The sequence below is a fragment of the Burkholderia sp. BCC0322 genome (genome assembly GCF_902833045.1).
Classification (GTDB): domain Bacteria; phylum Pseudomonadota; class Gammaproteobacteria; order Burkholderiales; family Burkholderiaceae; genus Burkholderia.
The window spans coordinates 1-56042 of the sequence record NZ_CADFDU010000001.1 but is presented as its reverse complement, the minus strand read 5'-3'; the positions used below and the strand labels follow the sequence as shown (position 1 = coordinate 56042).

Here is a 56042-nt window from a genome sequence, read left to right as displayed (position 1 = left end):
ATTCCGCTGATCGCGGTGCCGGTGTCGATCATCGGCACGTTCTCGCTGCTGCTCGCGTTCGGGTATTCGATCAATGCGTTGTCGTTGTTCGGGATGGTGCTCGCGATCGGGATCGTGGTCGACGATGCGATCGTGGTGGTCGAGAACGTCGAGCGCAACATCGAAAGCGGGATGAACGCGCGGCAAGCGACCTACAAGGCGATGCAGGAAGTGAGCGGGCCGATCATCGCGATCGCGCTGACGCTCGTCGCCGTGTTCGTGCCGCTCGCGTTCATGTCGGGCCTGACCGGCCAGTTCTACAAGCAGTTCGCGATGACCATCGCGATCTCGACGGTGATCTCGGCGTTCAACTCGCTGACGCTGTCGCCGGCGCTGTCCGCGATCCTGCTGAAGGGCCACGGCGACAAGGAAGACTGGCTCACGCGCGTGATGAACCGCGTGCTCGGCGGCTTCTTCCGCGGCTTCAACAAGGTGTTCCATCGCGGTGCGGAGAACTATGGCCGCGGCGTGCGCGGCGTGCTGTCGCGCAAGACGCTGATGCTCGGCGTGTACCTCGTGCTGGTGGGCGCGACCGTGCTGGTGTCGAAGGTCGTGCCGGGCGGCTTCGTGCCCGCGCAGGACAAGGAGTACCTGATCGCGTTCGCGCAACTGCCGAACGGCGCATCGCTCGACCGTACCGAGAAGGTGATCCGCGACATGGGCTCGATCGCGCTGAAGCAGCCGGGTGTCGAGAGCGCGGTGGCGTTCCCGGGGCTGTCGGTGAACGGCTTCACGAACAGCTCGAGCGCGGGCATCGTGTTCGTCACGCTGAAGCCGTTCTCCGAACGGCACGGCAAGGCGCTGTCGGCCGGTGCGATTGCCGGCGCGCTGAACCAGCAGTACGGCGCGATCAAGGACTCGTTCGTCGCGGTGTTCCCGCCGCCGCCGGTGCTCGGCCTCGGTACGCTCGGCGGTTTCAAGATGCAGATCGAGGATCGCGGCGCGGTCGGCTATGCGCGGCTTGCGGATGCATCCAACGACTTCATCAAGCGCGCGCAGCAGGCGCCTGAGCTCGGCCCGTTGTTCACGAGCTACCAGATCAACGTGCCGCAGCTGAACGTCGATCTCGACCGCGTGAAGGCGAAGCAGCTCGGCGTACCCGTGACCGACGTGTTCAACACGATGCAGGTGTATCTCGGCTCGCTGTACGTGAACGACTTCAACCGCTTCGGGCGCGTGTACCAGGTGCGCGTGCAGGCCGATGCGCCGTTTCGCCAGCGCGCCGACGACATCCTGCAGTTGAAGACGCGCAACGACAAGGGCGAGATGGTGCCGCTGTCGTCGCTCGTCACGGTGACGCCGACGTTCGGCCCGGAAATGGTGGTGCGCTACAACGGCTACACGGCGGCCGACATCAACGGCGGCCCGGCACCGGGCTTCTCGTCGGGCCAGGCGCAGGCCGCGATCGAGCGCATCGCGCACGAGACGCTGCCGCGTGGCGTGCGGTTCGAATGGACCGACCTCACGTACCAGCAGATTCTTGCCGGCGATTCGGCGATGTACGTGTTCCCGATCAGCGTGCTGCTCGTGTTCCTCGTGCTCGCCGCGTTGTACGAAAGCCTGACGCTGCCGCTCGCGGTGATCCTGATCGTGCCGATGAGCATTCTGTCGGCGCTGACGGGCGTGTGGCTCACGCAGGGCGACAACAACATCTTCACGCAGATCGGCCTGATGGTGCTGGTGGGGCTGTCGGCGAAGAACGCGATCCTGATCGTCGAATTCGCGCGTGAACTCGAACACGACGGCAGGACGCCGCTCGAGGCCGCGATCGAGGCAAGCCGGCTGCGGCTGCGCCCGATCCTGATGACGTCGATCGCCTTCATCATGGGCGTGGTGCCGCTTGTCACGTCGACGGGTGCCGGTTCGGAAATGCGCCATGCGATGGGTGTCGCGGTGTTCTTCGGGATGCTCGGCGTGACGCTGTTCGGGCTGATGCTGACGCCGGTGTTCTACGTCGTGCTGCGCACGCTCGCGGGCGGCAAGATCCACGTCGCGGGCAAGGACTCGGCCGGCTACGGTGTGCCGTCCCAGGGCGTGCCGGCTTCGGATGCTTGAGGACAACACAATGAACAACTTGCACAACACGAATGGCCTGATGCGCTTCGCGAAGGTGGCGGCCGCGAGCACCCTGCTCGCGACGCTGCTCGCCGCGTGCGCGGTGGGCCCCGACTACAAGCGCCCGGATGCGCCGACGCCCGCCGCGTTCAAGGAAGCGCCGACGCTCGCCGCGGGCGAACAGGCCGGCACGTGGAAGACGGCCGAGCCGTCGGACGGCGAACATCGCGGCGAATGGTGGAAGGTGTTCGGCGACCCGGTGCTCGATTCGCTCGAGACGCAGGCGCTCGCCGCGAACCAGAACCTGAAGGCCGCGGCCGCGCGTGTCGAGGAAGCACGCGCGGCGACGCGTACGGCGCGCTCGCAATGGTTCCCGCAGATCGGCGCCGGTTTCGGGCCGACGCGCGAAGGGCTGTCGTCGGCGTCGCAGTTCCAGCCGCAGGGCACGGGCCCGACCAATGCGACGCTGTGGCGCGCACAGGGCACGGTGTCGTACGAAGCCGACCTGTTCGGCCGAGTCGGCCGCAACGTCGAGGCGTCGCGCGCCGACCAGGCGCAGAGCGAAGCGCTGTTCCGTTCGGTGCAGCTCGCGCTGCAGGCGGACGTCGCGCAGAACTACTTCGAACTGCGTCAGCTCGATGCGGACCAGGACCTGTACCGCCGCACCGTGGATCTGCGCGAGCAGGCACTGAAGCTCGTGCAGCGCCGCTTCAACGAAGGTGACATCAGCGAACTCGACGTGTCGCGCGCGAAGAACGAGCTGGCCAGCGCACAGGCCGATGCAGTCGGCGTCGCGCGCCGGCGTGCGGCGTCCGAGCATGCGCTCGCGATCCTGCTCGGCAAGGCGCCGGCGGATTTCGGGTTCAAGGAGACGCCGATCGTGCCGGTCGCGGTGAAGATTCCGCCGGGCCTGCCGTCCGCACTGCTCGAACGCCGCCCGGACGTGTCGGCGGCCGAGCGTGCGATGGCGGCCGCGAACGCGCGGATCGGCCTTGCAAAGTCCGCGTATTTCCCGAAGCTCGATATCACGGGGGCGTTCGGCTATGAAGCGTCGACGCTCGGCAACCTGTTCCTGTGGTCGAGCCGCACGTTCCTGCTCGGGCCGTTCGCCGGCACCGCGCTGACGCTGCCGCTGTTCGACGGCGGACGCCGTGCGGCCGGCGTGCAGCAGGCGCGCGCGCAGTACGACGAGCAGGTCGCGAACTACCGGCAGCAGGTGCTCGTCGCGTTCCGCGAGGTCGAGGACAATCTCGCCGACCTGCGCCTGCTCGACGATCAGATCCGCGCGCAGGATGCGGCCGTCAATGCGTCGCGCCGTGCGGCGACGTTGTCGCGCACGCAGTATCAGGAAGGCGAGGTTGCCTATCTCGACGTGATCGACAGCGAGCGCTCGGTGCTGCAGTCGCAACTGCAGGCGAACCAGTTGACCGGTGCGCAGGCCGTGTCGACCGTGAACCTGATCCGCGCGTTGGGCGGCGGGTGGGGTAATGCGCCGACGGCGGTCGGCGATGCGGCGTCCGTCAAGGCGGAGGTAGCCGCGCGTTGACGCGCCGGCCCGAGGCGGGCCGTTGCAACAAGTGGTCGATCGAAGCACCCCGATCCGTGGCGACGCGGATCGGGGTTTTTTGTTGGCGGCTGGTTACTTCTGTTGCTCGGGCTGCACGTCAGTGCGTTCGGCGATCGCCACCGCGTACCGGCCGACCGCATCGGCGATGCGCTGCGCCAGCTCGGGGTCGCGCACCGCGCGCGCGAGCGTGACCCCGCCCGACAGCAGCGCGAGGAGCGCGATCGCGCGGTCGTCGTCGGGTGGGTTGTCCATCCCGGCCGACAACTCGTCGACGATCTGTCGCAATGCGTGCGCGTATGCGTCGCGCGTTTCATCGTCGGCGCGCATCACCTCCGGGGACAGGCTGGGCAGCGCGCAGCTTTCGCCGAGTTCGCACGTGCGCCGCGGGCCGAGGTAGAACGATACGAACGGGCGCCGCCAGCGCGCACCGTGCTCGGCCTTGAACGTCGCGACGCCCTGCCGGAGCTGGTCGAGGCCATCGAGGACGACCTGCCGGAATGCTTCGCCCTTCGTTTTGAAATGGCCGTAGAACGCGCCGTTGGTGACGCCCGCCGCCTTCGTCAGCGGACCGATGCCGGAACCGCCATACCCCTCCTGGCGGAACAGGCGGCTCGCGGCATCGAGGATGCGCGTGCGGGTTTCGTGCTTGTGCTCGACGGTATAACGCATGACAGGCTCGCTTCAGAGTGATCACTCTTTATCTTGCAAAGAGAGCGATCAGTGTCTATTGTATAGAGAGTGACTGGTATTTATATCACGTCACCCAACCGATGACCTGACCAGGAGAAAGTGCGATGCCGATTACGCTGACAGTATCCGAAGGGGTTTTCACGCCGGACGACGAAGGGCCGGTGTTTGCCGAATTGACCGATGCGTTGCTGGAAGTCGAGGGGTTGACCGGGAATGCGTTCCTGGCGCCGAACGTCGTGGGCACGCTCAACGTGCTGCCGCGGCACCGGACCTTCGTGCACGGGCGCGCGGAGCCTGCCGCGTTCGTCGAGCTGAAGCTGCCCGCGGTGGCGCTGGCGGCGCCCGACCGGCAGCGCCAATTCGTCGAACGGGCGACCGCGATCGTGCTGCGCCGTGCGGGCGGGCGGCTGACGCCTGCGCAAGTCTGGGTGAACGTCGTCCATGCGGTCGACGGTGGATGGGGCATTGCCGGACGACGCTACGACAACGCGGCGCTCGTCGATTCGATCCAGAGTGCGGCCGTGGCATCGCACTAACCGCAACTAACGGTCAAACCGTCATGCGTTGACCGACGGCGTGGCGGCGTTTGCCGCCGCGCCGGTCATTTTTCATCGCCGGCAGCCCGCAGCGCGCGGACCAGTTCGCTGGCCGCCTTGCCGAGCCCCGTGTGTTTCGGCCGGCGCAGGTAAACCGGCAGCGGCAGCCCGTTGCGGATGTTCGCGAACACGAGCGGCGCGAGTTCGCCGTCGGCGACGTATCGGCCGATCACGGAGGCCGGCAGGTTCGCCCAGCCATGACCGGCCTTCACCAGCGCGATCGCGGTCGCCATGTCGGTCACCTTCCACGTGCGGTTGCCGATCAGCGGCCGAATGTCGGTCAGCGGCCGCTCCGGATCGGCGATCACGATCTGCCGAAAGCCCGACAGCCGCTCGATCGCCTCGGGTTGCGCGCCTTCGACGATCGCCGGATGGCTCGGCGCGGCGACCGCGACGAGCGTCTCGGTCCACAGCGCATGAATCTGCTCCTGCGGATGAAGGTCGAGCCCGCAGTACGCCACGCAGAGATCGATGGCGGTGCGATGCAGCGCGTCGACGATCGCGTCCTGCGGCGCCGTGACGACGCTGATCGCGAGCGCCGGATACTTCGCGGCGACCGCCGTCAGCGCGCGGGCGACGGGCGCCGGGTCGATTTCGGCCGCGACGCCGAGCCGCAGCGTGTCTTCGACGCCTTCCGACAGGTGCTGCGCGTGGGCGCGCAGCACCTGCAACTGCTCGGCGATCGACCGCGCGTCGGGCAGCAGCGCGGCCATCGCGGCGGTCGGCGTCGGTTCGCGCGTGCCGCGATCGAACAGCACGAGGCCGAGTTCGGCCTCGAGGTTCGCGATCGCCATGCTGACTGCCGACGGCGTGCGGCCGAGCGCACGTGCGGCGGCGGAAAACGAGCCTTTGTCGATGACGGTCAGCAGCATGTCGATGTGGTCGCTGGTCAGCATGCGAGGGCTTCCTGTCAGAAAAATTGAAAGGACCTGACTTTTGCGGACGTGCTACCCGCTGATAGTCTCGCCACCTTGTTCGATGGAAGGTGGATGGTCATGCAAGGGTGGAAGAGACGCATAGTCTACGTCGTGATGTTCGAGGTGCTCGGCATCCTGATCGCCTCGTCGGTGCTCGGCATGCTGAGCGGCGCGAGCGTGGCGACGAGTGGTGCGATGGGGGTGATGATCTCGACGACGGGCGTCACCGTCAATTTCCTGTACAACCTCGCGTTCGAAGCGTGGGAGCGCAAGCGTGCGGCGACGACGCGCACGGTCGGTCGCCGCGTGCTGCATGCGATCGGCTTCCAGGTCGCGCTCGTGACGTTCCTGATCCCGCTGATCGCGTGGTGGCTCGACGTGTCGCTGCTGCAGGCGTTCCTGTACGACGCGGTGCTGATCGTGTTCTTCCCGATCTTCACGTTCACGTACAACTGGGCGTTCGACAGCGTGTTCGGGCTGCCGGATGCGGTGACGCGCAAGGCGGAGCCGGCGGCGTGATGCGATGCGCCGCGCCGGTGTCCGGCACGCGGACGCGGATCGTGCAGAGGTGTCTGGATTCGCGCGGCGGATGCGCCGGTGACGTGCGGCGGGCGACAGGAAAGCGATGCGGGGCGGGCCGCACCGTTTCCGAATGAAGCAGGAAAACCGGGCGGAACGAACGCCGCCCGGGAGAACTTACGCGGTGACGAACTCGTGCACGAAGCGGTTGAACACGGCGGGGCTCGCGGCGTTCATCCCGTGCGACGCACCGGCGACGGTCTGCCGTTGCGCGTTGCCGATCCACTGCGACAGCGTCTCGACGTTGTTGCGGAACATCTTCGGGCTGCGCTGGCCGTCGATCAGCAGCGTGCGGCATGCGATGTCGCCGGCCGTGTGCTGCGAATACGCGGGCAGCGGGTCGCGCAGTTGCTTCGGCAGCGTGCTCGCGTTGTCGATCGCCATCGTGCGGAAACGCGACGTGCTCTTCTTCCATGCGCCCGGCAGGCTCACGGAATCGACGAACATCTCGAGGCCCGATTCGACGTCGCCTTGCCCGATCAGGTTCACGGCCTTCGTGCGCAGCGCGATCGCGGCGGCCGGCAGCGCGGCTTCGCGCACGCCCGGCTGTTGCAGCGGGCCGCCCGGATCGGCGAGCGTCAGCGACTCGACGAGGTGCGGATGCTGACGCGCCACGTTGAACGCGACGCTGCCGCCGCGCGAGTGGCCGACCAGGTGCACGGGGCCGAGATCGAGCGCATCGATGAATTCGGCGAGCTCGTCGACGTGGTTCTGCCAGCTGAACTCGTCCTGGATGCCCGCTTCGACGGCCGGCCAGTAATGGCTCAGGCTCGGCGCGATGCAGCGGTAGTGGGCCGACAGCGACGCGAGCTGCGGATCCCAGTAGCGGTAATCGCACAGCGAGCCGTGCACGAACACCATCGGCGCACCGCTGCCCCGCTCGACATACGGCAGGCTGATGCCTGACGAAAGCGTCGCAAATTGCAGGTCGGGGTTCGCGAGCACGGACGGCTCGATTCGCATGTTCATGACTGAAAGACTCAAAGGTGCGTCAACACGACGCAACTATGCATCACGGCGACCTGCAAGGAAAACGCATAATTTTCATTGCGACGATCAATTTTATTGATGGTTCGGCCGGAAACCCTTGTCGGAAGGGGACGGGTATCGATGCTTTCAATCGTCTGACGGTAGGTCGAAGTGCCGGAATGGCCGAAAAAGGGCGTGCGGCGGCCTGCGCGCCTGCGCATCGTACCGTTGGAAAACGGGAAGCACGCGAGCCGCGAAAGCGGCCCGCGCGTCAGCGCACCGTCAGCACGGGCGCGGCCTGAAGCTCGACGGGGAGGTCGTTGTCGGCCGCGAACTGCATCGCGAAGTCGAATGCGTCCGCGCAGACGGTGCGCAATTCGTCCGACACGACCAGGCATTTGACGCCGCCGTCGACGACGGGCATCGCGAGCCGCGACAGCGCGCACGGATAGCCGGGCCGTCGTTCGCCGACGAACAGCGTGATGACGCCCGCGAGGCGCTCGGGCCAGTCGCTCGGGCGGAAGGTTTTCTGCGCGCGCGTGACGCCGCGGATCAGGTGGCCGGTAATGCGGCCTTGTTCGGTGACTTCGATGCGATCCATGCCGTGCGTGTCCTCGTTCGCGTCACTCGCCGCCATCGGCCGCCGCGTCGCCGCGTGCGGGAATCCGCAGGTTGCGCAGCTTGTGATAGAGCGTTTTCTTCGGCATCCCGAGCGCTTCGCTCGCCTCCGCGACGTTGCCGTTGTGACGCTGCAGCATGTCCTCGATCAGCATCCGCTCGAAATATGCGAGCTGTTCCGCGAGCGTGCCGCCCGCGGCCGGCGTGCCGCCGGACGACAGCAGGCTCTCGCCGGTCAGCCCGAGCACGAAGCGGTCGGCCACGTTCTGCAGTTCGCGCACGTTGCCGGGCCACGCATGTGTCATCAGTTCGGATACCTGCGCAGCCGTGACGACCGGCGCCGGCTGCCCGAAGCGCCGCGCGGCCGCGAGCACGAAATGCTCGAACAGCAGCGGCACGTCCTCGCGCCGCTCGCGCAGCGGCGGCAGCTCGATCTGCGCGACGTTGAGGCGATACAGCAAGTCCGCGCGAAAGCGGCCGTCGGCCGCGAGCTCGGCGAGATCGGCCTTCGACGCGGTGACCACGCGGCAGTCGACCGGAATCAGCTCGTTCGCGCCGAGCCGCTCGACCACGCGCTCCTGCAGCACGCGCAGCATCTTGATCTGCAGCGGAATCGGCATCGTCTCGATCTCGTCGAGGAACAGCGTGCCGCCGTCCGCCCATTCGATCTTGCCGATGCGCTTCTTGATCGCGCCGGTGAACGCGCCGGCCTCATGGCCGAACAGTTCGCTCTCGAACACCTGCTCGGGCAGGCCGCCGCAGTTCAGCGCGACGAAATGCGCGTCGCGCCGGCTGCCGAAGTCGTGCAGGCTGCGCGCGATCAGCTCCTTGCCGGTGCCCGTTTCGCCGGTGATCAGCACCGACACCGACGTATCGGCGAGACGCAGGATCTTCTTGCGCACGTCGGCCATCGCGGGCGACTTGCCGAGCACGAACGCCTCGATGCCCTGCCAGTTGTTCAGCGCCGCGCGCAGGCCCTGCACCTCGAGCGTCAGGCGGCGTTTCTCGACCGCGCGCGCGACGCGCCCCGCGATCACGTCCGACGAAAACGGCTTCTCGATGAAGTCGTACGCGCCGACCTGCATCGCGCCGACGGCCGTCGAGATATCGGCATGGCCGCTGATCAGCACGACCGGGATCTGCGCGTCGATGGCCATCACGCGATCGAGCAGCTGCAGCCCGTCGATGCCCGGCATCCGCACGTCCGACACGATCACGACCGGCGCACCGGGCGCGACGTGATGCAGCGCGTCGGCGGCCGACGCGAACGCATCGACCGCGAAGCCGGCAAGCGCTACCGCCTGCTCGACGCCGATCCGGACGTTTTCATCGTCCTCGACGACCAGCACCCGAATCTCATCTTCCATGCTCTGTCCTTTGCAGCGTGGCCGCCGCGAATTCGATACTGAACTGCGCGCCGCCTTCGTCGCGGTTCGTCGCGGCGATCTTCGCGCCGAACGCCTCGACGATGCGCGACGTGATCGCGAGGCCGAGCCCGAGGCCCTGGCCGCGCGGCTTGGTCGTGACGAACGGCTCGAACAGGTGCGGCAGCACCTCGGGCGCGATGCCCGCGCCGCTGTCGGCGACGGTGAAACGCACGCGGCCGGCTTCGTCCGGCCCGGCGGCCTCGATGACGATGCGGCGCACGGGCGCGTCGTGTACCGCGTCGAGCGCGTTGCCGAGCAGGTTGACGATCACCTGCTGCAGCTGGCTCGACTCGGCCGACACGGCGGTGCCGGGCGCGATGTTCACGTCGAGCTGCACGCCTTCGTCGCGGATCCGCGCGTCGTAGATGAGCCGTGCATGCGCGACGGCCTCGTTCAGCGAGACCGCGACGCGTTCGACGTCGGGCTTGCGCGCGAAGGTCTTCAGCTCGCCGGTGAGCACGGCCATGCTGTCGACGAGCTTGCCGATTCGCTCGAGATTGGCGAGCGCCGGCGCCGGCTGGCCGCGCTCGAAGAACGTGCGCGCGTTGTCGCACAGCGTGCGGATCGCGACGAGCGGCTGGTTCAGTTCGTGCGTGAGGCCGGCGGCCATCTGCCCGAGCACCGCGAGCTTGCCCGTGTGCACGACTTCCTGCTGCGACGCGCGCAGCCGCTGCTCGGTGCGCTCGCGCTCGACGATCTCGCGCTGCATCCGTTCGTTCGCGGCCGTCAGCGCGGCCGTGCGCTGCGCGACGGTCAGCTCGAGCTGGTCGTTCGCGCGCCGCAGCGCGTCCTGCGCGTTCAGCCGCGCGACGATCGCCCGGCGGCGCTGGATCGCGTAGCCGGCGAGCAGCGCGGCGATCAGGAACGCGCCGGTGACGAACACGAAGGCCGTCTGCTGCTGGCGCCGCGCGCCCGCGATGTCGAGCAGCACCATCAGCGAATCGCCGGCCTGCGGCGCCGGGCGCGACATCACGAGATAGCGCGTGGTGCGGCCGCTGTGACGCATATCGGGGAAGGTGCCGAACCACGCGGCCGCGCTGCGGTCGCCGATGCGGCGGTACGGCAGCGCGTCGACCGTGCGGCCCGCGTATTGCCGTGACGCCTGGATGTCATGCTGCTGCTGCGCGGTGATCGGGCGCAGCGCGGTGAATTTCCACGCGGGTTCGGTCGAGATCACGACCACGCCGTTGCTGTCGACGACCATCGCGGCGACGCCCGGCGCACGCCACGCCGATTCGAGCGGATCGACGCTGATCTTGACGGCCGCCACGCCGATCGGCACACCGTCGTCGCGCACCGCGCTGGCGAAGTAGACACCCGGCACGCCGGTGTTGGTGCCGATGCCGAAGAAGCGGCCGCTGCCGCGCGCGAGCGCGTCCTTGAAATACGGCCGGTACGACACGTTGGTGCCGACGAAGCTGAGCGTCTCGTTCCAGTTGCTGGCGGCGATCACGTCGCCCTGCAGGTCGATCACGTCGACCGCGCCGCTGCCCGCGTCGCGGTTCACGGCTTCGAGGTAGGTGTCGACCGTGTGCACGAGCTCGGGGGCGCTGTTCGGCGCGGCTTTCAGCATCGTGCGCACGCTGTCCTGCCGCGCGACCAGGCCGGGCAGGATCTCGAAGCGGCCGAGTTCGCTTTTCAGGCTCGACGCATACAGGTCGAGCCGGTGCTCGCCGGCTTCCTCGAGCGCGTCGATCGCGCGTTCCCACGCGAAATCGACGGCCGCGGCTGCGACGCACATGTACAGCACGCCGGCCGATGCCCAGCCCCACCACGGGATTCCCTTGAAGCTCTTCTGCACGTTCGCCCTCATCGAAGCCCGCAACCGTCCGCACGGCGGGACGCCCGACACGACGCCCTGAACGACGCGCGCCGCGCGCCGGCTGGGCCGGCGGCGGCGCGTGCGAAGCAGCCTGCGCGACGGTGCGCGCGGCGGCGCGTCATCCGAAGTGTGCGACCAGGATCAGCGTGACCGTGACGACGATCGCGCCGCCGATACGCGTCGCGATCTGCGCGAACGGCATCAGTTGCATCCGGTTCGCGGCAGTCAGGATCGCGACGTCGCCGGTGCCGCCTTGCCCGCTGTGGCAGGCGTTCACGATTGCGGTGTCGATAGGGTACATCTTCAACAGGCGGCCGACCACGAAACCGGTGCCCATCAGCGTCGCGACGGTCGACACGATCGTGACGACGTTGACGATCGTGAACGCGGCGGTCAGCTTGTCCCACGGCGTCATCGCGACGCCGATCGCGAACAGCAGCGGATACGTGACGGCGGTCGAGAAGAACTTGTAGACGACGAACGCGCCTTCCTGCAGCGGCGGCGACACCGCGCGCGCGAGCTTCACGAGCACCGCGAGGAACAGCATCGCGACCGGCGCGGGCAGGCCGAACAGCTTGTGCGCCATCAGGCCGACCAGGTACAGCGTGATGGCCGTGATGCCGGCGCCCGCGATGTGCGTGACGTCGACGTGGCCGCGAATCTCTTCGTTTTCCGGCGTCATGTCGCCGCTTTCGCCAACCTGCAGGCGGCCGTTGCCGGTCAGGTGCGGGAGGCGCTTGCCGAGCATGTCGAGCGCGCCCGACAGGATGATCGCGGTCAGGCTGCCGAGCATCACCGGCGGCAGCACCATCGCGAACATCTCGCCTTGCGGCAGGTGCATCAGTTCCGAATAGCCGATCGACAGCGGAATCGCGCCTTCGCCGACGCCGCCCGCCATGATCGGCACGACGATGTACAGCAGCGTGTGGCGCGCGCCGAGGCCGAGCGCGGTACCGACCGCCGTGCCGACGATCGCCGCCGCGACCGAGCCGGCCGCGAGCGGGATGAAGATCTTCACGAAGCCCTGGATCAGCACGCGCCGGTCCATGCTCAGGATGCTGCCGACGATGATCGACGCGATGAACAGGTACAGGAAGTTGGTCGACTTCGTGAATTCGACGGTGAGGTTCAGCACCGGCTTCGGCAGCACGTGGTAGTACGTGAGCGCCGACGGCACGAAGGTCGCGAAGATCGCGGCCGCGCCGATGTTGCGCAACAGCGGCAGGCGCTTGCCCAGTTCCGCGCAGGTGAAGCCGAAGAACGCAAGCACCGCGATCGCCATCGAGATCTCGCCGGGCACCTTGCCGGTCACCGAGAAGCCGACGATCAGCGCGAGCAGGATGAAGTAGACGGGCAGCGGAATGATGCCGATGCGGATTTCCATCAGTTTCCACCAGCCTTCCGGCCAGAAGCGCTCGCGCGGGGTGGCGGCGGCGCCGGAAACCGGCTCCGGATGGGGCGGGGTATGGATAGAGGTCTGCAAGACGTGTCTCCTGATGTTGGAATGCCTGCATCGCTTCGCGGCATTGTGTGCCGTCTATCACGCAACCTCCGTGCCAGAAATCCGGCCGACCGGAATATTTTTAATGCATTGATTTGCAAGGGATTTGTTTCTTCTGCGGAATGAGGCGCTCGACCGGCTGGCCGAGATTTCGGAATTTGCCCGGCGCCCAGGCCGAGATTTCGGCCTGGGCGCCGGGCCAGGCTCTATCCGGTGCGGCCGCCCGCCATATCGCCGCGCGCGATTTTCTTCGCACAATCGCTTCGTAGACCGTCCCCGCGCCGCTCTCTATCATCGGCTGATCCTTTTCCGACGCGTTTGACCCCGGTCCGGAGAACGCCCGGGCGTTCGCCGCGGCGTCGCTCATCCGTCGATACCGTCTTTGGACAGGAGAGTGGTTTCCATGCTGCATGCCGTTTTTTCCGCCCGCTTTTCCGCCGGCCGCGTCGCGCGTCTGCTGGCCGCCGCCCTGCTTGGCGTCGCGCTGCTCGATGGCGCGCACGCCGACACCGCGCCGCTGAAGGTCGGCATCTCGACCAGCCCGCAGATCGAAGCGCTGAAGGTCGCCGCGAAGGAGGCGAAGGCGCAGGGGCTCGACGTGAAGATCGTCGAATTCACCGACTGGAATACGCCGAACGCGGCGCTCGCGAACAAGGACATCGACGTCAACTACTTCCAGCACATCCCGTTCCTCGAGAACGCGAACCGGCAGGGCGGCTACAACTTCGTGTCGATCGCGCCCGGCACGATCATGAAGATCGGCCTCTATTCGAAGAAGGTGAAAAGCTTCAGCGAGCTGAAGGACGGCACGAAGGTCGCGATCGCGAACGATCCGGTGAACGGCGGGCGCGGGCTGTTGCTGCTGCAGCGCGCGGGGCTCATCACGCTGAAGCCGGGCGCCGATTACCGCGCGACGACGCACGACATCGTCGCGAACCCGAAGCACCTGAAGATCATCCCGCTCGAGGCGTCGCAGCTCGCGCGCTCGCTCGACGACGTCGATCTCGCGCAGGGCTACCCGAGCTTCATCAAGCTCGCCGGCACGACCGACCCGAACAGCGCGCTGCTGTTCGACGGCACCGAGAACAAGATCTTCGCGATCCAGTGGGTCGTGCGGCCGGACAGCGTGAACGATCCGCGCATCCGCAAGTTCATCGCGATCTACCAGCACTCGCCGGCCGTGCGCCGTGCGCTCGACAACGCGTTCGGCTCGCTGTACGCGATCGCATGGTGACGGAGGCGGGCATGACGACGGCGAACCGCAAGAAGATCCTGCTCAACGCGTTCAACATGAACTGCGTCGGGCACATCAACCACGGGCTGTGGACGCATCCGCGCGACCGCTCCGCGCACTACACCGATCTCGATTACTGGGCCGACCTCGCGAAGACGCTCGAACGCGGCAAGTTCGACGGGATCTTCCTCGCGGACATCGTCGGCGTGTACGACGTGTTCGGCGGCGGCCCCGATGCCGCACTGCGCGAATCGGTGCAGGTGCCCGTCAACGATCCGCTGCTGCTGGTGCCCGCGATGGCGCAGGTCACGCGGCATCTCGGCTTCGGCGTGACCGCGAACCTGACCTACGAGCCGCCGTACCTGTTCGCGCGCCGCATGTCGACGCTCGATCATCTGACGAAAGGGCGCGTGGGCTGGAACATCGTCACCGGCTACCTCGACAGCGCCGCGCGCGGGATGGGCCTCGCGCAGCAGATCGGCCACGACGACCGTTACGAGCGCGCGGACGACTACATGGATGTCGTCTACAAGCTGTGGGAACAGAGCTGGGACGACGATGCGGTGATCCGCGACGCGCAGGCGCGCGTGTTCGCGCAGCCGGGCAAGGTGCGGCGCGTGAAGCACGACGGGCCGTTCTATTCGCTCGACGCGATTCACCTGAGCGAGCCGTCGCTGCAGCGCACGCCGGTGCTGTACCAGGCCGGTTCGTCCGCGCGCGGCGTCGAGTTTGCCGGCCGTCACGCGGAATGCGTGTTCGTGAACGGGCAAAGCAAGGCCGCCGCGCGCGCGGCGGCACTCGACATCCGCGCGGCCGCCGCACGACAAGGGCGCGACCCGGCGTCGATCCGGATCTTCGCGGGCGTGAGCGTCGTGACGGCCGAAACCGAGCGGCTCGCGCGCGAGAAGTTCGACGAATACCGGCGCTACGCGAGCCCCGAAGCCGGCCTCGCGCATTTCGCGAGCTCGACCGGCATCGACTTCGCGAAGTACGGCCTCGACGAGCCGATCTCGTACGTGAAGACCGATTCGATCCAGTCGGCCGTCGACGCGATCTCGCGCAAGAGCACGGCCGGCACGTGGACCGTGCGTCGGATGCTCGAGCAGATGTCGCTCGGCGGCCGCTATGCGCCGATCGTCGGCTCGCCGTCGCAGGTCGCGGACGAGCTGCAGTCGTGGATCGACGAGACCGGCATCGACGGCTTCAACCTGACGCGCACCGTGATGCCCGAGTCGTTCGAGGATTTCGTCGACTGGGTCGTGCCCGAGCTGCAGAACCGCGGCGTCTACAAGGAAGACTACGATCCCGCGCCGACGCTGCGCGAGAAGCTGTTCGGCGCGGGTGCGCGCCTGCCGGCGTGGCACACCGGTGCACAGCACCGGCCGGCCCGCGCGCGTGACGCCGCCCATCCCGCTGCGCATCCCGCGCATGCGTGAACCTGACGGGGCGAAGTGATGACGCAATTGTTCGATACGCTGGGTTTCATCGACACGTCGGCCGCTCGCGCCGGCGCCGCTGCCGCGACGCATGATGAAGCGGCCGCGTCGGCCGACTTGGCCGGCGGAGCGGCCGTGTCGCTGGAGCAGGTCGGCAAGGTGTTCGCGACGCCGCGCGGCCACGCCGCCGCGTTGCGCGACGTGACGCTCGACGTGCGGCGAGGCGAGGTATTCGGGATCATCGGCCGCAGCGGCGCCGGGAAGTCGACGCTGCTGCGGCTCGTGAACGGGCTCGAGCGGCCGAGCTCGGGCCGTGTGCGCGTGCAGGGCGTCGACGTCGGCGCGCTCGACGAGGACGGGCTCGTCGCGCTGCGGCGCCGTACCGGCATGGTGTTCCAGCATTTCAACCTGCTGTCCGCGAAGACGGTGTTCGAGAACGTTGCGCTGCCGCTGAAGATCGCCGGCGTGCCGAAGGCCGAGCGCGTGCGCAAGGTCGAGGCGCTGCTCGAGCTCGTCGGCCTCGCCGCGAAGCGCGACGCGTATCCGGCCAGCTTGTCGGGCGGCCAGAAGCAGCGCGTCGGCATTGCCCGCGCGCTCGTGCACGATCCGGAGGTGCTGCTGTGCGACGAGGCGACGTCGGCGCTCGATCCGGAGACGACGCAGTCGATCCTCGCGCTGCTCGCCGACATCAACCGCCGCCTCGGGCTGACGATCGTGCTGATCACGCACGAGATGGAAGTGATCCGCGCGGTGTGCGACACGGTTGCGGTGATCGAACAGGGCGAAGTCGTCGAAACGGGCCCCGTGTGGCGCGTGTTCGGCGATCCGCGCCACGGCGCGACGCGCGCGCTGCTCAGCACGCTCGTGCACGACCTGCCGGCCGAACTGGCCGCGCGCGTGCAGCCGCTGCCCGAGCAGGCCGCGTTGCCCGACGGCGCGCAGGTCGTGCTCGACGTCCGCTATACGGGCGAGAGTGGCGGCGAGCCGGATGTCGGTGCGCTCGCGACGGCGCTCGGCGGCTCGGTGCGTTTCCTGCACGGCGGGATCGAGCGCATCCAGGGGCATGCGCAGGGGCGGCTCGTGATCGCGGCAGCGCCGCGCGCGGATGACGCCGGCCAATCGCCGGCTCGCGGCGGCGCGGTTGCCGCGCTGCTCGAACGTGCGCGCCGCCACGCGAATCACGCGGAGGTGCTCGGCTATGTTTGACCTCTGGTGGCCCGAACTGCTCGACGCGATCCGCGACACGCTGTCGATGGTCGCCGCGTCGGCCGCGATCGCCGCGCTGATCGGCATCCCGCTCGCGGTGATCCTCGTGACGACCGCGCCCGGCGGCATCTACGAACGGCGCGGCGTGAATGCGGTGCTCGGCGCGCTCGTCAACGTGTTCCGCTCGACGCCGTTCATCATCCTGCTGGTCGCGCTGCTGCCGTTCACGCGCGTGCTGATCGGCACGACGATCGGTGTCTGGGCGGCCGTCGTGCCGCTGTCGATCGCCGCGATCCCGTTCTTCGCGCGGATCGCCGAGGTGAGCCTGCGCGAAGTCGACCGCGGACTGATCGAGGCCGCGCTCGCGATGGGCGCGAAGCGCCGCCACATCGTCTGGCACGTGCTGTTGCCCGAAGCGCTGCCCGGCATGCTCGGCGGATTCACCATCACCGTCGTCGCGCTGATCGGCTCGACCGCGATGGCGGGCGCCGTCGGCGCGGGCGGCCTTGGCGATCTCGCGATCCGCTACGGCTACCAGCGTTTCGACACCACCGTCATGGCGACCGTGATCGTGATCCTGATCGCGCTCGTCTCGGCCGTGCAAATCACGGGCGACCGCCTGGTCCGACGTGTGACCCGGCGTACCTGAGCGGCGCCACAAGCGTCCGCTCGCTTCATTCATGATCCTGAGAGAAAGAACCCTATGACCTTGCCCATCGGCGCGCCGCGCGAATGGAACGGACAATTCGAGGAGGCGCTGTTTCTCGACGTGGCGCGACGCCATCGTCCGGACTTCCCGGCCAAGCTCGCCACACCGCCGCGCGAGCCGCGCAACGACGACGAGCTGGCCGCCGTCGCCGACTACTACACGAAGATGGCGTCGCACGACCTGTTCATCGTGCAGGTCGTCGCGAAGGCGATCGACACGCTGTTCCGCGACGACCCGCATTTCCAGCTGATCCTGTCGCGCCAGCTCGGCGATGACGGCGCGCACGCGGTGATCGGCCGCGAACGCGTGACCGAACTGACGGGGCGCGACCCGCTGCCGGAAGTCGACCGGCTCGTCGCCGCGCACTGGGCGCGCATCGGCGACATCGCGGTGCGCGACGTCGCGGGCTTTCTCGCATTCGAATGGCATTACGAGCTGCACATCCTCGCGAAGCTGTGGATTCAGCGCAAGACCGGCCGCATCGGCGATTCCGCGATGCGCGAGCATGGCGAGAACCGGATCCGGCCGGACGAGGAGTGGCATCGCGTGCAGATCGTTCAGTGGTGGTTCGATACGTTGAACGCGCTGCCGGCCGCCGAGCGCGACGCGCTGATCGATCGCGTGATCGCGGCCGACGAGGAAACGCAGGCGCGGCTCGACGGTTATCTGCACGACGAGTACGCGCACACCGCGCACGTGTTCGGCGCGGATATCGCCGAATACCGCGCGATCTACGACGATTGGCGGCGCGAGATCCTGTCGCGGCTGACCGGCCGCAAGCTCGACGCGCTCGTGCCGCTGTCGGGGGAGGCGGTTGCGCAGGAAGCCGTCGCATGAACGATCCCCGTGGCCCGGCGACCTTCGCGCCCGATACCGAGGTACCCGCCTTCGACCGCGCCGGGTTGGCCCGGGCGATCGACGCGTTGCGCGCCACTGCCGCCGCGCGCGACCGCGCGGGCGGTCACGCGGCGCAAGAGAAGCAGTGGCTCGCCGATGCGGGGCTGCTGACGCTTGCGGTGCCGCGTGCGTTCGGCGGGCAGGAAGCCGCATGGCCCGGGATCTACGACGCGATCCGGCAGATCGCGCGCGTCGACAGCGCGCTCGCGCATCTCGTCGGATTCCAGTGCCTGCAGGTGGTGAGCGTCGACGTGTGGGGCAACGCCGCGCAGCGCGAGCGCTATCTGCGCGGCACGGTCGAGCAGCGATGGTGGTGGGGCAATGCGGTCAATCCGCTCGACACACGACTCGTGGCCACGGCGACGCCCGACGGCGGCTACCGGCTCGATGGCGTGAAGGGCTTCTGCTCGGGCACGCGCGGCTCGCAGCGCATGACGGTGTCCGCGCACGATCCGGACACCGGCCGCACGGTGTTCGGCGTCGTGCCGACCGATCGTCCGGGGATCACGGTCAATGAAGACTGGGATCCGATCGGCCAGCGCCAGACCGATAGCGGCAGCGTGAGTTTCGACGGCGTGACGCTCGCGGCGGATGAAGTGCTGCACCGCTCGGAAAACGCACCGACCCCGCGCGCGACGTTGCGTACGCTGGTGTCGCAGCTCGTGCTGACCAACCTGTTCGTCGGGCTGGCGGAAGGTGCGCTGGCGGAAGCGCGCGACTACGTGCTGACGCATGGCCGCCCGTGGATTCAGTCGGATGTCGCGCAGGCGAGCGACGATCCGTACACGCTTCAGCGCTTCGGCGACATGCGCGTGCATGCGATCGCCGCGGCGTCGCTCGCCGATCGTGCGGCCGACGCATTGCAGCGCGCATGGACGCAGCACGACGCGCTGACGGCGGACGGGCGCGCCGAAGTCGCGCTGGCCGTATCGGAAGCGAAGATCGTCGCGCAGCGCGCCGCGCTCGAGAACGGCGAGGCGCTGTTCGACGCATGCGGCGCACGCGCGACGGCCGCGTCGCTCGGCCTCGACCGCTTCTGGCGGAACGCGCGCACGCATACGCTGCACGATCCGCTCAACTACCGGCTGCGCGACGTGGGCCGGTTCGCACTGGCCGGGGCGTTGCCCCCGGCGTCGCTCTATACGTAAGTGGGCGCGCACCGTGACTGGTCGACCGGCGGCGGGGCTGCCGTCGGTACGGCCACGGGTGCGGGTGCGACCGCAGGCCGGCTGGCCAGCGGTGCGCCGCCCTCCACGCCGGCGCGCTTGAACGACACCCGTTCGTTCGAATAGCGCGCGTTGTGCACCCCGCTTGCGTCGTAGTACGCCTCGACCGACTTGACCCGGCGGCCCACTGCCGGCACGGTCCAGAACGCCTTGTCGGTCTTGCCGGTCTGTTCCGCCGTGCCGTTGTTGCGGCTCTGCATCACGATCGCCGACCCGCCCGCGTTGCGCGATACGCCGGACATGATCGATGGCCGCGCCGGGAGCGCGAATCGCCGCCGTGTGACGGCCTGCTGGACGCCTGAAATGATATGTTATATCGTTGCGATACAATATATCATTCTCTCCTCAACGTCCTCTTCCGGAATTGCCCGATGAGTACTGCACTCCATCCGTCCACGCGGCTTCCCGTGACCGTCCTGTCCGGCTTCCTCGGCGCCGGCAAGACGACGCTGCTCAACCACATCCTCAACAATCGCGAGGGCCGGCGCGTCGCGGTCATCGTCAACGACATGTCCGAGGTCAACATCGACGCCGCGCTCGTGCGCGACGGCGGCGCGGGGCTGTCGCGCACCGACGAGAAACTGGTCGAGATGAGCAACGGCTGCATCTGCTGCACGTTGCGCGAGGATCTGCTGATCGAGGTCGACCGGCTCGCGCGCGAAGGGCGGTTCGACCAGCTCGTGATCGAATCGACCGGCATCTCGGAGCCGCTGCCGGTGGCCGAGACGTTCACGTTCGAAGGCGAGGACGGCCGCAGCCTCGGCGAAGTCGCGCGGCTCGACACGATGGTGACGGTGGTCGATGCGTTCAATTTCCTGCGCGACTACGCGTCGCGCGACAGCCTGCAGTCGCGCGGCGAATCGATGGGCGACGAGGATGCCCGCACGGTCGTCGATCTGCTGATCGACCAGATCGAGTTCTGCGACGTGATCGTGATCAACAAGATCGACCTGATCGACGCAAGCGCGCGCGAGCGGCTGGTCGCGCTGCTGCGCGGCTTGAACCCGCGCGCACGGATCGAGATCGCCGAATTCGGCAAGGTGCCGCTCGAGCGCGTGCTCGACACGGGCCTGTTCGATTTCGAAGCCGCGTCGCGCGCGCCGGGCTGGCTGCAGGAGATGCGCGGCACGCACACGCCGGAGACCGACGAGTACGGCATCCGCAGCTTCGTCTATCGCGCGCGCCGGCCGTTCCATCCGCAGCGTTTCTTCGATCTCGTCGAAAGCGAATGGCCGGGCGTCGTCCGCTCGAAGGGGTTCTTCTGGCTCGCCACCCACCCGACCGTCGCCGGTTCGTGGTCGCAGGCCGGCGCGGTCGCCCGGCACGGGCCGGCCGGTCACTGGTGGGCGGCCGTGCCGCCCGAGCGCTGGCCGCAGGACGCGGAAGCCGTCGCGCAGATCCGCGCGCGCTGGGACGAGCACGTCGGCGATGCGCGGCAGGAGCTCGTGCTGATCGGCATGGACATGGACGAGCCCGCGCTGCGCGCGCGCTTCGACGCGTGTCTGCTGACCGACGCCGAGATGGCTAGCGGCCCCGAACACTGGACCACGTGGGACAGCCCGTTTCACGACTGGCCCTGACCTGAACGCGCTTCCTGCATCGATCCGGATGGAGAAGGCGCTCCACCGGATTCCGAGCATGAACGCACCCCTTCCCGATATTTCCCTGACCGATGCCGCGCCGGGCGGCCGCCCGCTCGAATGGGTCGGCATGCAGGGCATCGACCTGCCCGTTGCGGTGGCCGAGCCCGGCTGCCGTCGCGACGTGCATGCGCGCGCCGACGTGCAGGTCGATCTGCCCGCGCCGCACGTGAAGGGCATCCACATGTCGCGGCTGTACCGGCTGCTCGACGGGTTCGGCGACGGCACGGCGCTGTCGCCGGCCGGCCTTCAGCATCTGCTGCAGGCGATGGTCGACAGCCATCGCGACTGCGACACGCGCAGTGCGCGGCTGCGGCTGCGCTTCGACTTGCTGGCGCGTCGTGCGGCGCTGGTGACCGACGGGCTGGCCGGGTGGAAGGCCTATCCGGTCCAGATCGACGCGACGTTGACGGATTCCAGGTTCGCGCTGCGCGCGCAGGTGACGTCCGTCTATTCGTCGACGTGCCCGTGCTCGGCCGCGCTGTCGCGGCACTGGGTCGAGCAGGCATTCCTGGCGGCGTTCGGCCGCGACGATCGCGTGGAACCGGCGGCAGTCGCCGCATGGCTGAAACGGCACGCGACGGCGGCCACGCCGCACAGTCAGCGCAGCGAAGCCGTCGTCAGCGTGGAACTGCCCGCCGAGGGCGCGACGCTGGGGCTGATCGACCTGATCGATCGCATCGAGCACGCGCTCGGCACGCCGGTGCAGACGGCCGTCAAGCGCGCGGACGAGCAGGCGTTCGCGGTGCTGAACGGCGAGAACCTGATGTTCGTCGAGGATGCCGCGCGCCGGGTCCAGGCCGCGCTGGACGGCCACCACGCGAACCCGCGGGTGCATGTGCGCCATCTGGAAAGCCTGCATCCGCACGATGCGGTGGCCTGGGCCGCGCCGGTTCGCGAAGGCGCCGACGCATGCTGATCCGCAAGCTGTTCCGGTTCGAGAACGCGCACGTCGTGCGCGGCTGCAGCACGCGGCGCTGCTCGCATTCGATCCACGGCCATTCGTACCGTGTCGAGCTGGTGCTCGAAGCGCACGCGCTCGATCACGGGCAGATGATCTACGACTTCGGGCTGCTCAAGGGCGACGTGCGCGACCTGATCGACGCGTTCGATCATGCGGTGACGCTCTGGTCCGGCGACGATCCGGGTTATCTCGACAGCATGCGCCGCCACTCGGAGCGCTGGGTGCTGCTGCCCGTGTCGCCGAGCGCCGAGCAGTTCTCGCGTGTGTTCTTTCGCCTCGTCGATGCGGTGCTGTCCCGCACCGGCATGTCGAACGGCGAGGCCGACGTGCGGCTGCATTCGGTCATCGTGCACGAGACCGAGACCGGCTACGCGCAGTGTTTTCGCGACGATGCATTCAATCCGCGCATGGGTCGCATCGACCTGGACGACATCGTGTTCGCGCCGGCCATCGCCGCGCAATGGCGCGATCCGGGTTTGTACGAGCGGCTCAAACGCGACCCTCTCCTTTCTCCGCAGGAATCCTCATGATCAGAAAGAACCCGCGCGGCGACCTGCCGCAGATTCACCCGAGCGCGTTCGTCGATCCGACCGCCATCCTGTGCGGGCGCGTGATCGTCGAGGAGAACGTGTTCATCGGCCCGTACGCGGTGATCCGCGCCGACGAAACGGACCCGGACGGCCGGATTGCCCCCATCGTGATCGGCGCGCATTCGAACATCCAGGACGGCGTGGTGATTCATTCGAAGTCGGGCGCGAGCGTCACCATCGGCCGGCACACGTCGATCGCGCATCGCGCGATCGTCCACGGGCCGTGCCAGGTCGGCAACGGCGTGTTCGTCGGCTTCAACAGCGTGCTGTTCAACTGCACCATCGACGACGGCTGCGTGGTGCGCTACAACGCGGTCGTCGACGGCTGCCGCCTGCCGCCGGGCTTCTACGTGCGCTCGACCGAGCGCATCGGGCCGGAAACCGATCTTGCCGCGTTGCCGCAGGTGACGGCCGACGCGAGCGACTTCTCCGAGGACGTCGCGCGCACGAACAACGCGCTGGTGCTGGGCTACAAGCACATCCAGAACGAGTTCTGAGTCATGGGGGAACGCATTCGACCTGAAGGGACCGACGGGCCGAAGCGTCGCCACGCCGACCTGCTCGTGCACGGCGGCACGGTGATGACGCCCAACGGCGCCGAGCGGATCGACGTCGCGTGCGCGGATGGCCGCGTCGTCGCGCTGGGCGCGTTGCACGGCACCTGGAGCGCCGGCGTGCGGCTCGACGCCGGCGGGCTGCATGTGCTGCCGGGCGTCGTCGACAGCCAGGTGCATTTCCGCGAGCCGGGCCTCACGCACAAGGAAACCATCGAGGCCGGCACGCGCGGCGCGGTGCTCGGCGGCGTCACGACGATCTTCGAGATGCCCAACACGCATCCGCTGACGCTGGGCGAGCAGGATCTGCAGGCGAAGCTGGATCTCGCGCGCGGCCGTGCGTGGTGCGATTACGCGTTCTACATCGGCGGCTCGGCCGCGAACGCCGAGCGGCTGCCGGTGCTTGAGCGGCTGCCGGGCTGCGCGGGCGTGAAGGTCTTCATGGGCAGTTCGTTCGGCGATCTGCTGGCCGACGATGAAACCGTGTTGCGCCGGATCCTGCGCAACGGGCGGCGGCGCATGGCCGTGCATGCGGAGGACGAGGCGCGGCTGCGCGAACGCAGGGCGCTCGCGGAGGCGAGCGGCGACGTGCGCGACCATCCGCACTGGCGCGACGTGCAAAGCGCGCTGGCCGCGACGCGGCGCATCGTCGCGCTGGCTGCCGAGACGGGCCGACGGCTGCACGTGCTGCACGTGTCCACCGCAGAGGAAATGGCGTTCCTCGCGCGGCACCGGCATCGCGTGACGGTCGAGGTCACGCCGCATCACCTGAGCCTGCACGCGCCTGATTGCTACGAGCGGCTCGGCACGTTCGCGCAGATGAATCCGCCGGTGCGCGAGCGGCATCATCAGGATGCCCTGTGGCAGGCCGTCCGCGACGGCGTGGTCGACGTGATCGGCAGCGATCACGCGCCGCATACGCGCGACGAAAAGCGCCGGCCCTACCCGCAGTCGCCGAGCGGCATGACCGGCGTGCAGACGCTGCTGCCGCTGATGCTCGATCACGTGCATGCGGGCCGCCTGAGCCTCGAACGGCTGGTCGACCTGACCAGTGCCGGGCCGGCGCGCATCTTCGGCATCGAGGGGAAAGGGCGGATTGCGGTGGGCTACGACGCCGATTTCAGCATCGTCGATTTGCACGCGCGCCGCGTCATCCGCGACGAATGGATCGCCAGCGTGAGCGGCTGGACGCCTTACGACGGATGCGCGGTCACGGGCTGGCCCGTGCATACGGTCGTGCGCGGGCAGGTCGCCGTGCGCGACGGCGCGCTGAGCGGGGAGCCGGCGGGGCAGGCTGTCACGTTTCTGGATGCCTAGATCGGCAGGCGCACCGTCTGCTTGATCCGCTTCAGCGGAATCTCGGTTTCGACGTTGCGTACGCCTTCGATCTGCGTGAGCGTTTCCATCTGGAAGCGCTGATAGTCGTCGAGATCCCGCGCGATCACGCGCAGCAGGTAATCGTAGCTGCCGGCCATCAGGTGGCATTCGAGGACTTCGGGCGCCTGCTCCATTTCGCGTGCGAAGCGCTCGACCGTCTTCTTGTCTTGGCGCTCCAGCGTGACACGCACGAACGCCGTGAACCTCAGGTCGACGGCGGCGGGGTTCAGCAGCGCGACATAGGCGTCGATCACGCCCTGCTCTTCGAGCAGGTGAACGCGGCGCAGGCAAGGCGTGGCCGAGAGTCCGGCCTGTTGCGCGAGTTCGGCGTTCGTCTGGTTCGAATTCTGTTGCAGCGCGCGCAGAATGCGCCGGTCGATTGCGTCCAGTCTGGTTGGCATTTTTCACTACCATCTATGCGGATGCTAGAGAATAGCGCTAAATTCGGCATTTAGAATAGCCAAATACGCATCCAATCTCCACCGCAACGCGCCGATAATCTGACGACCGGCCGGCCTGTGCGATGCGCGCGATTCCCGTTCCGGCCATCCCCTTCAGGAGATCTCCCATGCTGCACGTATCCTGGCTGCCGTTCATCGCCACGTCCCTTCTGATCATCGTCACGCCGGGCCAGGACATGGTGCTCGTGATGTCGCGCACGCTGTCCGGCGGCACGCGCGCCGGCCTCGTGACGGCGGCGGGCGTCAGCGTCGGGCTGCTCGTGCACACGATGCTCGCGACGCTCGGGCTGGGCGCGCTTCTTCAGGCATCCGAATGGTTGTTCACCGCGCTGAAGGTGGTCGGCGCGCTGTACCTGCTGTATCTCGGCATCACGCTGCTGCGTGCGTCGGGCGAGCTCACGCTCTCGAGCAGCCGCGGCGCGCCGGAATCGCGGTGGCGCACGTTCGCGCAAGGCGCGCTGTCCAACATGTCGAATCCGAAGGTCGCGCTCTTCTACCTGGCGTTCCTGCCGCAGTTCGTCCCCGCGGGCGCCGCGCATCCGATGCGGTCGCTGTTCGTGCTGGGCGCGACGTTCGCCGGCCTGACGTTTCTCGTCAAGGGGCCGGTCGCGCTGTTCGCCGGCCTGCTGTCGGCATCGATCCGCCGTAACCCGCGCATCCTGACCCGCATGCACCGCGTCAGCGGTGTGGTTTTGCTGGCGCTCGGCGTCAAGCTGGCGTTCGAGCGCCGCTGATGGCCGTCATTGCGCCGGCAACGCGTCCGCCAGCGCGCGCATCGCGTCCACCGTCTCCGGATTCGCCGGAAAGAATGCCTCGATCGCGAGTTCCGACAGCGTCACGTCGACCGGCGTGCCGAACACGGTCGTCGTGCTGAAGAACGTCAGCTCGCCGGCCGCCGTGCGCAGCCGCAGCGGCACGGCGATATCCGCGAAGTCGGTGCGCGCATGCGTGTCGTCGGGCTGGCCGGCGGGCGCCGGATATGAGGCGAGTTCGTCGCGCAGCGTGTGCAGCGTGCGGTCGCCGCTCGCATCGATTTGCCGCTGCAGGCGATGCAGGATGTGCGCGCGCCATTCGTGCCAGTTGACGATCTGCGACGCGAGCCCGTCCGGATGCAGGCTCAGGCGCAGCACGTTGACGGGCGGCTGCAGCAGCGCCGGGTCGGCCTGCGCGACCAGCGCGCCGAGCATCCGGTTCGCGGCGAGCAGCGTCCAGTGGCGGTCGACGGCAAGCGCCGGGTAGGGCTCGTGGCCGCGCAGCACGGCTTCGACCGCATGGCGCGCGGCATCCAGTTGCGGATCCGAAAACGGCCGTTCGCGAAACAGCGGCGCGAAGCCGGCCGCGACGAGCAGCGCATTGCGTTCGCGCAGCGGTACGTCGAGACGCTCCGCGAGATGCAGCACCATCTCGCGGCTCGGCTGCGCGCGGCCCGATTCGACGAAGCTCAGGTGGCGCGCGGAGACTTCCGCGTCGAGCGCGAGCGCCATCTGGCTCAGGCGCCGGCGCTGCCGCCACGTGCGCAGCAGCGGGCCGACGCCGGGCGTGCGGCCGGCGGACGGGGAGGGCGAATGGAGGGCGGCGGTCGGGTTCATGCAGCAGATGATAGGCAATCCCGCGCACCTTGGGCATTACCTGGCACGTAAGCAGCGCGCCGTTCCCCGGGCGTGTCGCCGCGCTGCGTTACCATAGCCCCCGTGCCAACTGAGAGACGACGCCGGACCCGCGATTGAAAACGCCTGGGCCGACGCCGTGCATATTGACGACAAGGCATTCCAGGGGAATCCAATAATGAAAAAACTCGCCGTCCGGCTCGCCTGCGTGGCGACGCTTGCATTCGCCGCGACCACCAGCCACGCGCAGACCGAAGCCGCGCAGGTGGAAATGCGGGCCGCCGCCGCGGCCGCCAACGACGCGGTCGTGAAGGGCCCGACCGACATCGATGTGAAACACGAAGCCGTGCTGAAGCTGAAAGCCGGCGAATCGTTCGTGCCGGCCGCCGAAGCCGGCCGCTACCTGCGCTCGATGGGCAACTCGATCGACGAATCCAAGCTGGTCGGCCTCGTACTGCCTGACGATCCCGACGCCGACTGGCTCTCGGTCGTGTCGTTCGAGCCGAGCGGCTATATCCGCGACGACGATGCGAAGGACTGGAAACCCGACGAGTTGCTGAAGAGCCTGCAGGCCGGCACCGAGGAAGACAACCCGGGGCGCAAGGAGCGCGGCCTGCCGGAAACCGAGGTGGTCGGCTGGGCGAAGGCGCCCGCCTACGATGCGGCCACGCACCGGCTCGTGTGGTCCGCGATCATCCGCGACAAAGGCGCGGCCCCGAACGCCGAGAACGACGGCGTGAACTACCGGACGCTGGTGCTCGGCCGTGACGGCTACCTGTCGTTGACGATGGCGTCGACGCTCGCCGATCTGCCGAAATACAAGGCGTCGGCCGACGAACTGCTGTCGAACATCAGTTTCAACGACGGCAAGCGCTACGCCGATTTCAACAAGTCGACCGACCACGTTGCCGAGTACGGCCTCGCGGCGCTGATCGTCGGCGTCGGCGCGAAGAAGCTCGGCCTGCTCGCGCTGATCGGCGCGTTCGCGGTGAAGTTCTTCAAGATCGGCGCGGTCGCGCTGCTGGCCGGCGGCGCGGCGGTGAAGCGCTTCTTCGGGCGCAAGCCGAAGCCGTCCGCGGTGCCGGTCGTCGCCGACGCATCCGATGCCTCCGGCACGGAGCGCAAGGAATGACGAAGCTGTTGCTGCTGATCTTCGGCGGCCTCAAGCTCGGCAAGGTGCTCGTGTCGGCGGGCACCATGCTGGCGTCGATCGCGGTCTACGCGCTGTTCTACGGCTGGCGGTTCGCGGCCGGTTTCGTTGCGCTGCTGCTGGTGCACGAGGCGGGCCACTTCATCGCCGCGCAGCGGCGCGGGCTCGACGTCGGGTTGCCGACCTTCATCCCGTTTGTCGGCGCGTGGATCCAGTTGAAGGAGATGCCGCACGACGCGGAAACCGAGGCGTACGTCGGGCTCGCCGGGCCGTTCGTCGGCACGCTCGGTGCGCTGGCCTGCTACGCGGGCGCGCGCCACTACGACAGCAACCTGCTGCTCGCGCTGTCGTACACGGGCTTCTTCCTGAACCTGTTCAACATGATTCCGCTGTCGCCGTTCGACGGCGGGCGGATCACCGCGGTGCTGTCGCCGCGCATCTGGTTCGCGGGCGTGCCGGTGCTGATCGCGCTGTTCGTCTATCGTCCGAGCCCGTTGCTGATCGTGATGGCGATTCTCGCGCTGCCGCAGCTGAAGCGTGCGTGGCGCTACGATCCCGACGCGCCGGAGAACCGCGTGTACTACGCGACGTCGGTCGAGACGAAGGCGACCTATGCGCTCTGCTACGTCGGCCTGCTCGCGTTCCTCGCGCTGATGACATCCGGCGTGCACGACATGCTGCGCGTCGCGCATTCGTCGATCTGACAGCGGATACCTGAGGTCAAATGCAACAACGGCGGCCGTTTTCACGCGGCCGCCGCCGTTTTGTATCGAAGCCGAACGTCACGCGTCGCGATGTCGCAGTTCGACGCGCCTGATGTCCTTCACGATCACGAGATAGCTGAACACGGTGACGAGCGCGTTCAGCCCGACGAACACCAGCGCGCCATTGAACGAGCCGCTCGCGCCGACGAGATAGCCGATCGCGATCGGCGCGACGATGCCGGCCGTGTTGCCGAACATGTTGAACAGGCTGCCCGACAGGCCGATCGCTTCCTTCGGCGCGGTATCCGCGACGACGGCCCAGCCGAGCGAGCCGATCCCCTTGCCGAAGAACGACACGGCCATCAGTACGATCACCAGCACTTCGCTGTCGACGTAGTTGCAGCCGATAATGACCATCGACAGCGCCATCCCGCCGACGATCGGGATCTTGCGCGCGAGCGTGAGCGACACGCCGCGGCGGATCAGCCCGTCCGACAACATCCCGCCGAGCACGCCGCCGAGGAATCCGCAGATCGCGGGCAGTGACGTCATGAAGCCGGCCTTCAGCAACGACATCCCGCGCGCCTGCACGAGGTAGATCGGAAACCACGTGAGGAAGAAGTACGTCAGCACGTTCACGCAGTACTGGCCGAGGTACACGCCGATCAGCATCCGGTTCGACAGCAGCTGGCGCACGTAGTACCAGCCGGCGACGCGGCTGCCTTCGGCGCGCGCACCGCTGCTGCTGCGCGCGGCGGTGCGCACCAGGCCGCCGCCTTGCTCGATGTGCTCGAGTTCCGCGCGGTTCACGCCCGGGTGGTCGGCAGGATCCTTCACGACCCGCAGCCACAGGCACGCGAGCGCGATGCCCGCGAGGCCGAGCCACAGATACACGTGGTGCCAGCCGTACGCATGCGTGAGCCACGCCATCAGCGGCGAGAACACCACGGCCGCGAAGTACTGCGCGGCGTTGAAGATCGCCGACGCCGTGCCGCGCTCGGCGGTCGGGAACCAGCTCGCGACGACCTTCGCGTTCGCGGGAAATGCGGGGGCTTCGGCGATGCCCACCGCGAAGCGCATCGCGAACAGCGCGGCGACCGCGAACGCGGCGCTGCCGCCGAGGCCGATCGTGCTCTGCAGCAGCGTGAACGCCGACCACAGGAAGATGCTGCCCGCATACACGCGCCGCGCGCCGAAGCGGTCGAGCAGCCAGCCGCTCGGCAGTTGCGCGAGCACGTACGCCCAGCTGAACGCCGAGAAGATGTAGCCCATCGTCACCGGATCGATGCCGAACGCCTTGCGGATCGGCGTGCCGGTGATCGACAGCGTCGCGCGGTCCGCATAGTTGAGCGTCGTGACGACGAACAGCATCGCCAGGATCCAGTAGCGCACGGCGGTCCGGCGTGCGGTGCGCGCGAGGTCGAGCGCAAGCGCGCGGGAGGGAGTCTGTTTAGGCACCTTAATGTACGTCGTCGTATGACATGATGGCAGTTTATTGGCAACAGCCAGACGCAGGAACCTCGGGTTTTCCCTCTGGATGGTGACGTGAAATAGTAAAAATAACGGGGATTGCCCGTGAAATAAGGGCTTCGCGTGTTCTGGCCTGGGGTCGGCAGGTGATGTGAATATCGATGTTTAGTGGGCGGACATCATATCTGTTGAGCTACAATGACCCATCTATTCCCGAACCACGGAGCACACCCCATGCAACTGACTGGAGAGATGCTGATCGGCGCCGACGCGGTGGCCGGCTCGGCCGGTACCTTGCACGCATTCGACCCGACGAAGGGCGCGCCGATCGACGCGCCGACGTTCGGCGTCGCGACGCAGGCCGACGTCGAGCGCGCATGCGAACTCGCGCGCGATGCATTCGACACGTACCGCGCGCAGCCGCTCGCGGCCCGCGCGGCGTTTCTCGAAGCGATCGCCGATGAAATCGTCGCGCTCGGCGATGCGCTGATCGAGCGCGCGCACGCTGAAACAGGCCTGCCCGTCGCACGGCTGCAGGGCGAGCGCGGCCGCACCGTCGGCCAGCTCCGGCTGTTCGCGCGCGTCGTGCGCGACGGGCGTTTCCTCGCCGCGTCGATCGATCCCGCGCAGCCGGCGCGCACGCCGCTGCCGCGTTCGGACCTGCGGCTGCAGAAAGTCGGGCTCGGCCCCGTCGCCGTGTTCGGTGCGAGCAATTTTCCGCTCGCGTTCTCGGTGGCCGGCGGCGATACGGCGTCGGCGCTCGCGGCCGGCTGCCCGGTGATCGTGAAGGCGCACGAGGCGCACCTCGGCACGTCCGAGCTGGTCGGCCGCGCGATCAGCGCAGCCGTCGCGAAAACCGGGATGCCGGCGGGCGTGTTCTCGCTGCTGGTCGGCCCCGGCCGCGTGACCGGCGCGGCGCTCGTCAGCCATCCGGCGGTCCAGGCGGTCGGTTTCACGGGGTCGCGGCAGGGCGGCATGGCGCTCGTGCAGCTTGCGAACGCGCGCCCGCAGCCGATTCCCGTCTACGCGGAAATGAGCAGCATCAACCCCGTCGTGCTGTTCCCGGCTGCGCTCGCCGCGCGCGGCGACGCGATCGCGACGGGCTTCGTCGATTCGCTGACGCTCGGCGTTGGCCAGTTCTGTACCAACCCGGGCCTCGTGCTCGCGATCGACGGCCCCGATCTCGACCGCTTCGAAACGGTCGCCGCGCAGGCGCTCGCGAAGAAGCCGGCCGGCGTGATGCTCACGCGCGGCATCGCCGATGCGTATCGCAACGGCCGCGGCAAGCTGGCCGAACTGCCGGGCGTGCGCGAGATCGGCGCGGGCGAGGCGGCGCAGACCGACTGCCAGGCCGGCGGCGCGCTGTACGAAGTCGGCGCACCGGCGTTCCTGGCAGAGCCGGCGTTCGGCCACGAGGTGTTCGGTCCGTCGTCGCTGATCGTGCGTTGCCGCGATCTCGACGAAGTCGCGCGCGTGCTCGAAGCGCTCGAAGGCCAGCTGACGGCCACGCTGCAGATGGACGCCGACGATAAGCCGCTCGCGCGCCGGCTGTTGCCGATCCTCGAACGCAAGGCGGGCCGCCTGCTGGTCAACGGCTACCCGACGGGTGTCGAGGTATGCGACGCGATGGTGCACGGCGGGCCGTTCCCGGCCACGTCGAACCCGGCCGTTACGTCGGTGGGCGCGACGGCGATCGAGCGGTTCCTGCGGCCCGTGTGCTACCAGGATTTCCCGGACGATCTGCTGCCGGAAGGGTTGCAGGAGCGCAATCCGCTCGCGATTCCGCGGCTGCGGGACGGGAAGGCGGAGTGATGGCGCGGATCGACTGACGACGCGATTCCCCGGCGGCCGGTGCGTCGGGGTGGAGAAACAGAAAGGCGGAAGTGGCCGGTGGGCCGCTTCCGCCTTTTTTGCATGACGAGCGTTCGTGCCGCCGATCTCGCCGTCTTCCGCGTCGCCGGAATATCTCCTACAGTAGCGAAGCTCCGGACCGCGCGGTCCGCGGGCGAGCCTGAGAGACTGACAAAAGACAACGAGGGAACCCTCCGATGAACATCAACAAGCGTGGCGATCACCTGTTCGCGGCCGGATTGTGGAAAGCGATCGGCGACGTCGCGAAATCCGTGCGCACCCAGATCGGCCAGTACAGCGAAGGGCGCGTGCTCGCGAATGCGCTGCTGGAATTCCAGCGCGACCTGGGCGGCAGTGAATTCGACGTGACGATCAACCAGGGGCGGCTCGTCACGGGCGCCGACGCGCATTCGCTCGTGTTCGGGCAGGCCGTCCGACGTTTCCGGCAAGATATGGAAGCGCTGGTGTTCGCGCTCCAATACCGGCGCAGCATCGATGAACGCGACCAGGGCCTGCGCGCCGAAGCGCTGACGCAGGCGAACAGCCAGCTCGCGACCGCGAAGCAGTCGGCGACGATCACGGTCGGCCGGTTCTTCGATGCGGTCGTCGACCGCGACGTGCTCGGGCAGATTCTCGACGGCGAATCGAAGGCGCGTGCGCGTACGGGCGCGCAGGACCAGATCGAGGCGACGCGGGTCAAGCTGGGGAACGTGCGCTACCGGATCGTCGGGATCATCGCGCAGATGTGACGGAGAGGGCCGGCCCGCGAAGCGGGCGGCGTCGGGCGGAGCGCCCCGACGGAGGCGGCACGCTTCGGGGTGGATGCGTACGCAGTTGCCGATACAAGCGGTGCGACAGGGTCAACCCGGCGCGCGCCGCACAAGCAGCCGGCCGCGGCGCCGATGAAGGCGCCGCGCCGGCCACGCTCGCTTACTGCGGGCCCATCTTCTTGATCAGCACGTCGAGCTCCGCGACTTCTTCGTCGGTGAGATCGACGAGCGGCGCACGCACCGGGCCCGCGTCGTGGCCGACGAGCTTCGCGCCCGCCTTCACGATGCTGACCGCATAGCCCGCGCGGCGATTGCGGATCTTCAGGTACGGCAGGAAGAACTCGTCGATCAGGCGGCCGACCGTTGCGTGGTCGTCCTTCGCGATCGCTTCGTAGAATGCCATCGCCGTCTTCGGGATGAAGTTGAACACGGCCGACGAATACACCGGCACGCCGAGCGCCTTGTACGCGGCGGCATAGACTTCGGCCGTCGGCAGGCCGCCGAGGTACGCGAAGCGGTCGCCGAGGCGGCGGCGGATCGTCACCATGCTTTCGATTTCGCCCACGCCGTCCTTGAAGCCGATCAGGTTCGGGCAACGGTCGGCGAGCCGCTCGAGCATGTCGGCGTTCAGCTTCGAATTCGCGCGGTTGTACACCACGACGCCGATCTTCAGCGCGCGGCACACTTGCTCGACGTGGTCGGCGATCCCTTCCTGGCTGGCTTCGGTCAGGTAATGCGGCATCAGCAGCACGCCGCTTGCGCCGAGGCGCTCGGCCTCCTGCGCATATTCGATCGCGACGCGCGTCGCGCCGCCCGCGCCGGCGAGGATCGGCACCTTGCCCTTGCAGGTTTCCGTCGCGACGCGGATCACGTCCGAATACTCGCGCTGCGTGAGCGAGAAGAATTCACCGGTGCCGCCGGCCGCGAACAGTGCGCTCGCACCGTAAGGCGCGAGCCATTCCAGCCGCTCGGCATAGGTGGACGGGCGGAAGCTGCCGTCGACGTCGAAATCCGTCAGCGGAAACGACAGCAGGCCGTGGGAGATGATCTGTTTGAGTTCTTGCGGTGAGGTCATGGTTGGGTCGTCCGTCTAGCGCGAGTGCTGGGTTCGTCGGGAACGGCATACGGGCCACATTGGCGATGTCGTTGTATGTCATCGTACAACGTGAGAAGACGTGACGCAAGCGGTTTGCTGGCAGATAAATAGTAGGGTCTTTCCGGATAAGGGTTTACGCAGCGTCGCCGATCAGAGTCGAATGTCGTATGATGACTAACAATATGGACGATAGCCTCCAGGAATTCCGATGACTGCTTCCCCGCTCTATATCCGCGTACATCCGGACGACAACGTCGCGATCGTCGTCAACGACGGCGGCTTGCCCGAGGGCGCGACCTTCGCCGACGGGCTGACGCTGCGCGAAGGCGTGCCGCAGGGGCACAAGGTTGCGCTGGTCGACCTCGCGGCCGGCGACCCGATCGTCCGCTACAACGTAGTGATCGGCTACGCGCTGGTCGAGCTGCGACGCGGCAGCTGGGTCAATGAACGCACGATGCGCATGCCCGAGCCGCCGGGCCTCGACGACCTGCCGCTCGCGACACGCGCCGCACCGCCGCTGCCGCCGCTCGAAGGCTATACGTTCGAGGGCTTCCGCAATGCCGACGGCTCGGTCGGCACGCGCAACATCCTCGCGATCACCACGACCGTGCAGTGCGTGTCGGGCGTGGTCGAGCACGCGGTGAAGCGGATCAAGGCCGAGCTGCTGCCGCGCTACCCGAACGTCGACGACGTGGTCGGGCTCGAGCACACGTACGGCTGCGGCGTGGCGATCGACGCGCCCGATGCCGACATCCCGATCCGCACGCTGCGCAACATCAGCCTGAATCCGAATTTCGGCGGCGAGGTGATGACCGTGAGCCTCGGCTGCGAGAAGCTGCAGCCCGAGCGGCTGCTGCCGCCCGGCACGATTCCGGTCGCGGCCGACGGCGCGGCGGGCAACGGCGGCGTGGTGTGCCTGCAGGACGCCGCGCACGTCGGCTTCAACTCGATGATCGATTCGATCATGAAGATGGCCGAATCGCATCTCGAGCGGCTCGACCGCCGCCGCCGCGAGACGTGCCCTGCGTCGGATCTCGTCGTCGGCGTCCAGTGCGGCGGCAGCGATGCGTTCTCGGGGCTCACCGCGAACCCGGCCGTCGGCTTCGCGGCCGACCTGCTGGTGCGCGCGGGCGCGACGATCATGTTCTCCGAGGTGACGGAAGTGCGCGATGGCGTCGCGCAGCTCACGTCGCGCGCGGCGAACGAGGACGTTGCGCGCGAGATCATCCGCGAGATGGACTGGTACGACCGCTACCTGCAGCGCGGTCGCGTCGACCGCAGCGCGAACACGACGCCCGGCAACAAGAAGGGCGGCCTGTCGAACATCGTCGAGAAGGCGATGGGCTCGATCGTGAAGTCGGGCAGCGCGCCGATCGCCGGCGTCGTGCGTCCCGGCGATCGCGCGAAGCAGAAGGGGCTGCTGTACGCGGCGACGCCCGCGAGCGACTTCATCTGCGGCACGCTGCAGCTCGCGGCCGGGATGAACCTGCACATTTTCACGACCGGTCGCGGCACGCCGTACGGCCTCGCGCAGGTGCCGGTGATCAAGGTCGCGACGCGCAGCGACCTGGCGCGCCGCTGGCACGACCTGATGGACCTCGATGCGGGGCAGATCGCGACCGGCGCGGCCACGATCGAGGATACCGGCTGGGAACTGTTCCGGCTGATGCTCGATGTCGCGAGCGGCAAGCGCCGCACGTGGGCCGAGCAATGGAAGCTCGCGAATGCGCTGACGCTGTTCAATCCGGCGCCGGTGACCTGACGCGCGCGGCCGTTGCCGCCGGACGAAGCGGGCGCCCTCGGGCGCCCGTTTTCATTTCGATGCGGCGGCAACGGCGAGCAACGGTGATCGAGCGCAACGCGCCGCGCCTCAGGTGTCGAATTCCTTACCTCGTACGTAATCGACCGCCCGCGCGAGGCCGGCGACGATGACTGCACGCGAACACGGAACACGCCACGTTCGCGGCATCGTCCCCTCATCGACACAAGGAGCTTCGCCATGAACACCGCCCAATCCGCTTCGTCCGTTCACGCCGACCTGATCGACCGCTACATCGACGCCTGGAACGAACCCGACGTCGCGCGCCGCCGCGCGCTGATCGATGCGACCTACACGAGCGATGCAGCCTATCGCGATCCGCTGATGTCCGGTGACGGCCACGCCGGCATCGACGCGATGATCGCGGCCGTACAGGCGCGCTTCCCCGCGTTCCGCTTCCGCCGCACGACCGACGTCGACGGGTTCGGCCAGCACCTGCGGTTCTCGTGGGCGCTCGTGTCGCCCGACGGCGCGGCGATCGTGAAGGGCTCGGACTTCGGCACCGTCGACGCGTCGGGCCGCCTCGCGTCAGTCACGGGCTTCATCGACGAAATGCCGGCCGCGACGTCGTAACGTGAGCGATGCGTGCGCGGCGGCCGCCGGGATCGGGTAACGTTAGGCATTCGTTCCTGATCCCGGAGACTAGCCGACATGCTGAAGAATCTCGATCCACTGCTGCACGCCGACATCCTGCACACGCTGCGCGCGATGGGCCACGGCGACGAAATCGCGATCTGCGACGCGAATTTCCCGGCGGAATCCGTCGCGGAGCACACGGTGGTCGGCCGCGCGTTGCGGATCGACGGCGCCGATTCGGCGCGCGTCGTGCGCGCGGTGCTGTCCGTGCTGCCGCTCGACACGTTCGTCGACACGCCCGCGTGGCGGATGGAAGTCGTCGGCGATGCGGCGGCCGTGCCGCCCGTGCAGCGCGAGGTGCAGGCCGAGATCGACCGCGCGGAAGGGCGCGCGGTGCCGCTGACGGGCGTCGACCGGTTCGCGTTCTACGAGCGCGCGCAGCAGGCCTACGCGGTGATCGTCACCGGCGAGCTGCGCGGCTACGGCTGCTTCATCTTCAAGAAGGGCGTGTTGTTGAGCGACGCGGGCTAAACGCGTTTTTCAGCGCGCCGGGCTGCCGGTGCCGCCGCGGCAGTGTAAAGATTTGCTACAACCTTTTTCTTGGACACCGCGGAAAGACCCTCTATGCTGGCCCATTTGCCGCAGGCCCAGCAGGGCCGCGCGCCCCTGAGCTTTACGGGCGCGATCGGTGCGGCCGGCCGAATTGCATACGAGGAGAGAGGCATGACGCGTACCGTCGATTCCGGCGTCATTTTTTTCGCGCGCCTGGCGCTGGCGGCGTTGTTCCTGTGGGGCGGCATCATGAAGCTGCTCGGCTACAGCGACTTCGTCGCGTATCTGCACGGGATGAACGTGCCCTATCAACAGGTCGTCGCGCCGATCGTCGTCGCGATCGAAGGGCTGGGCGGCCTGCTGCTGATCGTCGGCTACAAGGTACGGCCGCTCGCGTTGCTGATGGCGGTCTACACGATCGCGACCGCGATGGTCGCGCACAATTTCTGGGACGCGACGAACGCCGCCGTCCAGCACGACATGGTGATTCACTTCTGGAAAAACGTCGCGATCGCCGGCGGTTTCCTGCTGCTGTTCGTCACCGGCGCCGGCGGCGCGAGCATCGACGCGCTGCGCCGGCCGAGTTCGTCGTACGGCGTGCTGCGCTGAATTGAGCCGATCCGCGCGGTTGCGCTGAAAGCAGGCAAAAGGGCCGAACCCGCACGCGGCGGGTCCGGCCCTTCGTTCATCCGGCCGGCGCGTGCGCGCCGACGTTCAGCGTGCGTCCTTCACGTCCTTCGCATCCTTCGAGAACTGCACGGCGATCGCGCCGAGCACGCAGATCGCCGCGACATACACGACCGGCGCGAGCGGATTCGACTTCATCATTAGCGACACGATCACCGGCGTGAGGCCGCCGAAGATCGCATACGCGACGTTGTATGAGAACGAGATGCCCGAGAAGCGCACGACGGCCGGGAAGCTCTTGACCATCACGAACGGCACCGCGCCGATCGTGCCGACCATGAAGCCTGCGATCCCGTAGTAGAGCGGCAGCGTCGACGCGTCGGCCGCGACCTGCGCGAACAGCAGGTAATAGCACGCGGCCAGCCCGATGCCGCCGATGCCGAGCACGCGCTTCGCGCCGATCCAGCCCGCGAGCGAACCCGCGGTGATGCAGCCGGCCGTCAGGCACAGCGTCGCGACGCTGTTCGCGAACAGCGTCGTCGCGGGCGTCAGGTGGAACTGCTTCTGCAGCAGCGCGGGCGTCATCAGGATCACGACGACGATCGCGGCCGACAGCATCCACGTGAGCAGCATCGACACGATCACCGCGCGGCCATGGTCGCGCAGCACGGCCTTCAGCGGAATCTCGGCCGCGAGCGCCTTCTTCGCCTTCATCTCGGCGAACACCGGCGTCTCATGCAGCCAGCGGCGCAGGTACACGGAGAACAGGCCGAACACGCCGCCGAGCAGGAACGGGATGCGCCACGCGAACGCGCCGACTTCGGCGGTCGAGTAACGGCTGTTGATGCCGGCGGCGACGAGCGAGCCGAGCAGGATGCCGGCGGTCAGCCCCGCGGTCAGCGTGCCGCAGGCGTAGCCGATGTGACGCGACGGCACGTGCTCGGACACGAACACCCACGCGCCCGGCACTTCGCCGCCCACTGCCGCGCCCTGCAGCACGCGGAACAGCAGCAGCAACATCGGCGCGAGGATGCCGATCGTGTCGTAGGTCGGCAGCAGGCCCATCAGCAGCGTCGGCACGGACATCATCAGCACGCTCAGCGTGAACATCCGCTTGCGGCCGAACAGGTCGCCGAAGTGCGCCATGATCACGCCGCCGAGCGGGCGGGCGAGATAGCCGGCCGCGAAGATGCCGAACGTCTGCAACTGGCGCAGCCAGTCGGGAATGTCGTGCGGGAAGAACAGTTGCCCAATCGCCGGCGCGAAGAACACGAAGATGATGAAGTCGTAGAACTCGAGGGCGCCGCCGAGTGCGGCAAGGCCAAGGGTCTTGTAATCGCTGCGCGTGAGCGCGCGTTCGGCGGCGCGAGGCACGCCGCTCAATTCGGAAGCTTGCATGGTCAGGACGATCGGTTTTTGAATGTTGTTGTCGGTGCTGCGTCTCCAGGGCCCGCTATCGGCATGGACTGACAAGGCGCGGCTGGCATCGTCGAGGCGTGCCGCATGCCGGGTGAGGCACGAAACACGCACCGCCGCACCGGGATGGGGCGCGGCGCAGACGAAGCGTCAAAGCGGGTGGGGGGATTCTACAGGAGCGCGAAATGCACGCGCGCGGGCGCGCGCCGAGGAACGCTTCGGACCGCGAAGCCGAAGCCGATGCGCGCGCGGCGCGGGCGACCGGTGAGCCGCTGACGCGCCGCGCGGGGCAGGGTTTCGCGTATCAGTTGCCGGCGATCGTATCGACCGGCTTGAACGCACCGTGCTCGACCTTGTAGATCGTCACCGGCGCATCCTTCAGGTCGCCCTTCGTGTCGTACGCGATGCTGGGGGCCGACACGCCCTTGACCGACACCTTGCCGAGGTACGGCGTGTACACCTTCGGATCGGTCGAGTTCGCGTCCTTCATCGCGGTGAGCAGCGCGATCGTGCCGTCATACGAGTACGGCGAGTAGGTGATCACGTCTTCGTTGAAGCGCGCCTTGTAGCGTGCCGCGTAGCCGGCAAAGCCGGGCATCTTTTCCTTCGGCAGCCCGCCCATGTAGACGATCGCGCCTTCGGCCGCGTCGCCGCCGACCTTCAGGAACGTCGGCGAACGCGACATCTCGCCCGTCACGAACGCCGACTTCATCCCGAGCTGGCGCATCTTGCGGATCATCGGCGACGATTGTGCGTCGCCGCCGCCGTAGAAGATCGCGTCCGGGTTCATCCCCTTGAGGTTGGTCAGGATTGCGGAGAAATCGAGCGCCTTGTCGTTCGTGAAGTCGCGCTTGATGATCGTGCCGCCCGCCGCTTCGACGGCCTTAGCGAATTCGTCGGCGATGCCCTGACCATAGGCCGTGCGGTCGTCGATGATCGCGATGCGCTTGAAGCGCAGCGTCTTCACCGCGTACGTGCCGACGATGCGGCCCGCCTGCGCGTCGCTCGTCAGCAGCCGGTAGGTTGTCTTGTAGCCGCGCGCGGTGTATTGCGGCGACGTGGCCATCGAGATCTGCGGCAGCCCCGCGCGATCGTACAGGTCGGACGCGGGAATGCTCGTGCCCGAGTTGAAGTGGCCGATGATCCCGCGGACGTTGTCGTCGATCAGCCGCTGCGCGACGGTCGTGCCCGTGCGCGGGTCGGCCTGGTCGTCCTGCGAGTCGAGCTGGAACGTGACGGGCTTGCCGCCGATCGTCGGATGCGTCGCGTTGAAATCGGCGATCGCGAGCTGCACGCCTTTCTGCATGTCCGTGCCGTAGTTCGACTGCGGGCCGGTCAGCGGTGCGGCGAAACCGATCTTGACGACGTCGGCGGCAATGGCGTGCGCGCCCGACAGTGCGCAGGCAGCGGCCAGCGCGACGTGCGATACCTTCAGCTTCACTTTCACTTCCCCTTGATGGCGTGGTTGGGCCGCCGCCGGCTGGCGGCCGGCGGCGGTAAACCGGGCGAGACGGTTCGGTCGGCAGGCCGATGCGAGGGCCGTGCGTGCCTGCCGCGTGCTGCCCGGGCTGTGCCGGAATCGGCGCACATGACGGCCGATGCCGCAGGCCATGCATGCCGATTGCTGCCGCGGCGCGAGGTCGTCTCGTGACCGTGAAGCGAAGTCTAGATAGCGAAAATGCGTGCGTCTTGCGCGTTCGATGCGCGGCCGGCGACGATATCGGCATATCGTCGATAACCCTGATATGTGCCGATATCGTCATCCCGAGTGCGCAAACGCGCCAAGACGCTGCACGTCCACATTTTTATGCTGCCGAGTTCGGGCGTGCGGTGCCGGTGTGCGGGTGCGCCGGTATGCGTGCGGCATGTCGGCACCGGTGCACGCGTGGTTGCCACGTTGACGCAAGCGGATTCGCGGCCGGCCGCAGCATGCTCCGCGCAGTGGTTGCGCATGCAACGAATATCGCATATCGCGTGACGATGCCGGCCGGTCGGTGGCGCGATGCGACGGCTACCGCCAACTTGCCCGCCTTTGCGATCGGTGCGACGCGATCGAAGGGGCGCTCCTATAATCGACGCCATCTGCCACTCGCTTCGCGGTTGCCGGGATGACGACCTTGCTTGCCGTACCGCCCATGAGCCTGTCCGAAACGTTGCGCTACCAGCCCGACAACGCCGATCTCGGCGCGATGCTCGTGCACTTCCGCCTGCTCGAACCGGTGTTCGATGCGCTGCCGGACGTCGCGTTCTTCGTGAAGGATGCGAGCGGCCGCTATGCGATCGTGAATCGCACGCTGGCGATGCGCTGCGGCTACAAGGACAAGCGCGACCTGCTCGGCAAGACGGCCGACGAAGTGTTTCCGCGCCGCTTCGGCCGCAGCTATTTCGAGCAGGACATGGCGACGATCAACGCCGGCCAGCAACTGATGGATCAGCTCGAACTGCACCTGTATCCGGGGCGCCAGCCGGGCTGGTGCCTGACCTGCAAGGAGCCGCTGCGCGACGCGGCGGGCAGGGTGGTCGGCCTCGCGGGCATCTCGCGCGACCTGAAGGCCCACGAGGGCTCGCACCCGGCGTACAGCCGGCTCGCCGACGTGGTCCAGCACATCCAGGATCATTACGTGCAACCGCTGAACCTGAAGCACCTCGCGCAGATGGCCGGGATGTCGGTCGCGCAGCTCGAGCGCTACTTCCACAAGGTGTTCCACCTGACGCCGCGTCAGGTGCTGCTGAAGGCACGGCTCGACGCGGCCACCGCGCTGCTCGTCACGCACGACAAGGTGACCGACGTCGCCGCGCTATGCGGTTACACGGATCACAGCGCCTTCACGCGCCAGTTCAAGGCGACGGTCGGCGTGACGCCGACGGAATACCGGTTGATGCTGCAGGAGCGGGCAGGGTGACGCGACACGCCGAAAGGGGCGGCGAGTCGCTGGGATCGGGGTGAGGCGGGAAAACGGGAAAGGGGTGAAAACGGCGGCTCAGCGGTAGCCGAGCCCTTTCAGAACGGCGGTGCCGTCTTCGGTCAGCCGGAAGCTGGGTGCCGTATCGGCGTCGAGCTTGATCATCTCGACGAGACCGGCTTCCTGCAGCGCCGGCAGTTCGGGTTTGGCGTTCGCGCCGATCGGTGCGTGCAGCAGCACGAGCAGCGTCGCGATTTCATGATGACTGAGCAGACGGCGCAGCATCGTCTTCTTTGCAGGGGGCGCGGCCTGGCGGCCCGCGGGTGCTTCTACGGCGCTCATCGCTTTCCTCCTTTTCGAGATAACCATCGGGTACTGGTTGCGGATGGTGCCGTCGAAGACTTAAGCGATTCTTAAAACCATGGCGGGCGACGGGATGCTGCGCTGCGGTACGGGTTACCGGATGTAACGCCACAGGGAAGGCGGTTTCCGGCAGGATCGCTGCCAGCCGTGCGGGCCGGTGCACGACCCCGCGATTCACCACGATGGTGCGCGCGGGATGCGGCCCTTTGAAGCAGCCTTTCAATCCTTGTCGGCTTCCTTCCCTTATTTCCTGCGCTGTGCCTGAGCGGCGAGCCGCACGGCCGCGTTCGCCGCGCCGTAGCCGTCGTATCCGCCGCGCCGCTCGACGATCTCGAGCGAGAAGCGGTTGTCGACCAGTTCCGTATACGCGTGCAGGAATTCGCCGCCGTGCTCGTCGCGGTCGTACAGCAGGTGGTGCGCGCTCAGCGTGTCGATCAGGTCGTCCGGCAACGCGTAGCGTGCGGCGAGATCGTCGTAGTAGTTCGGCGGAATACGCAGGAACGGCACGCCGTCGGCCGCGAACGCGGCGATCGTCTTCACGATGTCGTCCGTGCGGAACGCGACGTGGTTCAGCCCCGTGCCGTGGTAGCGGTCGAGCGATTCGGCAACCGCCGTGTGCCGGTCGACCGACGCGTTCAGCGCGATCCGCACCGAACCGTCGGCGCTGCGCACCGCGCGGCTGCGCACCAGCCCGTACGGATCGGGCACGAGCCAGCTGCGTTCGGCCTCGAAGCCGAATGCCGTCTTGAAGAACAGGATCCACGTATCGAGCGCGTCGGCCGGCAACGCGAGGCACACGTGGTCGATACCGGTCAGCGGGCCGACTTCGCTCGGGCCGTCGATGTCGGTCAGCACGAAGTCCGATTCGTACAGCGTCGGCGCGTTCGGCGCTTCGTCGACGAAATACTCGAGGCTGCCGTCCGGCGCCTGCACGCTCGGCAGCACGCGCTCGTTCGGCCCGACACGGCCGGAGAACGGCGCATAGCCGAAGCCGGCCGCGCGTTCGAACGCCACTTTCGCATCGTCGACGCGGAATGCCGATGCGCACAGTGACAACCCGTGCTGCTGGAAGAACGCATCGGCGAACGAGTCGCGCTCGGCGTTCAGCACGATCGACGCGGCGCCGTGCTGGAACAGCGTCACGTCCTTGGAGCGATGGCGGCCCGCGAGCCGGAAGCGCATCCGGCCGAGCCATTCGCCGACGGTCGCCGCTGCCTGCGCGTCGACCGCGAATTCGATGAACTGGAACCCGACGTGCGCGGGCGGCGCTGGCGGCGCGAACAGCGGCTGGCTGGCAGCCGGCACGCGGCCGTCCCGAGCGAGCCGTTCGCGCGTCAGCTCTTCCAGATAGAGCAGCGAACGATGGCCGTCGGCGGCCGTGATCGCGGTCGGCGCCGCGCGGAAGCCGTCGTTGAAGATCTCGAGCGACAGCGGCCCCGTATAGCCCGACTCGATCACGCGCGCCGTGAAGCGCGCGAGGTCGAAGTCGCCCTGGCCCGGGAACGAGCGGTAATGGCGGCTCCATTCGAGCACGTCCATCGCGAGCTTCGGCGCATCGGCGATCTGCACGAACGCGATCCGGTCGCCGGGGATGTCGGCGATCGCGTCCGGCGAATCGTCGAGCGACAGCGTATGGAAGCTGTCGAGCGCAAGGCCGAGGTGCGGGTTGTTCACGGCATTCACGAGTTTCCACGCATGGCCGTACCGTTTCACGACGCGGCCCCACGCGAGCGCTTCGTACGCGGCGACCACGCCGGCCTGCTGCGCGGCTTCGGCGAGCGCGCCGAGCTGGTCGACGAGCAGCCCGTCGTCCGCGATCGTGTCGGCCGACACGTTGCTGCACACCAGGATGCGGTCGGTGCCGAGCGCATGCATCACGTCGAACTTGCGCTTGATCCGGTCGAGGTTGCGGGCGAGCTGGGCCGCGCTCACGCCCTCGAAGTCGCGAAACGGCTGGAACAGCACGATGTCGAGGCCGAGATCGGCGGCCATGCGCCGGACGTCGGCCGGCGATCCATCGAAGTAGACGAGGTCGTTTTCGAAGATCTCGACGCCGTCGAAGCCCGCGGCCTGGATGGCGGCGAGTTTCTCGGCGAGCGTGCCGGACAGTGACACGGTGGCAATTGAGCGCTGCATGGGCGAATCCTGCGGATGAGCGGGGCATGGCGCCGGTCGAGCCGGCCCGGAGTGAACCAGTCGTTGAATTCCCGGCGAACGCCATATCCCGAATTTACTAGGCTAGTGATGCGTATTGTACAAACTAACTAGTTGGTACAAATTAGCGAAAACCCGAAAAGACAGTCCCGATTCGCGGGCGCACACTAGCGCCAAATTCCGATGTCTTCGGGGCGGTGCCGGTCATGGTCTGCCCCTGTTTAAGGAGCAGAACCACGATGAGCAAGCACAAGGTGCTGGTGCTGAACGGCCCGAACCTGAATCTGCTGGGCACGCGCGAGCCCCATATCTACGGCGCGGAAACGCTCGCCGACCTCGAGCAGCGCTGCCGCACGGCGGGAGAGGCGCTCGGGCTGGAAATCGACTTTCGTCAGTCGAACGCCGAGCACCAGCTGATCGACTGGCTGCATGCCGCGCGTCACGACACGCACGGCATCGTGATCAACCCGGCTGCCTATACGCATACGTCGGTGGCGCTGGCCGATGCGCTTTCCGCGATCGCGAAGCCGGTGATCGAAGTGCACATTTCGAACGTGCATCGCCGCGAGGCGTTCCGTCACCATTCCTACGTGTCGGCGATTGCCGAAGCCGTGATCTGCGGCTGCGGCACCGAAGGCTACGTATTCGCGCTGCAGCGTTTTGCGACGCTGTTCGCGCAGGGGGCCGCACGATGAGCCGCCCGTCGTTTCTGATCGGCCTGATCGGCCAGGGCATCGGCGGCTCGCTGTCGCCCGCGATGCACGAGGAAGAAGGATTCCGCCAGGGGTTCGGCTATGTGTACCGGCGCATCGATCTCGATGCGCTCGGCGTGACCGTCGACGCACTGCCGCAACTGCTCGATGCCGCGCAGCGGATGGGCTACAACGGCCTGAACATCACGCACCCGTGCAAGCAGCGCGTGATCGAGCACCTCGACGCGCTGTCGGACGACGCGCGTGCGCTCGGCGCGGTGAACACCGTGCTGTTCAAGGAGGGCAAGCGGATCGGTCACAACACCGACTGGTCGGGCTTCGCGAAATCGTTCCGCCGCGGGCTGCCCGGCGCGTCGCTCGAACGCGTCGTCCAGCTCGGCGCGGGCGGCGCGGGCGCGGCCGTGGCGCATGCGGCGCTGCAGATGGGCGCGGCCGAACTGACGATTTTCGACGTCGACGGCGCGCGCGCCGCCGCGCTCGCGGCCGAACTGCAGCAGCGCTTCCCCGCGGCACGGGTCGCGCCCGGCGGCGATCTCGCGGGCGCGATGCGCGCCGCGACGGGCCTGATCCACGCCACGCCGACCGGCATGGCCAAGCATCCGGGCCTGCCGCTGCCGGCCGAGCTGCTGCACGCGGGCATGTGGGTGGCCGACATCGTGTATTTCCCGCTCGAAACCGAACTGATCCACGCAGCGCGCGCGGCCGGCTGCGCCACGCTGCCGGGCGGCGGGATGGCCGTCTACCAGGCCGTGGACGCGTTCGAGATCTTCACCGGACGCACGCCCGACGCCGAGCGGATGTTCGATCACTTTCAGTCGCTCGTCGCGCGCTGACCCCCCAAGAAAGAGAGACCAGGAGACGACCATGCAGCACACCACCCATACGAGCGCCGCGCCGGCGCAGGCGTCCGGCACCGTCCGGCGCACCTCGGCGCGCTACAAGATTCTCGCGCTGCTCGCGATCGGCACGATGATCAACTACCTCGACCGCACCGTGCTGGGGGTGGCTGCGCCGCAGCTCACCAAGGAGCTTGGCATCAACGCGGCCGTGATGGGCATCATGTTCTCCGCGTTCTCGTGGACGTACGTCGCGATGCAGGTGCCCGGCGGCCTGTTCCTCGACCGCTTCGGCAGCAAGATCACCTATTACTGGTCGATGACGCTGTGGTCGCTTTGCACGTTCCTGCAAGGTTTCGTGCCCGGCGTCGCGACGCTGCTCGCCTGCCGTCTCGGCCTCGGCGTCACGGAGGCGCCGTGCTTCCCGACCAACAGCCGCGTCGTCGCGACCTGGTTCCCGCAGAGCGAGCGCGCGATGGCGACGGGTACCTACACCGTCGGCGAGTACATCGGCCTCGCGTTCTTCAGTCCGGTGCTGTTCGCGCTGATGGGGGCGTTCGGCTGGCGCTCGCTGTTCTGGGTCGTCGGTGCGGTCGGTATCGTGTTCGGCCTGGTCTGGTGGAAGTTCTATCACGAGCCGCGCAACCATCCGGGCGCGAATTCGGCGGAGCTGGCCTATATCGAGGCGGGCGGTGGCCTGGTGCACGGCGTGCGCAAGGACGGTGACAAAGGTGGCAAGGGCGAGCGCAAGGCATTCAGCTGGTCGATGGCCGGAAAGCTGCTGAAGAAGCGCCAGCTCGCGGGCATCTGCCTCGGCCAGTTCGCCGGCAACTCGACACTCGTGTTCTTCCTGACCTGGTTCCCGACCTACCTCGCCACCGAGCGCCACATGGGCTGGCTGAAGATCGGCTTCTTCGCAGTGATGCCGTTTATCGCCGCATCGGTCGGCGTGATGTTCGGCGGGATCTTCTCCGACTGGCTGCTGCGTCGCGGCAAGTCCGCGAACCTCGCGCGCAAGCTGCCGATCATCGCGGGCCTGCTGCTCGCATCGACGATCATTCTCGCGAACTACGTGCAGAGCAACGAGGCCGTGATCGCGATCATGTCGGTCGCGTTCTTCGCGCAGGGGATGGCCGCACTCGGCTGGACGCTCGTGTCCGACATCGCGCCGGACGGCCTGCTCGGCGTCACGGGCGGCATCTTCAACTTCGCGGCGAACCTTGCCGGGATCATCACGCCGCTCGTGGTCGGCTTCATCGTCGCGTCGACCGGTTCGTTCGTCGGCGCGCTCGTTTTCATCGGCGTGATCGCGCTGATCGGTGCGGCGTCTTACATCTTCGTCGTCGGCGACATCAAGCGAATCGAGCTGTAAGCACTGGCTCCACGCACATCCGTTGCGTCAGCCCGGCAGCCGCAAGGCCGCCGGGCTTTTTTGCTTGCGCGCGCCGGCGGGTGGGCCGGCTGGCGAATACAGCGCTTATGCGCGCTGCACCGCGATGCCGAGCGATTCGACCGCCCGCGCGATCGCGGCGACCGCACGGCGGATATCGTTCGAGTCGATCGCACCGATGCAGCCGACGCGGAACGTCTCGAGCTGCGTGAGCTTGCCCGGATACAGGATGAAGCCCGCGTCGCGCACCGCGTCGTAGAAGCGGCGGAAATCGTAGGCCGGGTGGTCGGGCGCGTGGAACGTGACGATCACCGGCGCCTGCACGCTCGCGTCGAGGAACGGCGTGAAGCCGAGCGCGTGCATCGATTCGACCAGCGTCCGGCAGTTGTCCGCATAGCGCGCGCCGCGTGCCGGCTGGCCGCCTTCGGCGAGATACTGGTCGAGCGCGGCGCGCAGCGCGGCGATCACGTGCGTCGGCGGTGTGAAGCGCCACTGGCCCGTCTTGATCAGGTACGCGTACTGATCGTGGAGATCGAGCGCGAGCGACGGCGAATTGCCTTCGCTCGCGTCGAGCGCGTCGCGCCGCACGATCGCGAATCCCATCCCCGGCACACCTTCGAGACATTTGCCGCTCGCCGAGATCAACGCATCGATGCCGCTGCCCGCCAGCCTGATCGGCAGCGCGCCGAACGAGCTCATTGCGTCGACGATCAGCCGCTTGCCGTGGCGCCGGCACACGGCGGCGATGTCGTCGAGCGGGTTCAGGATGCCGGCGCTCGTCTCCAGGTGCACTTGCGCGACGTGCGTGATGCGCGGCTCGCGCGCGAACGCGGCTTCGATCGCGGCCGGATCGACGGCGGCGTCCTCGCCGAACGGCAACGCGATCGCTTCGATCCCGAGCCGGCCGAGAATCTTCAGGATGCGCGCGCAGTACGCGCCGTTGTCGGGCACCAGCACGACGCCGTCGCGCGGCACCAGCGTGCCGAGCGCGGCTTCGACCGAGAACGTGCCGCTGCCCTGCATCGGGACGCACACGTACTCGGCGCCGCCGTGCGCGATCGCGACGAGGTCCGCGCAGACGCTGGCCGTCAGTTGATTGAAAGCGGCATCCCACGAGCCCCAGTCGTGTTGCATTGCGTGGCGGGTTGTGGCGGACGTGGTGAGCGGGCCGGGCGTGAGAAGAATCGGATCGGACATGGTTTTCCCTTGCAAAGGTCGGAAGAAACGCCGGGTGGCATTTCTGGATGACTTGCATGATATTGGCAAAATGTGTCATTTTTTGGAAATTGTGGCATTCGTCACGGCTTTGTCATCGAACGCTGTGATCCTTCGCTTGCCGTGCGAAACCTAACCTCAGCGCGGCGGCGAGGCAGGTCGTCGATCGGCCCTGCCCGGAAAAAACAGGAGAGCCGGATCGTGCCCCGGCCATTTGGTGTTCCGCCTACGGAGAAGTGAGATGACACTGCAGAAACCCTCGCGCGCCGCTGCCGGCGCGTTCCGCAAGCTGGCGCTGGCCGCCAGCGTCGCCGGTCTGATGGGCGCGGCGCTGCCCGCGCATGCGGCGAGCGCGGTCGTGCTGTATACGGCAGACGGTCTCGAGAACCTCTATCGTGATGTGCTGCCGGCCTTCGAGAAGAAGGAAGGCGTCAAGGTCAACATCGTGACGGCGGGCAGCGGCGAAGTCGTCAACCGCGCGAACATCGAGAAGAATTCCCCGAAGGCCGACGTGATCGTCACGCTGCCGCCGTTCATTCAGCAAGCTGGCCAGATGGGCCTGCTGCAGCCGTACCAGAGCGTGAACTACAAGAACGTGCCGGCCATCGCGAAGGCTGAAGACGGTACGTGGGCGACGTTCGTGAACAACTACTTCTCGTTCGCGATCAACCCGGACGTCGTGAAGAACCAGCCGAAGACGTTCGCCGACCTGTTGTCGCCGGCCTACGCCGGCAAGGTCGCGTACTCGAACCCGGCCACGGCCGGCGACGGGATGGCCGTGCTGATCCTGACGACGTCGCTGATGGGCGAAGACAAGGCATTCGACTACCTCGCGAAGCTGTCGCAGAGCGTGAAGTTCCACACGAAGGGCACGGGCTACCTGAACGTGCTGCTGTCGCGTAACGAAATCAGCGTCGCGAACGGCGACCTGCAGATGGACCTCGACGATGCCGAACACGGCGCGCTGTCCGTCAAGCCGATCTTCCTGGCCGCGAAGGAAGGCGACCAGCCGACCACGTTCCAGCTCCCGTACGGCATCGGCCTGATCAAGAGCGGCCCGAACCAGGACGCCGGCAAGAAGCTGATCGACTACCTGATGTCGACGGAAGTGCAGTCGAAGGTGCCGGACATGTACGGCATCCCGGGCCGCACGGACGTGCCGCTGGCCGGCAAGAACGGCGAAGCGGTCAAGAAGGCGATCGCGGGCGTGAAGCTGATCCCGGTCGACTGGACACAGGTGATGGCGAAGAAGCCGGTGTGGATCGAGCGCTGGAAGAAGGACGTGATCGGCAGCTCGGGCAAGCAGCTCGACGTCGTCAAGCCGAAGTGATCGGCGCACGCCGCCTGTATTTGTGAGCAAGAGGATGAACCCGGTGGAAACCACCCTGACCCATCCCGGCGCATTCGGCGCCGCCGAACCGCGAGCGACGCTGCGGTCCGGCGCGCCGGGCGGCGTGCAGATCGAACACCTGAGCGTGCGCTACGGCGCACGCACGGTGCTGGAAGATCTGTCGCTGTCGATCGGTGCCGGTGAATTTCTGACCGTGCTCGGCAAGAGCGGCTGCGGCAAGACCACGCTGCTGCGCTTCATCGCCGGGTTCGTGAAGGCCGACGGCCTGACCGGCACGCTGACCGTTGCCGGACGCGACCTGACCTATGCGCCGCCGCACAAGCGCAATCTCGGTCTGCTGTTCCAGAATTACGCACTGTTCCCGCACCTGACGGTGTTCGAGAACGTGGCATTCGGGCTGCGCGCACGCGGCATGGCGTCGCCGGAAGTGACGCGCCGCGTCGCCGATGCGCTGAAGCTCGTGCAACTCGGCGATGCGGGCCACCACCTGCCCGCACTATTGTCGGGCGGGATGCAGCAGCGCGTCGCGCTGGCGCGCGCGCTCGTGATCGAGCCGGACGTGCTGCTGCTCGACGAGCCGCTGTCGGCGCTCGACGCCAACCTGCGCGCGTCGGTGCGCAGCGAACTGAAGGCGCTGCACGAGCGCCTGCCGAACCTGACCGTCGTCTGCGTGACGCACGACCGCGACGACGCGCTCGTGCTGTCCGATCGCGCGCTGCTGATGCGCGATGGCCACATCGCGCAGCTTGGCACGCCGCAGCAGCTGTACGACGCGCCGCAGGACGGCTACGTCGCACGCTATCTCGGCCCGGCAAACCTGCTGCCGCCGCACGTGATCTTTCCGCTCGGCGATCCGCGTCACGAAGTGCGCGGCAAGGTCGCGTGCGTGCGCCCCGAGCGCCTCACCGTGATGCCGCTTGCCGCGGGCGGCCTGCACGGCACGGTGTCATCCGTCGAATGGCAGGGCGCGGACCTGTCGATCGCGGTCGTGATCGACGCGGCGCCCGACGAACCCGTGCGCGTGACGATGCAACGCGGCCGCGGTGCGGCCCCCGAGCGCGGTGCGCGCGTTTCCCTGCATTGCGAGGCAGACGATGTCGTCCTTATCGAGCCCTGACGCCGGCCTGCCGCCGCACGTGCTCGCGTCGGCCGCCGCGCACGCCGCCGCCGCGCGGCGCCGCAAGCGCATGGGCGACCTGCACCTGGCCGCGCTCGCGATCGTCGTGCTGGGCCCGCTCGTCATCTATCCGCTGGTGCGGCTCGTGCTGCTGAGCGTGTCGGGCGACCACGGGCTGAGTCTCGCCGCGTACCGTACCTTCTTCGGCAATCCCGACACGCGCAACGTGCTGCTGACGACGCTCGGCGTGCTGTTCGCGAGCGCCGGCACCGCGTCGGTGCTCGGTGTGCTGCTGGCTGCGCTGCTGTTCTTCAAGCCGTTTCCGGGCGCGTCGCTCGTCACGCGTTTCCTGGAACTATACGTCGCGTTTCCGTCGTTCCTCGTCGCGTTCACGCTGATCTTCCTGTATGGCTCGCAAGGCTCGATCAGCATCGCGCTGCAGCACCTGTTCCATCTCGAGAATCCGCCGCTCGATTTCCTGTTCGGCATCGGCGGCGTGATCCTCGCGCAGACGGTGTTCTATACGCCGTTCGTCGTGCGGCCGACGCTCGCGTCGTTCGCGACGCTCGACCTGCGGCTGATCGAAGCCGCGCGCAGCCTCGGCGCGTCCGGCTGGATGCTTGCACGTCGCGTCGTGCTGCCGATCGCGTGGCCGGGCATCGCCGCCGGCACCGTGCTGTGCTTCCTGCTGACGCTGAACGAATTCGGGATTCTGCTTGTGCTCGGCAGCGCGCGGCTCGTGACGCTGCCGGTTGCGATCTACAGCAGCGCGACCGTCGACCTCGACCTGCCGACCGCGTCGGCCGGCGCGGTCGTGATGCTCGCGCTGTCGCTGGCGCTGTATACGGTTTATCGCCGGGTGAACCGGCGTGCGATGGGAGGCAACGATGTCCGCTGAATTTCGTATCGGGCAAGCCGTGCCGCGCCACCACATCGGCTGGGGTGACACGGTGCTCAAGCATGCGTCGCGCGCGGCGCTCGCGCTGGCCGCGTTCGCGTGCTTCTGGCTGTTCGTGTTGCCCGTCATCGTCGTCGCGCTGTCGAGCGTGTCGACGCAGTGGTCGGGCACGATTCTGCCGGCTGGCTACAGCCTGCGCTGGTTCGAGCGGCTCGGGTCGCCGGAATACGACGCGCTGCTGACGAGCCTGGAAATCGGCTTCGGCGTGTCTGCGGTCGGCACGATCCTCGGGCTGTGGCTTGCGCTGGCGCTCGAAGGGCGCGACCGGCGCGGCCTCGGCGCGGTGGTCGACGCGCTCGTGATGGTGCCGAACGGCGTGCCGAGCGTCGTGCTCGGGCTCGCGGTGCTGATTGCGTATCACCAGAAGCCGGTCGACCTGTCGAGCTCGGCGGCGATCGTCGTGCTCGTGCAGCTCGCGCTGATTTTGCCGTTCTGCTATCGCTGCGCGGCCGCCGCGCTGCGTCCGGAGCTGACCGTGCTGCGCGAAGCGGCGGCGAGCCTTGGTGCGCCGCCCGCGATGGTGCTGCGCCGCGTGCTGCTGCCGCAGCTCGTGCCGGCGCTGCGCGCGAGCCTCGCACTTGGCTTCGCGCTGTCGCTCGGCGAGCTCGGCGCGACGCTGACGGTTTATCCGCCCGGCTTCGCCACCGTGCCGATCGTCGTGATCGGCCAGGTGGAGCGCGGGTATTACCTTCCGGCATCGGCGCTGTCGCTGCTGATGCTCGGCGCGTCGCTCGCGGCGCTGCTGCTGATCGCTGCGCGCGTGCCGCGCGGCAAGCGGGTGGCAGCATGAACGCCGCGTTCGCATTGCGCCAGCCCGGTGACGCGTCGGCAGCCGGCGCGTCGACGGATCTCGCAGGACGCGCCGTCGACGTCAACGGCCGGCACTACCGGCTGCCGGTCGAGCCGACCGTCGTCGTCTGCGTCGACGGCTGCGAGTACGACTATCTCGAACGCGCCATGGAAGCGGGCGTCGCGCCGTTCATCGGCCGGATGATCGCCGAAGGCACGGCGTGGCGCGCCGATTGTGTCGTGCCGACCTTCACCAACCCGAACAACCTGTCGATCGTCTGCGGCGTGCCGCCGTCGGTCCACGGGATCTGCGGCAACTACTTCTGGGATCCGGCCGCCGACGGCGGGCGCGGCGCCGAAGTCATGATGAACGACCCGGCCTACTTGCGGGCCGGCACGCTGCTTGCCGCGGCGTCCGACGCCGGTGCGCGGGTCGCCGTCGTGACGGCGAAGGACAAGCTGCGCCGGTTGCTCGGCTGGCAACTGAACGGCATCTGCTTTTCGGCCGAGAAGGCCGCGCAGGCGAATCTCGCGGAAAACGGGATCGTCGACGTGCTCGACTGGGTCGGCCTGCCGTCGCCGGACGTCTACAGTGCGGCGTTGTCCGAATTCGTGTTCGCAGCCGGCGTGCGGCTTGCGCAGACGCGCCAGGTCGACCTGATGTACCTGTCGACCACCGATTACGTGCAGCACAAGTGCGAGCCGGGCAGTGTCGGTGCGAATGCGTTCTACGCGATGATGGACGGCTACCTCGCGCAGCTTGACGCGCTCGGCTGGGCGATCGGGCTGACCGCCGATCACGGGATGAACGCGAAGCACGATCCCGCGACGGGCCGGCCGAACGTCATCTATCTGCAGGACGCATTCGACGCCTGGTACGGTGCGCAGGCTGCGCGCGTGATCCTGCCGATCACGGATCCGTACGTCGTGCATCACGGTGCGCTCGGCTCGTTTGCAACCCTCTACCTGGCACCGGGCGTCGACCGGGCCGAGGCGATGTGGCGGGTCGGCGGCCTCGACGGCGTCGAGCTCGTGCTCGACAACGCGGAAGCCGCCGCCCGTTTCGAGCTGCCGGCCGACCGGATCGGCGATCTCGTCGTGATTGGCCGCCGCGACATGACGCTCGGCACGCGTGAGCGCGAACACGACCTGTCGGGCCTCACGGTGCCGCTGCGTTCGCATGGCGGCGTGTCGGAGCAGGAAGTACCGCTGCTGTTCAACCGGCGTATCGTGCCTGCCGATCCTGCGCGTCGCCCGCGCAACTTCGACGTGTTCGATTTCGTGCTGAACCGGGTCGCGACATGATGGCTCATCCCCGACACGATCACCCGGCGTTTCGTGCAGAGGTGCTGCGCTGGTGCGGCACGCGTGCGACGCGCGAACGCACGCTCGACGTGATGGACCCCTACACGGGCACGCGCGTCGGGACGGCGCCGCTGGCGAGCGTCGACGATGTGCGCGCGGCATTCGATTACGCGATGGCGTATCGGCCGAAACTCACGCGGTACGAGCGTTCGCAGATCCTCGAGCGTGCGGCCGCGCTGCTGCGTGAGCGCACCGAGGAAGCGTCCGACCTGATTACGCTCGAATCGGGGCTGTCGAAACAGGACTCCCGCTACGAGATCGGCCGCGTTGCCGACGTGTTGAAGTTTGCAGCGGTCGAGGCGCTGCGCGACGACGCGCAGAGTTTCTCGTGCGACCTGACGCCCCACGGCAAGGCGCGCCGCGTGTTCTCGCAGCGGCAGCCGCTCGACGGTGTGATCGTCGCGATCACGCCGTTCAATCATCCGATGAACCAGGTGGCGCACAAGATTGCACCGGCGATCGCGACCAACAATCGCGTGATCGTGAAGCCGTCGGAGAAGGTGCCGCTGTCGGCGTACTACCTGGCCGACCTGTTGTATGAGGCCGGACTGCCGGAGCCGATGCTGCAGGTGCTGACCGGCGATCCGCGCGAGATCGCGGACGAACTCGTCACGCACCCGCATGCGGCGCTGATCACCTTTACAGGTGGCGTGGCGATCGGCAAGGCGATTGCCGCACGGGCCGGCTACCGCCGCATCGTGCTGGAACTGGGCGGTAACGATCCGCTGATCGTCCTCGACGATGCCGATCTCGAGCGCGCGACGTCGCTCGCCGTGCTCGGCTCGTACCGGAATTCGGGCCAGCGCTGCACGGCCGTCAAGCGGATACTGGTGCATCGCTCGATCGCACCCGCGTTCACCGAATTGCTCGTCGAGAAGACGCGTGCATGGAAGTACGGCGATCCGTTCGATCCCGCGAATGAAATGGGCACGGTGATCGACGAGGAAGCGGCGCGGCTGTTCGAGGCGCGCGTGGAGGAGGCGGTCGCGCAGGGCGCGCGCCTGCTGACCGGCAACGTGCGGCGCGGCGCGCTGTATGCGCCGACCGTGCTCGACAACGTCGATCCGTCGATGACGATCGTGCGCGAGGAGACCTTCGGCCCGGTATCGCCGGTGATCACGTTCGACACGATCGACGACGCGATCCGGATCAGCAACGGGACGGCGTTCGGGCTGTCGTCGGGCGTGTGTACGGACAGCACGGCCGCGGTCGTGCGGTTCGTGAACGAGCTGAACGTCGGCACGGTGAACGTATGGGAAGTGCCCGGGTACCGGATCGAGCTGTCGCCGTTCGGCGGGATCAAGGATTCGGGGCTCGGTTACAAGGAAGGCGTTCAGGAGGCGATGAAGAGCTTCACGAACCTGAAGACGTTTTCGCTGCCTTGGGAGTGAATGAATGGCATTGACGGTGGAAGAGATCCACGGGCTGTATCGCGAACATGGCCATGTGGCCTATAGCGGGGAGCCGGTCACGCAGCTCGAGCACGCATTGCAGAGCGGATGGCTGGCGGAAGAGGCGGGGGCAGACGAAGCGCTGGTCGCGGCGGCGTTCCTGCATGATCTCGGGCATCTGCTGAATCGCCAGGGTGAGACGCCAAGCGCGCGCGGGATCGACGATCTGCATCAGTATTACGTGCTGCCGTTCCTGCGGCCGCTGTTTTCCGATGCGGTGCTGGAGCCGATCCGGCTGCACGTCGACGCGAAGCGCTGCCTGTGCCGCACGGACGCCGGCTACTTCGAGAGCCTGTCGCCGGACTCGGTGCGCAGCCTCGCGCTGCAGGGCGGTATTTTCAGTGAGGAGGAGGCGGCGGCGTTCCTGCAGCGCTCGTTCGCGGAGGACGCGCTGCGTCTGCGCCGCTGGGACGATACGGCGAAGGAAGAGGGCAAGGTCACGCCGGATCTCGATCACTATATGGAGATCGTGGCGCGCCAGGTGCGCGCGGACTGACGGATTCCGTTGCTTCTATATAAGGCGCCGCACGCGGCAGCGTGCGGCGCCTTATATTTTTTGACGAGTTGCGAAACACGGTTCATAATCTCGCTTCTCTGCTGCTGAAAACGCAGCGCTGCCGGGAAACGCAAAGTTCCTCGCAGAATGCTCTTTAAAAATTAACAGCCGATAAGTGTGGGCGCTTGATGGAAGCGAGCTGATCCTCGGATCAGATAGCAAAAGTATC

The 56042-nt window shown here is 67.7% G+C and carries 53 protein-coding genes (1 of these 53 running past the window's edge); 35 read left to right on the top strand and 18 right to left on the bottom strand.

The features are described 5' to 3' along the window. Positions 1–2094: the 3' portion of a multidrug efflux RND transporter permease subunit CeoB gene (gene ceoB / locus HWX39_RS00265; protein WP_175965040.1), read on the top strand. It extends 1107 nt beyond the left edge of the window; only the last 2094 of its 3201 coding nucleotides appear in the window; its start codon lies beyond the left edge, outside the window; it ends in the stop codon at positions 2092–2094. A gap of 10 nt (positions 2095–2104) precedes the next feature. After that, a complete protein-coding gene (opcM, locus tag HWX39_RS00260) occupies positions 2105–3640 on the top strand; it encodes a multidrug efflux transporter outer membrane subunit OpcM (protein ID WP_175965039.1) in 1536 nt (511 codons plus the stop codon). 93 nt (positions 3641–3733) lie between these two features. Here opcM and HWX39_RS00255 read toward each other — a convergent pair whose 3' ends face one another. Further along, positions 3734–4330, bottom strand: coding sequence for a TetR/AcrR family transcriptional regulator (locus HWX39_RS00255; RefSeq protein WP_175965038.1), 597 nt, complete (start codon positions 4328–4330; stop codon positions 3734–3736). Between the two features lie 125 nt (positions 4331–4455). On the opposite strand from HWX39_RS00255, the gene HWX39_RS00250 reads away from it, so the two are divergent. Continuing rightward, complete coding sequence (locus HWX39_RS00250; RefSeq protein ID WP_175965037.1) at positions 4456–4887, top strand: Tautomerase enzyme; 432 nt, start codon at positions 4456–4458, stop codon at positions 4885–4887. Positions 4888–4952: 65 nt separating this feature from the next. On the opposite strand, the gene HWX39_RS00245 is transcribed toward HWX39_RS00250, so the two are convergent. Next, positions 4953–5843: a LysR family transcriptional regulator gene (locus tag HWX39_RS00245; protein ID WP_175965036.1), complete on the bottom strand. Its 891-nt coding sequence runs from the start codon at positions 5841–5843 to the stop codon at positions 4953–4955. 99 nt (positions 5844–5942) lie between these two features. On the opposite strand from HWX39_RS00245, the gene HWX39_RS00240 reads away from it, so the two are divergent. Then, a complete protein-coding gene (locus HWX39_RS00240) occupies positions 5943–6383 on the top strand; it encodes a PACE efflux transporter (RefSeq protein WP_175965035.1) in 441 nt (146 codons plus the stop codon). A 177-nt stretch (positions 6384–6560) separates the two neighbouring features. On the opposite strand, the gene HWX39_RS00235 is transcribed toward HWX39_RS00240, so the two are convergent. From HWX39_RS00235 to HWX39_RS00210, 6 genes are all read right to left on the bottom strand, one after another. Further along, positions 6561–7412 carry an alpha/beta hydrolase gene (locus HWX39_RS00235; protein ID WP_175965034.1) on the bottom strand — a complete coding sequence of 284 codons (852 nt, stop codon included), beginning with the start codon at positions 7410–7412 and terminating at the stop codon, positions 6561–6563. A 271-nt stretch (positions 7413–7683) separates the two neighbouring features. Next, complete coding sequence (locus HWX39_RS00230) at positions 7684–8013, bottom strand: DUF3579 domain-containing protein (protein WP_175965033.1); 330 nt, start codon at positions 8011–8013, stop codon at positions 7684–7686. Positions 8014–8035: 22 nt separating this feature from the next. After that, positions 8036–9397 carry a sigma-54 dependent transcriptional regulator gene (locus HWX39_RS00225; protein ID WP_175965032.1) on the bottom strand — a complete coding sequence of 454 codons (1362 nt, stop codon included), beginning with the start codon at positions 9395–9397 and terminating at the stop codon, positions 8036–8038. Beyond that, positions 9387–11270, bottom strand: coding sequence for an ATP-binding protein (locus tag HWX39_RS00220; RefSeq protein WP_175965031.1), 1884 nt, complete (start codon positions 11268–11270; stop codon positions 9387–9389). Before HWX39_RS00220 ends, HWX39_RS00225 begins: the two co-directional genes overlap by 11 nt. A 127-nt stretch (positions 11271–11397) precedes the next feature. Then, positions 11398–12762: a 2-hydroxycarboxylate transporter family protein gene (locus HWX39_RS00215; protein WP_175965030.1), complete on the bottom strand. Its 1365-nt coding sequence runs from the start codon at positions 12760–12762 to the stop codon at positions 11398–11400. A gap of 100 nt (positions 12763–12862) precedes the next feature. Further along, complete coding sequence (locus HWX39_RS00210) at positions 12863–13147, bottom strand: hypothetical protein (protein WP_175965029.1); 285 nt, start codon at positions 13145–13147, stop codon at positions 12863–12865. Between the two features lie 36 nt (positions 13148–13183). Between HWX39_RS00210 and HWX39_RS00205 the strand changes: the two genes are divergently transcribed. The 6 genes from HWX39_RS00205 to HWX39_RS00180 are packed head-to-tail and all read left to right on the top strand — an operon-like array spanning position 13184 to position 19410. Continuing rightward, positions 13184–14014, top strand: a complete 831-nt coding sequence (locus HWX39_RS00205; protein ID WP_175965028.1) for a MetQ/NlpA family ABC transporter substrate-binding protein — start codon at positions 13184–13186, stop codon at positions 14012–14014. An 11-nt stretch (positions 14015–14025) separates the two neighbouring features. Then, entirely contained in the window at positions 14026–15450 is a 1425-nt protein-coding gene (locus HWX39_RS00200) for an LLM class flavin-dependent oxidoreductase (RefSeq protein ID WP_175965027.1), read from the top strand. Between the two features lie 18 nt (positions 15451–15468). Beyond that, positions 15469–16656, top strand: coding sequence for an ATP-binding cassette domain-containing protein (locus tag HWX39_RS00195; protein WP_175965026.1), 1188 nt, complete (start codon positions 15469–15471; stop codon positions 16654–16656). Then, positions 16649–17305, top strand: a complete 657-nt coding sequence (locus HWX39_RS00190; RefSeq protein WP_011353926.1) for a methionine ABC transporter permease — start codon at positions 16649–16651, stop codon at positions 17303–17305. The genes HWX39_RS00195 and HWX39_RS00190 overlap by 8 nt, the downstream gene beginning before the upstream one ends. A 54-nt stretch (positions 17306–17359) precedes the next feature. Continuing rightward, positions 17360–18202 carry a hypothetical protein gene (locus HWX39_RS00185; RefSeq protein ID WP_175965025.1) on the top strand — a complete coding sequence of 281 codons (843 nt, stop codon included), beginning with the start codon at positions 17360–17362 and terminating at the stop codon, positions 18200–18202. Beyond that, complete coding sequence (locus HWX39_RS00180; RefSeq protein WP_175965024.1) at positions 18199–19410, top strand: acyl-CoA dehydrogenase family protein; 1212 nt, start codon at positions 18199–18201, stop codon at positions 19408–19410. Before HWX39_RS00185 ends, HWX39_RS00180 begins: the two co-directional genes overlap by 4 nt. Here the strand turns inward: HWX39_RS00180 and HWX39_RS00175 are convergent. Continuing rightward, positions 19401–19730, bottom strand: coding sequence for a hypothetical protein (locus HWX39_RS00175; RefSeq protein ID WP_244134858.1), 330 nt, complete (start codon positions 19728–19730; stop codon positions 19401–19403). The genes HWX39_RS00180 and HWX39_RS00175 overlap by 10 nt on opposite strands. 129 nt (positions 19731–19859) lie before the next feature. Between HWX39_RS00175 and zigA the strand changes: the two genes are divergently transcribed. The 5 genes from zigA to HWX39_RS00150 are packed head-to-tail and all read left to right on the top strand — an operon-like array spanning position 19860 to position 24553. Continuing rightward, positions 19860–21068, top strand: a complete 1209-nt coding sequence (gene zigA, locus HWX39_RS00170; protein WP_175965023.1) for a zinc metallochaperone GTPase ZigA — start codon at positions 19860–19862, stop codon at positions 21066–21068. A gap of 58 nt (positions 21069–21126) precedes the next feature. Further along, a complete protein-coding gene (gene folE2 / locus HWX39_RS00165; protein ID WP_175965022.1) occupies positions 21127–22047 on the top strand; it encodes a GTP cyclohydrolase FolE2 in 921 nt (306 codons plus the stop codon). Then, positions 22041–22622, top strand: a complete 582-nt coding sequence (locus HWX39_RS00160) for a 6-carboxytetrahydropterin synthase (protein ID WP_175965021.1) — start codon at positions 22041–22043, stop codon at positions 22620–22622. The genes folE2 and HWX39_RS00160 overlap by 7 nt, the downstream gene beginning before the upstream one ends. Beyond that, positions 22619–23179: a carbonate dehydratase gene (locus tag HWX39_RS00155; RefSeq protein WP_175965020.1), complete on the top strand. Its 561-nt coding sequence runs from the start codon at positions 22619–22621 to the stop codon at positions 23177–23179. The genes HWX39_RS00160 and HWX39_RS00155 overlap by 4 nt, the downstream gene beginning before the upstream one ends. Positions 23180–23182: 3 nt before the next feature. Next, positions 23183–24553, top strand: a complete 1371-nt coding sequence (locus HWX39_RS00150; RefSeq protein ID WP_175965019.1) for a dihydroorotase — start codon at positions 23183–23185, stop codon at positions 24551–24553. On the opposite strand, the gene HWX39_RS00145 is transcribed toward HWX39_RS00150, so the two are convergent. Beyond that, on the bottom strand, positions 24550–25014 hold the full coding sequence (locus HWX39_RS00145; protein WP_175965018.1) for an Lrp/AsnC family transcriptional regulator: 465 nt from the start codon (positions 25012–25014) through the stop codon (positions 24550–24552). The two genes, HWX39_RS00150 and HWX39_RS00145, sit on opposite strands and share 4 nt — an antisense overlap. A gap of 167 nt (positions 25015–25181) precedes the next feature. Between HWX39_RS00145 and HWX39_RS00140 the strand changes: the two genes are divergently transcribed. Continuing rightward, positions 25182–25808, top strand: a complete 627-nt coding sequence (locus HWX39_RS00140) for a LysE family translocator (RefSeq protein ID WP_175965017.1) — start codon at positions 25182–25184, stop codon at positions 25806–25808. Between the two features lie 6 nt (positions 25809–25814). On the opposite strand, the gene HWX39_RS00135 is transcribed toward HWX39_RS00140, so the two are convergent. Further along, entirely contained in the window at positions 25815–26663 is an 849-nt protein-coding gene (locus HWX39_RS00135; protein WP_175965016.1) for a helix-turn-helix transcriptional regulator, read from the bottom strand. Between the two features lie 196 nt (positions 26664–26859). Here HWX39_RS00135 and HWX39_RS00130 point away from each other — a divergent pair, with 196 nt between their 5' ends. After that, entirely contained in the window at positions 26860–27813 is a 954-nt protein-coding gene (locus HWX39_RS00130) for a DUF2167 domain-containing protein (protein WP_175965015.1), read from the top strand. Then, positions 27810–28535: a site-2 protease family protein gene (locus HWX39_RS00125; RefSeq protein ID WP_175965014.1), complete on the top strand. Its 726-nt coding sequence runs from the start codon at positions 27810–27812 to the stop codon at positions 28533–28535. The genes HWX39_RS00130 and HWX39_RS00125 overlap by 4 nt, the downstream gene beginning before the upstream one ends. A 78-nt stretch (positions 28536–28613) precedes the next feature. On the opposite strand, the gene HWX39_RS00120 is transcribed toward HWX39_RS00125, so the two are convergent. After that, positions 28614–29993 (bottom strand): MFS transporter, encoded by a 1380-nt coding sequence (locus HWX39_RS00120; protein ID WP_175965013.1) that lies wholly within the window; start codon positions 29991–29993, stop codon positions 28614–28616. 246 nt (positions 29994–30239) lie between these two features. Here HWX39_RS00120 and HWX39_RS00115 point away from each other — a divergent pair, with 246 nt between their 5' ends. Then, entirely contained in the window at positions 30240–31817 is a 1578-nt protein-coding gene (locus HWX39_RS00115) for an aldehyde dehydrogenase (NADP(+)) (RefSeq protein ID WP_175965012.1), read from the top strand. A 236-nt stretch (positions 31818–32053) separates the two neighbouring features. Beyond that, positions 32054–32605 carry a hypothetical protein gene (locus HWX39_RS00110; RefSeq protein ID WP_175965011.1) on the top strand — a complete coding sequence of 184 codons (552 nt, stop codon included), beginning with the start codon at positions 32054–32056 and terminating at the stop codon, positions 32603–32605. A 181-nt stretch (positions 32606–32786) separates the two neighbouring features. Here HWX39_RS00110 and kdgD read toward each other — a convergent pair whose 3' ends face one another. Next, positions 32787–33701 (bottom strand): 5-dehydro-4-deoxyglucarate dehydratase, encoded by a 915-nt coding sequence (gene kdgD, locus HWX39_RS00105; RefSeq protein WP_175965010.1) that lies wholly within the window; start codon positions 33699–33701, stop codon positions 32787–32789. Positions 33702–33930: 229 nt separating this feature from the next. Between kdgD and garD the strand changes: the two genes are divergently transcribed. From garD to HWX39_RS00085, 4 genes are all read left to right on the top strand, one after another. Next, positions 33931–35484 (top strand): galactarate dehydratase, encoded by a 1554-nt coding sequence (gene garD / locus HWX39_RS00100; protein ID WP_175965009.1) that lies wholly within the window; start codon positions 33931–33933, stop codon positions 35482–35484. Between the two features lie 237 nt (positions 35485–35721). Next, on the top strand, positions 35722–36114 hold the full coding sequence (locus tag HWX39_RS00095) for a nuclear transport factor 2 family protein (protein ID WP_175965008.1): 393 nt from the start codon (positions 35722–35724) through the stop codon (positions 36112–36114). Positions 36115–36192: 78 nt separating this feature from the next. Continuing rightward, a complete protein-coding gene (locus tag HWX39_RS00090) occupies positions 36193–36648 on the top strand; it encodes an RbsD/FucU family protein (RefSeq protein WP_069252540.1) in 456 nt (151 codons plus the stop codon). 192 nt (positions 36649–36840) lie between these two features. Next, positions 36841–37278, top strand: coding sequence for a DoxX family protein (locus HWX39_RS00085; protein ID WP_175965007.1), 438 nt, complete (start codon positions 36841–36843; stop codon positions 37276–37278). Positions 37279–37383: 105 nt separating this feature from the next. On the opposite strand, the gene HWX39_RS00080 is transcribed toward HWX39_RS00085, so the two are convergent. Together HWX39_RS00080 and HWX39_RS00075 are read right to left on the bottom strand one after the other, a co-directional pair. Further along, positions 37384–38694 (bottom strand): MFS transporter, encoded by a 1311-nt coding sequence (locus tag HWX39_RS00080; RefSeq protein WP_175965006.1) that lies wholly within the window; start codon positions 38692–38694, stop codon positions 37384–37386. Positions 38695–39016: 322 nt separating this feature from the next. Further along, the gene (locus HWX39_RS00075; protein ID WP_175965005.1) at positions 39017–40153 is read right to left on the bottom strand and encodes a branched-chain amino acid ABC transporter substrate-binding protein; all 1137 of its coding nucleotides are present in this window, start codon (positions 40151–40153) and stop codon (positions 39017–39019) included. Positions 40154–40820: 667 nt separating this feature from the next. On the opposite strand from HWX39_RS00075, the gene HWX39_RS00070 reads away from it, so the two are divergent. After that, positions 40821–41615, top strand: a complete 795-nt coding sequence (locus HWX39_RS00070) for an AraC family transcriptional regulator (RefSeq protein ID WP_175965004.1) — start codon at positions 40821–40823, stop codon at positions 41613–41615. 78 nt (positions 41616–41693) lie between these two features. Here HWX39_RS00070 and HWX39_RS00065 read toward each other — a convergent pair whose 3' ends face one another. Next, on the bottom strand, positions 41694–41957 hold the full coding sequence (locus HWX39_RS00065; protein WP_072444620.1) for a hypothetical protein: 264 nt from the start codon (positions 41955–41957) through the stop codon (positions 41694–41696). A gap of 264 nt (positions 41958–42221) precedes the next feature. After that, positions 42222–44114, bottom strand: a complete 1893-nt coding sequence (locus HWX39_RS00060; RefSeq protein ID WP_175965003.1) for a sugar phosphate isomerase/epimerase and 4-hydroxyphenylpyruvate domain-containing protein — start codon at positions 44112–44114, stop codon at positions 42222–42224. A gap of 257 nt (positions 44115–44371) precedes the next feature. Here HWX39_RS00060 and aroQ point away from each other — a divergent pair, with 257 nt between their 5' ends. From aroQ to HWX39_RS00045, 3 genes are read left to right on the top strand one after another with little or no spacing between them, the layout of a single operon-like run. After that, the gene (aroQ, locus tag HWX39_RS00055; RefSeq protein ID WP_175965002.1) at positions 44372–44827 is read left to right on the top strand and encodes a type II 3-dehydroquinate dehydratase; all 456 of its coding nucleotides are present in this window, start codon (positions 44372–44374) and stop codon (positions 44825–44827) included. Next, positions 44824–45678, top strand: coding sequence for a shikimate dehydrogenase (locus HWX39_RS00050; protein ID WP_175965001.1), 855 nt, complete (start codon positions 44824–44826; stop codon positions 45676–45678). The genes aroQ and HWX39_RS00050 overlap by 4 nt, the downstream gene beginning before the upstream one ends. A gap of 31 nt (positions 45679–45709) precedes the next feature. After that, entirely contained in the window at positions 45710–47053 is a 1344-nt protein-coding gene (locus HWX39_RS00045; protein WP_175965000.1) for an MFS transporter, read from the top strand. A 105-nt stretch (positions 47054–47158) separates the two neighbouring features. Here the strand turns inward: HWX39_RS00045 and HWX39_RS00040 are convergent, their stop codons facing one another. Next, positions 47159–48268, bottom strand: coding sequence for a 2-aminoethylphosphonate--pyruvate transaminase (locus HWX39_RS00040; RefSeq protein WP_175964999.1), 1110 nt, complete (start codon positions 48266–48268; stop codon positions 47159–47161). 259 nt (positions 48269–48527) lie between these two features. On the opposite strand from HWX39_RS00040, the gene phnS reads away from it, so the two are divergent. From phnS to HWX39_RS00005, 7 genes are read left to right on the top strand one after another with little or no spacing between them, the layout of a single operon-like run. Further along, a complete protein-coding gene (phnS, locus tag HWX39_RS00035) occupies positions 48528–49616 on the top strand; it encodes a 2-aminoethylphosphonate ABC transporter substrate-binding protein (RefSeq protein ID WP_174942176.1) in 1089 nt (362 codons plus the stop codon). A 34-nt stretch (positions 49617–49650) separates the two neighbouring features. Beyond that, a complete protein-coding gene (gene phnT, locus HWX39_RS00030) occupies positions 49651–50754 on the top strand; it encodes a 2-aminoethylphosphonate ABC transport system ATP-binding subunit PhnT (protein ID WP_175964998.1) in 1104 nt (367 codons plus the stop codon). Next, positions 50732–51652 (top strand): 2-aminoethylphosphonate ABC transporter permease subunit, encoded by a 921-nt coding sequence (gene phnU, locus HWX39_RS00025; protein WP_175964997.1) that lies wholly within the window; start codon positions 50732–50734, stop codon positions 51650–51652. The genes phnT and phnU overlap by 23 nt, the downstream gene beginning before the upstream one ends. After that, complete coding sequence (phnV, locus tag HWX39_RS00020; protein ID WP_175964996.1) at positions 51642–52502, top strand: 2-aminoethylphosphonate ABC transport system, membrane component PhnV; 861 nt, start codon at positions 51642–51644, stop codon at positions 52500–52502. The genes phnU and phnV overlap by 11 nt, the downstream gene beginning before the upstream one ends. After that, complete coding sequence (gene phnA / locus HWX39_RS00015) at positions 52499–53806, top strand: phosphonoacetate hydrolase (protein WP_175964995.1); 1308 nt, start codon at positions 52499–52501, stop codon at positions 53804–53806. The genes phnV and phnA overlap by 4 nt, the downstream gene beginning before the upstream one ends. After that, complete coding sequence (gene phnY / locus HWX39_RS00010; RefSeq protein ID WP_175964994.1) at positions 53803–55257, top strand: phosphonoacetaldehyde dehydrogenase; 1455 nt, start codon at positions 53803–53805, stop codon at positions 55255–55257. Before phnA ends, phnY begins: the two co-directional genes overlap by 4 nt. Positions 55258–55261: 4 nt before the next feature. Beyond that, positions 55262–55813, top strand: coding sequence for a phosphonate degradation HD-domain oxygenase (locus HWX39_RS00005; protein ID WP_175964993.1), 552 nt, complete (start codon positions 55262–55264; stop codon positions 55811–55813). The last annotated feature ends 229 nt before the right edge of the window (positions 55814–56042 follow it).

What these genes read in the sequence shown, in the direction of transcription:
- kdgD (WP_175965010.1), bottom strand. Translation starts at nt 33,701, where the DNA reads ATGACCTCACCGCAAGAACTCAAACAGATCATCTCCCACGGCCTGCTG.
- HWX39_RS00200 (WP_175965027.1), top strand. Translation starts at nt 14,026, where the DNA reads ATGACGACGGCGAACCGCAAGAAGATCCTGCTCAACGCGTTCAACATG.
- phnV (WP_175964996.1), top strand. Translation starts at nt 51,642, where the DNA reads ATGTCCGCTGAATTTCGTATCGGGCAAGCCGTGCCGCGCCACCACATC.
- HWX39_RS00145 (WP_175965018.1), bottom strand. Translation starts at nt 25,014, where the DNA reads ATGCCAACCAGACTGGACGCAATCGACCGGCGCATTCTGCGCGCGCTG.
- garD (WP_175965009.1), top strand. Translation starts at nt 33,931, where the DNA reads ATGACTGCTTCCCCGCTCTATATCCGCGTACATCCGGACGACAACGTC.
- HWX39_RS00085 (WP_175965007.1), top strand. Translation starts at nt 36,841, where the DNA reads ATGACGCGTACCGTCGATTCCGGCGTCATTTTTTTCGCGCGCCTGGCG.
- phnU (WP_175964997.1), top strand. Translation starts at nt 50,732, where the DNA reads ATGTCGTCCTTATCGAGCCCTGACGCCGGCCTGCCGCCGCACGTGCTC.
- HWX39_RS00220 (WP_175965031.1), bottom strand. Translation starts at nt 11,270, where the DNA reads ATGAGGGCGAACGTGCAGAAGAGCTTCAAGGGAATCCCGTGGTGGGGC.
- phnS (WP_174942176.1), top strand. Translation starts at nt 48,528, where the DNA reads ATGACACTGCAGAAACCCTCGCGCGCCGCTGCCGGCGCGTTCCGCAAG.
- HWX39_RS00090 (WP_069252540.1), top strand. Translation starts at nt 36,193, where the DNA reads ATGCTGAAGAATCTCGATCCACTGCTGCACGCCGACATCCTGCACACG.
- HWX39_RS00160 (WP_175965021.1), top strand. Translation starts at nt 22,041, where the DNA reads ATGCTGATCCGCAAGCTGTTCCGGTTCGAGAACGCGCACGTCGTGCGC.
- HWX39_RS00130 (WP_175965015.1), top strand. Translation starts at nt 26,860, where the DNA reads ATGAAAAAACTCGCCGTCCGGCTCGCCTGCGTGGCGACGCTTGCATTC.
- HWX39_RS00225 (WP_175965032.1), bottom strand. Translation starts at nt 9,397, where the DNA reads ATGGAAGATGAGATTCGGGTGCTGGTCGTCGAGGACGATGAAAACGTC.
- HWX39_RS00050 (WP_175965001.1), top strand. Translation starts at nt 44,824, where the DNA reads ATGAGCCGCCCGTCGTTTCTGATCGGCCTGATCGGCCAGGGCATCGGC.
- HWX39_RS00095 (WP_175965008.1), top strand. Translation starts at nt 35,722, where the DNA reads ATGAACACCGCCCAATCCGCTTCGTCCGTTCACGCCGACCTGATCGAC.
- HWX39_RS00110 (WP_175965011.1), top strand. Translation starts at nt 32,054, where the DNA reads ATGAACATCAACAAGCGTGGCGATCACCTGTTCGCGGCCGGATTGTGG.
- HWX39_RS00235 (WP_175965034.1), bottom strand. Translation starts at nt 7,412, where the DNA reads ATGAACATGCGAATCGAGCCGTCCGTGCTCGCGAACCCCGACCTGCAA.
- folE2 (WP_175965022.1), top strand. Translation starts at nt 21,127, where the DNA reads ATGAACGCACCCCTTCCCGATATTTCCCTGACCGATGCCGCGCCGGGC.
- HWX39_RS00115 (WP_175965012.1), top strand. Translation starts at nt 30,240, where the DNA reads ATGCAACTGACTGGAGAGATGCTGATCGGCGCCGACGCGGTGGCCGGC.
- HWX39_RS00210 (WP_175965029.1), bottom strand. Translation starts at nt 13,147, where the DNA reads ATGAGCGACGCCGCGGCGAACGCCCGGGCGTTCTCCGGACCGGGGTCA.
- HWX39_RS00065 (WP_072444620.1), bottom strand. Translation starts at nt 41,957, where the DNA reads ATGAGCGCCGTAGAAGCACCCGCGGGCCGCCAGGCCGCGCCCCCTGCA.
- HWX39_RS00255 (WP_175965038.1), bottom strand. Translation starts at nt 4,330, where the DNA reads ATGCGTTATACCGTCGAGCACAAGCACGAAACCCGCACGCGCATCCTC.
- HWX39_RS00060 (WP_175965003.1), bottom strand. Translation starts at nt 44,114, where the DNA reads ATGCAGCGCTCAATTGCCACCGTGTCACTGTCCGGCACGCTCGCCGAG.
- aroQ (WP_175965002.1), top strand. Translation starts at nt 44,372, where the DNA reads ATGAGCAAGCACAAGGTGCTGGTGCTGAACGGCCCGAACCTGAATCTG.
- HWX39_RS00190 (WP_011353926.1), top strand. Translation starts at nt 16,649, where the DNA reads ATGTTTGACCTCTGGTGGCCCGAACTGCTCGACGCGATCCGCGACACG.
- HWX39_RS00135 (WP_175965016.1), bottom strand. Translation starts at nt 26,663, where the DNA reads ATGAACCCGACCGCCGCCCTCCATTCGCCCTCCCCGTCCGCCGGCCGC.
- zigA (WP_175965023.1), top strand. Translation starts at nt 19,860, where the DNA reads ATGAGTACTGCACTCCATCCGTCCACGCGGCTTCCCGTGACCGTCCTG.
- HWX39_RS00040 (WP_175964999.1), bottom strand. Translation starts at nt 48,268, where the DNA reads ATGTCCGATCCGATTCTTCTCACGCCCGGCCCGCTCACCACGTCCGCC.
- HWX39_RS00125 (WP_175965014.1), top strand. Translation starts at nt 27,810, where the DNA reads ATGACGAAGCTGTTGCTGCTGATCTTCGGCGGCCTCAAGCTCGGCAAG.
- HWX39_RS00240 (WP_175965035.1), top strand. Translation starts at nt 5,943, where the DNA reads ATGCAAGGGTGGAAGAGACGCATAGTCTACGTCGTGATGTTCGAGGTG.
- phnY (WP_175964994.1), top strand. Translation starts at nt 53,803, where the DNA reads ATGATGGCTCATCCCCGACACGATCACCCGGCGTTTCGTGCAGAGGTG.
- HWX39_RS00185 (WP_175965025.1), top strand. Translation starts at nt 17,360, where the DNA reads ATGACCTTGCCCATCGGCGCGCCGCGCGAATGGAACGGACAATTCGAG.
- HWX39_RS00180 (WP_175965024.1), top strand. Translation starts at nt 18,199, where the DNA reads ATGAACGATCCCCGTGGCCCGGCGACCTTCGCGCCCGATACCGAGGTA.
- HWX39_RS00250 (WP_175965037.1), top strand. Translation starts at nt 4,456, where the DNA reads ATGCCGATTACGCTGACAGTATCCGAAGGGGTTTTCACGCCGGACGAC.
- phnA (WP_175964995.1), top strand. Translation starts at nt 52,499, where the DNA reads ATGAACGCCGCGTTCGCATTGCGCCAGCCCGGTGACGCGTCGGCAGCC.
- HWX39_RS00140 (WP_175965017.1), top strand. Translation starts at nt 25,182, where the DNA reads ATGCTGCACGTATCCTGGCTGCCGTTCATCGCCACGTCCCTTCTGATC.
- HWX39_RS00205 (WP_175965028.1), top strand. Translation starts at nt 13,184, where the DNA reads ATGCTGCATGCCGTTTTTTCCGCCCGCTTTTCCGCCGGCCGCGTCGCG.
- HWX39_RS00175 (WP_244134858.1), bottom strand. Translation starts at nt 19,730, where the DNA reads ATGTCCGGCGTATCGCGCAACGCGGGCGGGTCGGCGATCGTGATGCAG.
- opcM (WP_175965039.1), top strand. Translation starts at nt 2,105, where the DNA reads ATGAACAACTTGCACAACACGAATGGCCTGATGCGCTTCGCGAAGGTG.
- HWX39_RS00080 (WP_175965006.1), bottom strand. Translation starts at nt 38,694, where the DNA reads ATGCAAGCTTCCGAATTGAGCGGCGTGCCTCGCGCCGCCGAACGCGCG.
- HWX39_RS00155 (WP_175965020.1), top strand. Translation starts at nt 22,619, where the DNA reads ATGATCAGAAAGAACCCGCGCGGCGACCTGCCGCAGATTCACCCGAGC.
- HWX39_RS00245 (WP_175965036.1), bottom strand. Translation starts at nt 5,843, where the DNA reads ATGCTGACCAGCGACCACATCGACATGCTGCTGACCGTCATCGACAAA.
- phnT (WP_175964998.1), top strand. Translation starts at nt 49,651, where the DNA reads ATGAACCCGGTGGAAACCACCCTGACCCATCCCGGCGCATTCGGCGCC.
- HWX39_RS00070 (WP_175965004.1), top strand. Translation starts at nt 40,821, where the DNA reads ATGACGACCTTGCTTGCCGTACCGCCCATGAGCCTGTCCGAAACGTTG.
- HWX39_RS00195 (WP_175965026.1), top strand. Translation starts at nt 15,469, where the DNA reads ATGACGCAATTGTTCGATACGCTGGGTTTCATCGACACGTCGGCCGCT.
- HWX39_RS00045 (WP_175965000.1), top strand. Translation starts at nt 45,710, where the DNA reads ATGCAGCACACCACCCATACGAGCGCCGCGCCGGCGCAGGCGTCCGGC.
- HWX39_RS00150 (WP_175965019.1), top strand. Translation starts at nt 23,183, where the DNA reads ATGGGGGAACGCATTCGACCTGAAGGGACCGACGGGCCGAAGCGTCGC.
- HWX39_RS00005 (WP_175964993.1), top strand. Translation starts at nt 55,262, where the DNA reads ATGGCATTGACGGTGGAAGAGATCCACGGGCTGTATCGCGAACATGGC.
- HWX39_RS00230 (WP_175965033.1), bottom strand. Translation starts at nt 8,013, where the DNA reads ATGGATCGCATCGAAGTCACCGAACAAGGCCGCATTACCGGCCACCTG.